Consider the following 54,531-nt stretch of genomic DNA (forward strand, 5'->3'; position numbering starts at 1 on the left):
TTTCTTTTGGGGTCGCCCCGAGCCCGGCCGCTCGCCGCGTTGCGCTCCTTGCGAATACGTCCAGTATTCGCAGCGTCGCGCGCCTCGCGAGCGGCCGTTCTCGTGGCAACGCATGTGCGTTCCATATGGAAACAGACCCTAACAAACACAGGAGACATGCCATGCAACGAAAGATGCTCGACGCCGCCGCACGCTGCTTCGCCGGAGCCGCGCTCGCGACGGCGGCCTGCGCCGCGTCCGCCGGCACGCTGACGATCGCGACGCTGAACAATCCCGACATGATCGAGCTGAAGAAGCTGTCGCCGGCGTTCGAGAAGGCGAACCTGGACATCAAGCTGAACTGGGTGATCCTCGAGGAAAACGTGCTGCGCCAGCGCGCGACGACCGACATCACGACCGGCAGCGGCCAGTTCGACGTGATGGCGATCGGCACCTACGAGACGCCGCAGTGGGGCAAGCGCGGCTGGCTCGCGCCGATCACCGGCCTGCCCGCCGACTACGACCTGAACGACATCGTGAAGACCGCGCGCGACAGCCTGTCGTACAACGGCCAGCTGTACGCGCTGCCGTTCTACGTCGAGAGCTCGATGACGTTCTACCGCAAGGACCTGTTCGCGGCGAAGGGGCTGAAGATGCCCGACCAGCCGACCTACGACCAGATCGCCGAGTTCGCGGACAAGCTCACCGACAAGGCGAAGGGGACCTACGGGATCTGCCTGCGCGGCAAGGCCGGGTGGGGCGAGAACATGGCGTACGTGTCGACGGTGGTGAACACGTTCGGCGGGCGCTGGTTCGACGAGAACTGGAATGCGCAGCTGACGTCGCCGGAATGGAAGAAGGCGATCACGTTCTACGTGAACCTGCTGAAGAAGGACGGCCCGCCGGGAGCGAGCTCGAACGGCTTCAACGAGAACCTGACGCTCACCGCATCGGGCAAGTGCGCGATGTGGATCGACGCGACGGTCGCGGCCGGGATGCTCTACAACAAGCAGCAGTCGCAGGTGGCCGACAGGATCGGCTTCGCGGCCGCGCCGGTCGCCGCCACGCCGAAGGGCTCGCACTGGCTGTGGGCGTGGGCGCTGGCCGTGCCGAAGACGTCGAAGCAGCAGGACGCCGCGCGCAAGTTCATCGCATGGGCGACGTCGAAGCAGTACATCGAGATGGTCGGCAAGGACGAAGGCTGGGCGTCGGTGCCGCCGGGCACGCGCACGTCGACGTATCAGCGTCCCGAGTACAAGGCCGCCGCGCCGTTCTCTGACTTCGTGCTGAAGGCGATCGAGACGGCCGACCCGAACGATCCGTCGCTGAAGAAGGTGCCGTACACGGGCGTGCAGTACGTCGGGATTCCTGAATTCCAGTCGTTCGGCACGGTGGTCGGCCAGTCGATCGCCGGTGCGGTCGCGGGCCAGATGACGGTCGACCAGGCGCTCGCCGCCGGGCAGGCCGCCGCCGACCGCGCGGTGCGGCAGGCCGGCTACAAGAAGTAACGCGCCGGCAGTCACGCGGCCCGCGGCGTGCGCCGTTGCACATGCCGCGGGCCGGCGAAGCCGAAAGGCGGGCGGGCCGTTCGCGCCCGCGCATCAACCGGAGGAACGCCGATCATGCGTCATTTACGTCTTCCCCTGAGCCATGCTCACGCGCCGTCGGTCGGCGACGCGTCGTCGCCGCCCGGCGCGCCGCGCCGCGCGCGCGGCGGCGCGAGCTGGCTCGTCTCGCCGTCCGTCGCGGTGCTGCTGCTGTGGATGTCGATCCCGCTCGCGATGACGATCTGGTATTCGTTCTCGCGCTACAACCTGCTGAACCCGGACGTGAAAGGTTTCGCCGGGCTCGACAACTATCGCTTCCTCGCGACCGATCCGTCGTTCCTGCCGGCGATCTGGCACACGCTCGTGCTGATCGGCGCGGTGCTCGCGATCACGGTGGTCGGCGGCGTGCTGATGGCCGTGCTGTTCGACCGCAAGTTCTACGGGCAGGGCGTCGCGCGCCTGTTCGCGATCGCGCCGTTCTTCGTGATGCCGACGGTGTCCGCGCTGATCTGGAAGAACATGATCCTGCATCCGGTGTACGGGCTCGTCGCGAACGCGATGCGCGCGCTCGGGATGACGCCGATCGACTGGTTCGCCGACTACCCGCTCACCGCGGTGATCATCATCGTCGCGTGGCAGTGGCTGCCGTTCGCGTTCCTGATCCTGTTCACCGCGATCCAGTCGCTCGACCAGGAGCAGAAGGAAGCCGCGCGCATCGACGGCGCGGGCCCGATCGCGATGTTCTTCTACATCACGCTGCCGCACCTGAAGCGCGCGATCGCCGTGGTCGTGATGATGGAGACGATCTTCCTGCTGTCGATCTTCGCGGAGATCTACACGACGACCGGCGGCGGCCCCGGCGACGCGACGACCAACCTGTCGTACCTGATCTACGCGCTCGGCCTGCAGCAGTTCGACGTCGGCCTCGCGTCCGCGGGCGGCATCATCGCCGTCGTGGTCGCGAACGTCGTGTCGTTCTTCCTGGTGCGGATGCTCGCGCGCAACCTGAAGGGGGAGTACGAAAAATGAGCGACCTGACCTTCGAAGGCCGGCGCGTGCCGGCCGTGTTCGACCTCGTGCGGCGTGCGCTGCCCGGCACGCTCGCGTGGCTGATCGCGCTCCTGCTGTTCTTCCCGATCTTCTGGATGGCGATCACCGCGTTCAAGACCGAGCAGCAGGCGTATGCGTCGACGCTGTTCTTCATGCCGACGCTCGACAGCTTCCGCGAGGTATTCGCGCGCAGCAACTACTTTTCGTTCGCCTGGAATTCGGTGCTGATCTCGGCCGGCGTCACGGTGATCTCGCTGCTGTTCGCGGTGCCGGCCGCGTACGCGATGGCGTTCTTCCCGAACCACCGCACGCAGAAGGTGCTGCTGTGGATGCTGTCGACGAAGATGATGCCGTCGGTCGGCGTGCTCGTGCCGATCTACCTGCTGTGGAAAAACGCGGGGCTGCTCGATACCGTGTCGGGCCTCGTGATCGTCTACACGCTGATCAACCTGCCGATCGCGGTGTGGATGACCTTCACGTACTTCAACGAGATCCCGAAGGACATCCTCGAAGCCGGGCGCATCGACGGCGCGTCGACGTGGCAGGAGATCGTCTACCTGCTGATGCCGATGGCGCTGCCGGGGCTCGCCTCCACCGCGCTGCTGCTCGTGATCCTGTCGTGGAACGAAGCGTTCTGGAGCATCAACCTGTCGAGCTCGAACGCCGCGCCGCTCACCGTGTTCATCGCGTCCTACTCGAGCCCCGAAGGGCTGTTCTGGGCGAAGCTGTCCGCAGCTTCCCTGCTGGCGGTCGCGCCGATCCTGATCGTCGGCTGGCTGTCGCAGAAGCAGCTCGTGCGCGGGCTCACGTTCGGAGCCGTCAAATGAGCGCGAACGTCCTGATCTGCGATTGCGACGGTGTACTGATCGACAGCGAGGCCGTGGCGGCCGACGTGATCGTGCGCGAGCTCGACGCGCGCTGGCCGGGCGTCGATGCGCGGCCGGCCGTGATGCCGTTGCTCGGGCTGCGCATCGAGCGCGTGCTGGCCGGCGCGGGCGACGCCGTCGGGCGCACGCTGTCGGCCGGCGATGTCGACGCGATCCGCCGCGCGGTCGAGGCGGCGGCCGTCAACGCGCCGATGGTCGACGGCATCGATGCGGCGCTGGACGCGATTCAGTTGACGACGGCCTGCGCGAGCAACAGCTACCGCACGTACGTCGAGGCCGCACTGGCGCGCACGGGCCTCGCGCGCTTCTTCGGCGACCGGCTGTTCTGCGCGGATGCCGTCGCACGGCCGAAGCCCGCGCCGGACGTGTATCTCGCGGCCGCGCGTACGCTCGGCGTCGTGCCTGCCCAGTGCCTCGTGGTCGAGGACAGCGCGACCGGCATCACCGCGGCCGCCGCGGCCGGCATGACCGTGCTCGGCTTCGTCGGCGGCGGGCATGCGTCGGCCGCGCAGATCGACGCGCTGCGCGGGATCGGCGCGCGTCACGTATTCGACGACATGCACGAACTGCCCGGCTACGTCGCGCGCTGGCAGGCGACCGGCGCGGTGCTGCCGAACTAGCAACCACGAACGATTGCGCGCCGCGTCCGACGCGGCGCGTCTCGCATCACGAACGAACGGAGACAGATCATGGCAAGCGTGCTCCTGCGCAACATCGCGAAGCGCTACGACGAAACCGAAGTGCTGCGCAACGTGAACCTCGACATCGCCGACGGCGAATTCGTCGTGTTCGTCGGCCCGAGCGGCTGCGGAAAATCCACGCTGATGCGGATGATCGCGGGCCTCGAGGACATCTCGAGCGGCGACCTGCTGATCGACGGCGCGAAGGTCAACGACGTGCCGAGCGCGAAGCGCGGCATCGCGATGGTGTTCCAGTCGTATGCGCTGTACCCGCACATGACGCTGTACGACAACATGGCGTTCGGCCTGAAGCTCGCCGGCGCGAAGAAGCCCGAGATCGACCAGGCGGTGAAGAACGCCGCGAAGATCCTGCACATCGACCATCTGCTCGACCGCAAGCCGAAGCAGCTGTCGGGCGGCCAGCGGCAGCGTGTCGCGATCGGCCGCGCGATCACGCGCAAGCCGAAGGTGTTCCTGTTCGACGAGCCGCTGTCGAACCTCGACGCGGCGCTGCGCGTGAAGATGCGGCTGGAGTTCGCGCGGCTGCACGACGAGCTCAAGACGACGATGATCTACGTGACGCACGACCAGGTCGAGGCGATGACGCTCGCGGACAAGATCGTCGTGCTGTCGGGCGGCGCGGTGCAGCAGGTCGGCACGCCGAACGAGCTTTACCACGCGCCGGCGAACCAGTTCGTCGCGGGCTTCATCGGTTCGCCGAAGATGAACTTCCTGACGGGGACCGTCGATTCGGTTGATGCCGGCGGCGTGCTCGTGCGCTTCGACAGCGGCGAGACGCAGCGCGTCGCGGTCGAGGCGGCGGGGCTGCAGCGCGGCGCGGCGGTGACGGTCGGCGTGCGGCCCGAGCACCTGAAGGTCGAAGCGGCGGCCACCGGCGTGGCCGCGCGGACGATGGCCGTGGAATCGCTCGGCGATGCCGCGTACCTGTATGCGGAGTCGGCCGTTGCGCCGGACGGGCTGATCGCGCGGATTCCGCCGCTCGACACGTACCGCACCGGCGAGGCGCTCCACGTGCACGCGCAGGCCGAGCACTGCCACCTGTTCGACGAACACGGCCAGGCGTTCCGCCGGCTGAGCGTGCACGCGAAGGCCGCATGACGGCCGGCCGCGGTCACAGCGGCAGGTGCGCGGCCATGTAATCGACGAACGCGCGCAGCTTCGGCGTCGGGTGGCGGCCCGACGGCCACAGCACGTAGACCGGCGTGCAGCTCGCGACGTGTTCGTCGAGCACCGCGCGCAGCGTGCCGTCCGCGAGCGCCTCGCGCACGAAGAAGATGGGCAGGCACGCGATGCCGAGCCCGCGCAGCGCGAAGCACAGGCGCGCTTCCGCACTGTTGCTGACCATCGCGACCGGCACTTCGGGCGGCGTGCCCGCGCGCGGCACGCGCAGCGGCCAGGTCTCGAGCTTGCCGCTGGTCGGGAAACGGTAGTGCAGGCAGCGGTGCTGCGCGAGATCGGCCGGCGTGCGCGGCGTGCCGTGCCGGTCGAGATAACCGGGGGACGCGACGAGGTGCTGGCGGAAGTGGCCGAGCAGCCGCGACGACAGCCGGGAATCCGAGGGCTGGCCGGTGCGCAGCACCGCGTCGAACCCTTCGTCGACGACGTCGACGAGCCGGTCGCTGAAATCGATGTCGAGCTCGATCTCCGGATACGCGGCCATGAAATCGGCGAGCACCGGCAGCAGCAGCGTGCCGATCGTCGGCAGGCTCACGCGCAAGCGCCCGCGTGGCGCTTCGGCGCTGTGCGTCAGTTCCTGCTCGGCCGCGTCGAGCTCGGCGATCACGCGCCGGCACCGTTCGAGAAAGCGCGTGCCTTCGGCGGTCAACGTGATGCTGCGCGTGCTGCGGTGAAAGAGCCGCACCTTCAGCCGCGCCTCGAGCCGCGCGATGCGTTTGCCGATCGCCGAAGCCGATAGCCCGAGCGCACGTCCGGCCGCGACGAAACTGCGCGTTTCCGCGACCTGAACGAACACGACGAAGCCGCCGAGGTTTTCCATGCGAGTTCCCGATTGCGGACGTCAGCGTCCGGATTGTCCGGAACTCTACCCCGGTTTTTCTTCTTGCGTCGGCTCCCTACGATGAGCGCTCGTTCATTGTCGAGAGGTCACGTCATGTCATCCCTGCCTGTCACCGCCTTGCGCGTGGAACCGGACGCCGCGCTGCGCCACCGGCTCGACGACGCGCTGGATCGCGCGCTCGCCGACGCGCGCATGGTCGGCGCGGTCGTGCTGGTCGCGCAGGACGGCGAGCTGCGTTATGCGCGCGCCGTCGGCCTTGCCGATCGGGAAGCCGGCACGCCGATGCGGGACGATGCGCTGTTCCGCCTGTCGTCGGTCACGAAGCCGGTCGTGGCGGCCGCCGCGATGCGGCTGGTCGCGGCGGGGCGCATCGCGCTCGACGAACCGGTTGCCCGCTCGTTGCCCGGATTCCGCCCGACGTTGGCCGACGGCACGCCTGCCGTCATCACGTTGCGTCATCTGCTGTCGCATACGGCCGGCCTCGGCTACCGCTTCCTCGAAGCGGACGGCGACGGCCCGTATGCACGCGCCGGCGTGTCCGACGGAATGGACCGCTCGGGTCTCTCGCTCGCCGAGAACCTGCGGCGCATCGCCAGCGTGCCGCTGCAGTTCGCGCCGGGTACGTCGTGGGGCTATTCGCTCTCGATGGACGTGGTCGGCGCGCTGATCGAGGCAGTCGACGGGCGGCCGCTCGCCGACGCGGTTGCCGCGCTCGTCACGACACCGCTCGGGATGATCGACACCGCGTTCGTCGCGCACGACGCCGCACGCTTCGCGACGCCTTACGTGAGCACGCCGGGCGCTCCGCGCCGGATGGCGGACGTCGATCTCGTGCCGGTGTTCGACGGCACGATCGGCATCCGCTTCGAGCCGGCGCGCGTGTTCGATGCCGATGCGTGGCCGTCGGGCGGCGCGGGGATGGTCGGCACCGCACGCGATTGCGTGACGCTGCTCGATGCGCTGCGCACGGGCCGCGACGGCTGGCTCGAACCCGCATGGGTCGACGAGATGGCGCGCGTCCAGCCGGGTGCGGGCGAACTGCGGGATGCGCCCGGTTTCGGCTTCGGGCTCGGGTTCTCGGTGCTGCGCGATCCGGTGGCCGCGCAGTCGCCGGAGTCGGTCGGCACCTGGCGCGGGGGCGGCGCGTACGGGCACACGTGGTTCGTCGACCGCGCGGCGGGGCTGACGGCCGTCGCGCTGACCAACACGCTGTACGAGGGCCTCGACGGGCGGATCGTGACCGCGGTGCGCGATGCGGTCTACGGCGTCGAAACCGGGAGCGCGGCATGAGCGACTGCACGACGATCGATGACGAGCTGGCCGTTCAGCCGGTGCAGGCCGGCGCGCGCCTGCCGGTTGCGAACCTGCTGGCGCTCGCGACGGCCGCGTTCATCACGATTCTCACCGAGGCGTTGCCGGCCGGCCTGCTGCCGCTGATGAGCACCGACCTGCGCGTGCCCGAGGCGCTGATCGGCCAGCTCGTGACCGTGTATGCGCTCGGCTCGATCGTCGCGGCGATTCCGCTCGTCGCCGCGACGCGCGCGATGCGCCGGCGCACGCTGCTGCTCGCGGCGCTGGCCGGCTTCGTCGTGTCGAATGCGCTGACGGCCGTGTCGCCGTACTACGCGCTGACGCTCGCCGCGCGCTTCGTCGCGGGGATGGCGGCCGGGCTGCTGTGGGCGCTGCTCGCCGGCTACGCGAGCCGGATGGTCGATGCCTCGTTGCGTGGCCGGGCGATCGCGGTCGCGATGCTCGGCGCGCCGGTCGCGATGTCGATCGGCATTCCGGCCGGCACCGCACTCGGCGCGGCGCTCGGGTGGCGCGTCGCGTTCGCGGGTATCACGCTCGCGGCGCTCGTGCTGATCGGCTGGATCCGTTGGCGTCTGCCCGATTATCCGGGGCAGCCGGCCGGCGCGCGCGAGCCGGTGCTCGGCGTGATGACGCTGCCCGGCGTGCGGCCGGTGCTGACCGTGATGTTCGCGTACGTGCTGGCGCACAACATGCTGTATACGTACGTCGCGCCGTTTCTCGCGGGCGTGCGGATGGGCGCGCAGGTCGATGCGGTGCTGCTCGTGTTCGGTATCGCGTCGCTGGTCGGCATCGCGCTGACGGGCGCGTGGATCGGCGCCGCGCAACGGCGGCTGACGCTCGCCAGCATCGCGTTGTTCGCCATCGCGGCGGCGATGCTCGGCGCCGGTTCCGGCATGGCGATCGTCTATGCGGGTGTCGCGCTGTGGGGGCTCGCGTTCGGCGGCGCGCCGACGCTGTTCCAGACGGCCACCGCGAACGCCGCGGGAGAGGCGGCGGATGTCGCGCAGTCGATGCTCGTGACGGTGTGGAACCTCGCGATCGCGGGTGGCGGTATCGCGGGCGGGATGCTGCTCGGCGCAACGGGGGCGGGCGCGATTCCGTGGGTGCTCGTCGCGCTGCTGGCGGCCGCGTGGGTCGGCGCATGGCGGGCTCGCCGGCATGCGTTTCCGGCGCCGCGCGCCGCGTGAGTTTGCAGGTGCGGGCGCGATTCAGATTGCCCGCATGCCCGGCGCCGTCCTGGCGCGCGCCTCGTCGTTGCCATGGCGATGCCGGAGGTGTGCCAGACGCTGACGGCGCGCGAGAAGGAGGTGCTGAAATGGACTGCGGCAGGCAAGACGTATGCCGATATCGGATTGATTCTGTCCATCTATGGCCGGACTGCGAAGTTTCACCTGATGAACGTGATGCGCAAGCTTCGTGCGGCCAACAAGGCGGAGGCCGTCATGAAGGCCACGATGCTCGGGTTTCTGCAGTGACGCCCGGGTTGTCCGGACGCGTCGGCGATCCGCCGTGCGGCGACCGCATGCGGTGACGGGAAGCCGGCACGCCGGCTACGCGTCCAGTGCCGCCCTCGCGCACGTCTCGTCGGTGACGAGCCCCGACATCCAGCCGCCGCGCAATGCGGCGATCACCGCATCGCGTTTCTTCGGGCCGCCCGCGAACGCGATCGTCGGGCGCTTCGGCGGCGTGGCGAGCGACACGCTCGTCACGCGCGTGCCGGTCGACACATCGATCAGCTTGCCTTGCGCGTCGATCGGCACGCCGAGCAGTTCGGCCACCGCGCCGAGCGCGGTCATCTCGTCGCGCTCCTGTTCGGTGATGAAGCCGTCTTCGTAGAGCGGGCAGTGCGGGCCGATGTTGCCGATCCCGACGAACGCGACGTCGGCCTGGCCCGACAGCGCCTCGACGATCCGGTACAGCCGGTGATTGCACCACTGCGCGCGCTCGGCGGCGCTGTCGGCGAACAGCGGCGCGGGCAGCAGGAAGTGCTTGCTGCCGGTTTTCTCGGAGATGTACTGCGCGACGTCGTAGCGGTTCGACGAACCGTCGGCCGCGATCGCGCCGACCATCGACACGAGGCGGTGCTGCGGTCGGTCGATCTGCGCGATCTGTGCGACCGCGGCCTTCAGCGTCCGGCCGCTGCTGACCGCGATCACCATCGGCCGCGTTTCGTTCAGGTAGCGCTCCATCACCTGCGCACCGGCGACGGCCAGCTTGCGGTCGATCGCGTCGGGCGCATCGGCATCGACAGGCACGACTTCGCACATCGCGAGGCCGTAGCGCTTCGACAGCTGCGCGCCGAGATCGAGGCAGTCGGCGAGCTGGTGGTCGACGCGCACGCGGATCAGGTTCTTCTCGACCGCGAACGCGACGAGGCGTTGTGCGACCGGGCGCGACACCTGCAGCTTTTCCGCGATCTCGTTCTGCGTGTCGCCCGCGACGTAGTAGAGCCACGCGGCACGCGTGGCGAGATCGAGTTTTTCTGAGGACTTGGACACGATAGCGATTCGGTTCGGAGCTGGGGGGCCGCCCGCGGACCGGCCGGCGGGCCGCATGACGGCATCCACTGTACCGCATGTCGCGCATGCGGCCGACGGCCGGCGCGCGTGACAGGCGGCGCTTACGCGAGCCGCGCGCGCGACGGTTCGTACAGCGGCCGCACGTGGCGGTACAGCGAACGAAACGCATCGAGGCGTTCGCGCAGCAGCGCATGGCGGGCGGCATCCGGCGCGTATTCGGCCCGCACCGGCGGCTTGGCCAGCACCGCATGCGGATCGCCGCCGACAGCCAGCCAGCCGAGCCGCGCCGCGCCAAGCGCCGCACCCGTTTCGCCGCCGCCGTGCTGGCGCGTGCGCACGTTCAGCGCATCGGCGATCAGTTGTGCCCAGTACGCGCTGCGCGCGCCGCCGCCGATCAGCGACAGCTGGGCGGTTTCGACGCCGGCCGCATGCAGCGCGTCGAGACCGTCGGCGAGGCCGAGCGTCACGCCTTCGAGCACCGCGTAGCCGAGATGCGCGCGTTCGGTCGCATGAGTCATCCCGAAGAACACGCCTTGTGCGTACGGATCGTTGTGCGGCGTGCGCTCGCCGGACAGGTAGGGCAGGAACAGCGGGGCCGTCGCGAGCGCGTCGGCGTCGAGCGCCTCGACTTCGGCGAGCAGGGCGGGCTCGTCGGTGCCGGTCAGCTTGCAGACCCAGCGCAGGCAGCTCGCGGCCGACAGCACGACGCTCATCAATTGCCAGCGATCGGGAATCGCATGGCAGAACGCATGCACGGCCGATGCGGGGTTCGGCATGAAGCGATCGCCGACCACGCTCAGCACGCCGGACGTGCCGAGCGACACGAAGCCGTCGCCTGCGTGGATCGCACCGATGCCGAGCGCGCTCGTTGCGTTGTCGCCGCCGCCGCCGGCTACCACGACCGCCTCCGACAGCCCGAGTTCGCGCGCGATGTCCGCGCGCAGCGTGCCGGACGGCGCATTGCCTTCGACGATGCGCGGCATCTGGTCACGCGTCATTCCGCATGCGGCGAGCAGTGCATCGGACCAGTCGCGGCGTGCGACGTCGAGCCACAGCGTGCCGGCTGCGTCCGACGGGTCGGACACCTTCGCGCCGGTGAGCCGGAACCGCAGGTAATCCTTCGGCATCAGCACGCAGGCAGTCGCCGCGAACACATCGGGCTCGTGCTTCGCGACCCACAGCAGCTTCGGCGCTGTGAAGCCCGGCATCGCGAGATTGCCGGCGAGGGCGTGGAGATCGGGCGCGCGTTCGGTGAGCAGCGCGCACTCGTCGGCGCTGCGCATGTCGTTCCACAGGATCGCGGGGCGCAGCACGCGGTCGTCGCGGCCGAGCAGCACGGCGCCGTGCATCTGGCCCGACAGGCCGATGCCGCGCACGGCCGCGAACGCTTGCGGATGCCGTTCGCGCAGCGCAGCGAGCGCGGCGAGCGTGCCTTGCCACCAGTCGTCCGGATGCTGTTCGGCCCAGCGCGGATGCGGCCGCGACACGGTGAACGGCGAGCCGGCGGTGCCGACGACCGTGCCGTCCGGGGCGAGCAGCAGCACCTTCACTTCCGAAGTGCCGAGGTCGATGCCGAGATACATGAGCGATCCGTTCCGTCAGTGGGGACTCGCTACTTTAGCCGCGCGGCCGTGCACGTGCCAAGGCAGGTTCGCCCCAATGCGCGTCAGCGCGCCGCGAGCCATGCATCGACCCGCGCGAGCCCGGCGCGCAACGCCTCGACCAGCGCCGGGTTGCCGGCGAGCGAACCCCACAGCGCGCGGCTTGCGCACAGCGCGGCGACCTGGTCGTCGGCCTCCGGATGGCCGGCCCCCGGATGGCCGGCCCCGACGATCGCACGCGCGGCGCTTTCGTCCATCACGCCGTCCTGGTACGCATACGGCAAGGTGCCGCGCGCCCAGCGTTCGAGAAAACGCAGGAACAGCGCGGGCAGCACGGCTGTGGCGACCGGCGCCGCGCTGCGTGCGAACGATTCGACGAGCGTCGGTGCGATGAAGCCGGGGATCTTCGAGAAGCCGTCGGCCGCGACGCGCTGGTTCGTGTCGAGTACGTACGGGTTGCCGAAGCGTTCGAGCACGACGTCGCGGTAGCGCGCGAGATCGAGCGGGCTCGGCGTCAGGCACGGGATCACGTCCTGCGTCACGTAGTCGTGCGCGAAGCGCCGGATCGCCGCGTCGTGCGTGCCTTCGTGGATATACGTGTGGCCCGCGAGCGTGCCGGCCCACGCGATGCAGCTGTGCGTCGCGTTGAGGATGCGGATCTTCGCTTCCTCGTACGGGTGCACGTCGTCGACGAGCTCGGCGCCGGCCAGCTCCCAGCGCGGTCGGCCGGCCGCGAAGCGGTCCTCGATCACCCACTGGATGAACGATTCGCCCATCACCGGGCATGCGTCGTCGATGCCGGTGGCGGCCAGCACGCGCTCGCGCACGTCGGCGGTCGGGCGCGGCGTGATGCGGTCGACCATCGCGCTCGGCGTCGCGACGTTCGCATCGAACCACGCGAGCAGGTCGGCCTGCCCGCGCCGCTCGAGGAATTCGCGCATCCCCGCGCGAAAGCGCGCACCGTTGTTGCGCAGGTTGTCGCAGCTCTGCAGCGTGAGCGGGCCCGCGCCGCGCTTCACGCGTTCGGCGAGCAGCGCCGCGAGCGCGCCGTACAGCGTTGTACGCGCACCCTGCAGGTCGGCCGCGAGATCCGCGTTCGCGACGTCGAGCCGGTTGTGTTCGTCGAGGTAGTAGCCGCCTTCGGTGACGGTGAACGACACGATCCGGCAGGCCGGATCGGCGCCGGCGTCGATCAGCGCGGCGAGATCGATCGACCAGGGCAGTACGCGCGTGATCGCGCGGATCGTCTCGTAGGCGCGCTCGCCTTGCGGCGTGACGGTTTCGAGCGTGTATTCGCCGTGCTGCGCGGCGAGCGCGTCCATCGTCGCGCGCATGTCGTCGCGGATGTTGCCGACGGTCAGCGACCAGCGCTCGTCGGGCGGCACGGCCGCGTTCACGCGATGCAGATACCATGCCTGGTGCGCGCGGTGAAACGAGCCCGCGCCGATGTGCAGCAGCACGGGCGTGCGGGCGGAGGGCGATGCGCTCATCCGGTGTCTCCTGTTCGTGCCAGATTTTCCTGCCGAATACGAATACGATCATTTGCTCTTTGTGTGAACGAATGATCGTATTCGGGCGAACGAAAGTCAAGGCGGGGAAACGGCATTTCGATGGTGCGCTGCGGCGGCGGGCGGAATGAGCGGGCGGAAAGGCGCGCGACACGATCGCGCAGTGGTGCGCGTTCTTCATGTGCCTGCTCGCCGTGTATGCGGCGTTCAGCTGGCTGCCGACGATGCTGGCCGCGAGCGGGCTGAGCGTGTCGGTTGCGGGGACGGGCTCACCGCGTACAACCTCGGCGGCGTGATCGGCGCGCTGCTGTGCGCGTGGACGATCGCGCATGCCGGGTCGCGCTGGCCGCTCGTGCTGTGCAGCATCGGCGGCGCGGCGAGTGCGGTGTGGCTGATGGGGGTCGATGCAAGCCGCCACACGGGCTGGCTGATCGTCGGGCTCGGGCTGCACGGGCTGTTCGTCAACGCGGTGCAGTCGACGATGTATGCGCTCTGTGCGTACATCTACCCGACCGCCGTGCGCGCGACGGGTACCGGAAGCGCTCGCGTTCGGCCGGCTCGGCGCGATCCTCAGTGCGTTCGCGGGCGCGATCGTGATCACCACGGGCGGCGCCACGGCCTATCTGACGATGCTGGCGATCGCGATGCGCATCGTCTGCGTCGCGCTGCTCGTCGTGCGGCGGCATATCCCGCGGCTGTCACGTGCGGCAGCGCAGCCGCGCGAAGGGGAGGAACTGGCCCGCACGTCGTCGTGACGGCGGGCGAGTGGTGCGTTACAGCGTGGTGCGCACGTGCCAGAGCTCGGGGAACAGCACGACGTCGAGCATCTTGCGCAGGTACGGCGCACCGCTGGTGCCGCCCGTGCCCTGCTTGAAGCCGATGATGCGTTCGACGGTCGTCACGTGGCGGAAGCGCCACTGGCGGAATGCATCCTCGAGATCGACCAGTTCCTCGGCCATCTCGTAGAGCTCCCAGTGCTGCTGCGGGTGACGGTACACCTCGAGCCACGCGGCTTCGACCGTTTCGTCGTGCTGCGTCGGCTGCGTCCAGTCGCGCTCGAGCCGCGCTTGCGCGATCGGGAAACCGCGCCGCGCGAGCAGGCGGACGACCTCGTCGTAGAACGACGGCGCCTCGAGCGTCGCGCGCACCTGTTCGAGGATGTCGGGCCGGTGCGCATGCGGCTGCAGCATCTGCACGTTCTTGTTGCCGAGCAGGAATTCGAGCTGGCGATACTGATACGACTGGAAGCCCGACGACTGCCCGAGATACGGCCGCATTGCCGAATACTCGGACGGCGTCATCGTCGACAGCACGTTCCACGCCTGCACCAGTTGCTCGAGGATCCGCGACACGCGCGCGAGCATCTTGAACGCGGGCGGCAGCGCGTCGGTGCGCACCGCGTCGAGCGCGCCGCGCAGCTCGAACAGCGCGAGCTTCATCCACAGCTCGCTCGTCTGATGCTGGATGATGAACAGCATCTCGTTGTGATCGGGCGACAGCGGATGCTGCGCGTCGAGGATCGAATTCAGCGACAGGTAGTCGCCGTAGCTCATCGACTTCGAGAAATCGAGCTGTGCGTTGTGCCAGCCGGCTTCGCCCGAGGCATCGCCCGGCACGTGCGGCGCTTCGTGTGCCGCTTGTGCCGAATGGGCGGCGCGTGCGCCCGAGAACGGGCAGCCCGCCGGCGCGTCGCCGCCGGGCGGCTGCATATGACCAGAATTCACGACTATCTCCAGATTTGAATGACGGGGCGCGGCGCGCAATCCGCGTGACCGTGGTGCGCGCCGGGCAAGGCCGGTCAGGTCACCGCGCCGCGTTCGGCGAACTCGGGCGCCTTCCAGGCGTCGGTGGCGAGGATGTCGCGCAGCGTCTCGACGGCATCCCACACGTCGACGAAGCGCACATAGAGCGGCGTGAAGCCGAAGCGCAGCACGTACGGCTCTCGGTAGTCGCCGATCACGCCGCGCGCGATCAGCGCCTGCATCACCTCGTAGCCGTGCGGATGCTCGAAGCTCGCCTGCGAGCCGCGCTGGTGATGCGCGCGCGGCGTGACGAGCTTCAGCGACAGGCCCGCGCAGCGTGCTTCGACGAGCGCGATGAAGGCATCGGTCAGCGCGAGCGATTTGCGGCGGATCGCCTGCATGTCGGTTTGCAGGAACACGTCGAGCCCGCATTCGACCATCGACATCGACACGATCGGCTGCGTGCCGCACAGGAAGCGCGCGATGCCCGGATCGGGCGCGAAGCCCGGCTGCATCGCGAACGGTGCGCGGTGGCCCCACCAGCCGGACAGCGGCTGCGAGAAGTGTGCGTGATGACGCTGCGGCACCCACACGAATGCGGGCGAACCCGGGCCGCCGTTCAGGTACTTGTACGTGCAGCCGACCGCGCCGTCGGCGCGCGCGCCGTTCAGGTCGACCGGCACCGCGCCGGCCGAGTGCGCGAGGTCCCACAGCATCAGCGCGCCCGCGTCGTGCACGAGCTGCGTGACGGCCGGCATGTCGTGCATGTAGCCGGTGCGGTAATTCACGTGCGTGATCATCGCGACGGCCGTGTCCGCGCCGAGCGCGGCCGGCAGGTCGGCCGGATCGTCGATCAGGCGCAGTTCATAGTTGCCGCCGAGCTGCTCGATCAGCCCCTGCGCGATATACAGGTCGGTCGGGAAGTTCGAGCGCTCCGACACGATCACGCGGCGCTCGGGCGCGCGCTCGGCCTGGTGGCGCAGCATCGCCGACAGCAGCTTGAACAGGTTGATCGAGATGGTGTCGGTGACGACCGTTTCGCCCGGCGCGCCGCCGATCAGCGTCGCGAGCTTGTCGCCGAGACGGCGCGGCAACGCGAACCAGCCGGCCGTGTTCCAGCTGCGGATCAGGCCTTCGCCCCATTCGGCGCCGATCACCTGCTGCGCGCGGGCGGCCGATGCGCGCGGCTGCGCGCCGAGCGAGTTGCCGTCGAGATAGATCACGCCGTCGGGCAGGGAGAACTGGTCGCGCAGCGGGGCGAGCGGATCGTCGCGGTCGAGCGCGAGTGCGTCTTCACGGGTCTTGATCATGATTTGAGTCGTCAGTCGGGGTAATCAGGAGGCACGCGCGGGCAGCGCGCGCAGCACCGCGCGCACGGGGCTCGCGTCGAGCGTCGCGAATTTCAGCGGCAGTGCGATCAGTTCGTAGTCGCCGGGCGGCACGTCGTCGAGCACGATGCCTTCGAGGATCGCCATCCGGTGCGCGCGCACGCGGTGATGCGCATCCATCGTCTTCGATTCCTGCGGGTCGAGCGACGGCGTATCGATGCCGATCAGCTTCACGCCGTGCGCGGCGAGCAGGTCGATGGTCTCGGGCGCGACCGCGCAGAAGTCGCTGTCCCACCGTTCGATGCTGGCACGTGCATACGTGCGCAGCAGCACGCGCGGCGGCACGCCGTCGAGCGCGGCCGCGACATCGGCCGGCTGCACGACCGGCGATGCGCCGATGCAATGGATCACGCGGCACGGGCCGAGATAGGTGTCGAGCGGCACGGCGCCGATCGGCGCGCCGTCGGCGTCGTAATGCAGCGGCGCGTCGCAGTGCGCGCCCGTGTGCGGCGACAGCGTCAGGCGTGCGACGTTGACCGGCGAGCCGGCCTCCATCCGCCACACGCGTTCGACGGAAACCGGCGTATCGCCCGGCCACACGGGGGTGGCGGGGCTGACAGGCGGCGAGATGTCCCAGAGGGTGTCCATGGCATGACGATTCGGTGAGTCGATGCTTCGAATGATAGGTGGACGCTCGCAGAAAGTGCTTGCGAAATAAACATGGACAAACCGCCGGATTGGCAGATAATTCGACTCAGAGGGAAAACGGGGACCAAAAATGCACGCGATCACGCTCGATGCCACCGACTGCCGGATTCTGGCGGTACTGCAGGAAGAGGGCAGAATCAGCAATCTCGACCTGGCGGAACGCATTTCGCTTTCGCCATCCGCCTGCCTGCGCCGCATGCGCCTGCTCGAGGAGCAGGGTGTGATCGAGCACTATCGCGCGTGCCTGAGCCGCGAGAAGCTCGGCTTCGAGCTCGAGGCGTTCGTGCAGGTATCGATGCGCAACGAAGAAAATCAATGGCACGAGCGCTTCGCGGAAGCGCTGCGCGAATGGCCGGAGGTGGTCGGCGCGTTCGTCGTGACGGGCGAGAGCCACTATCTGCTGCGCGTGCTCGCGCACAACCTCAAGCACTACTCGGATTTCGTGCTGAACCGGCTCTACAAGGCGCCGGGCGTCATGGACATCCGTTCGAACATCGTGCTGCAGACGCTGAAGGACGAAGCCGGCGCGCCGGTCGGGCTGGCGCGCACGGGAGCGATCAAAGCGGTGTAAGGCCGTGGAAGCCGCCGCCGTGGAACACGAGCGGCGGCGTCGTGTCCGATGCGGCGCGCACGCCGCAGCGTTCGACCTCGCCGACGAAGATCACGTGGTCGCCTTCGTCATAGCGGCTGCGGTTGTGGCATTCGAACCATGCGAGCGCGCCGTCGAGCACGGGCATCCCGGAGTTGCCGGCCGCATGCGCGATTCCTTCGAAGCGGTCGCCCTTGTAGGTCGAGAAGCGCTTGCACAGGTCGAGCTGCGAGGCCGCAAGTACGTTCACCACATAGTGGCTGTTGCCGCGGAACACGGGCGTCGACGCCGATTTGTGCGCGAGGCTCCACAGCACGAGCGGCGGATCGAGCGATACCGAGTTGAACGAGCTGGCGGTGATGCCGATCAGCTGTCCGGACGGCGCGCGCGTCGTGATCACCGTCACGCCCGTTGCGAACTGGCCGAGCGCTTGCCGGAAAGCGGCCGAGTCGAAATCCGGGGGATTGGCCTGGCTCATCGGGCAGCCATCCGGAACGAGACGGGCGGGCGCGGCGCGACGCGAGCGGGGCGGGCACGGCGGACGAAAGGCGACAAGGCGGTCGATGGGGAAGGGGTGCGCATGGCCCGATTTTAGCGGAATCGGGGCCGCCGGGCCCGGCCAGGCGGCGCATCGAGGGGGCAGGGTGACGTAGCGAACACTGCGGCGCGCGGCAGGACGGGCAATCGCGCGCGGCCGGCAACGCCGTTCTGTCGCGTTTTTCGAACGGGGCCGCCGCGCGGTCCTGCGCAGTTGCATCTCCCCGCCGCCGATCCCCGCGCCATCTATTGCGCCGCCGCCAGTCCGAGCGACAGCGCGCCCGTCACGATCAGGCTCGACGCCCACACCGCATCGAGATTGAACCAGCTCCGCGACACGAACTTCAGCCCGAGATAGCGGTACACGAGCCACGCGAGCCCGCCGCCGGCGCCGATCATCGCGATTGCATGCACGGCCGCGACGACGAGCGCCATCCCGAGATGCGCATCGACGAGCGTGGCCGCCGCCCGGTGGCCGGCGTCCCGGTCGAGCCCGCAGAGCCCGAGGTAGATCGGTACCAGCATCAGCCCCGCGCCATGCGCGATCGCGACCGCGAACGACCACAGACCGAGCCGCGCGGGCGGGATCCGCGCGAGCGCACGCGGATGCCGGCGCCGGATCAGCAGCACGGCGCCGAAGCCGATCACGAGCGCGCTCGCGCCGATCCGGATCGCCGATTGCCAGGCAAGCAGCGCGGCGAGCAGCCCGAACGGCAGCATCACCGCGAAGACCGCGAGCGCATGGCCGAGCGCGAGATAGCCGAGCGCCGCGACGAGTGCACCGCCGCGGCGCGTCATCAGCGCGTTCGACACCGCGAGCGGCCAGCCCATCGCGGGGTTGAGCCCGTGATACACCCCGCTCGCGAGCACGGCCGCCCACAGCGCGAACTGGGCGTGAAGGCCGGCGTTCAACGCTTGACCGACGGATAGCAGAACGAGTCGGTCGAGCAGTCGCCGCCTTCGAGCCGGATCTGGTGCGCGCGATAGCCTTCGGGGAAGTCGACCCAGTAATCGTCGGCGAGCGTCAGCCCGCCTTCCGGCCCCGCATGCGCGAGCACCTGCGCGGCCGGCACGCCATCCGGATAAAACTGGTCGTCCCACGTCGAATAGAGCGAATTGGTCCAGTACACGCGCCGGCCGTCGCGGCTGATCTCGACCATCTGCGGGCCGCCCGCGAATGCGCGGCCGTTCGAGTGCGGCGCACGGCGCGCGATGCCGCCGATGCGGACCGATCCCGCGAGCACCGGGTTGTGCGGGTCCGATACGTCGTACTGGCGCATCTCGCCGGTGCCCCAGCACGACACGTAGAGGAAGCGGTCGTCGAGCGACAGGTCGATGTCGGTCACGAGCGGCGGCACCGCGCCGAACGATTTCAGCAGCGGCGGCAGTTCGTCGGCCGCGGCCGGCTCGGCCGGGATGGTCGCGGTCTTCTTCACATGGAACTTGCCGCCTTCGCGCCACCAGGTCCAGATCGAGCCTTCGAGATTCGTCGTGTCGACCACGACGCCGACGAACCCGTATTCGCGCACCGGGTCGTGCGCGGGCCGCACTTCGAGCGCCATCTGGTGCTGCGCGCCGAGATCGATCGTCTGCACGTTGCGCCGCGCGCGCAGGTCCCAGAAATGCAGCCGGTGCCCGTATTTGTTCGCGAGCAGGTCCTCGGGCACGATGCCGTTCTCGAATTGCGGCGGCAGCGCCCATTCGCTCGACACCATGTAGTCGCGCGGTAGGTTCCACCAGAAGTCGTAATGCTTGTCCTGCGGGCCGCGGTCGATCTCCCAGCGGCCGAGCACGTCGAAGGTTTCGCAATCCATGATGAAGATGCCGGGCGCGCCGTCGGTGCCGTCCTTGCCCGCGCCGCCAAGCGTGCTCACATAGATGCCTTCGGGGCCGCAGTGAACGGTGTGCGGCCGCGAATAGCCGGTTTTCGAGAAGATCTCGTCGGGCTCGACGATCTTGTGGATGCGCGCCTGCGTCGGATGCGGCTTCGTGTCGATCACGTAGATGCGCGACGAGCGCAGGCCGGGGATGATCAGGAAGCGGCGTTCGAGGAACGCATGGCCGGTCAGCGGCGACAGCGACGACGAACAGGCATTCCAGCCGAAGTGGTGAAACTCGTCGCCGGTGTTCGGCATCGTCACCGTATGCACCATTTTTCCGTAGGTCGGCGAGCCGGGCTTCACGTCGATCACGGCGAGCGCGTCGGGTCTGGAAAAATCGGGGCTCAGCAACAACGTATAGGCAAACTCTTCCGCCGGCGCCTGCATCGCAAGCTCGGGCGAAGCGTGAAACGTCGGGTCAGGTCGCATGCTCATGGTAATGCTCTCTCGATGGGTTCGGATCGTTGACGCACGGCCGTTCGTTGCGGGCGTGCGGGTCGGGGTTGCCGCGCGGCGCGCGTGGTGCCGGCAGGCGCGATCGGCAGGCGGGTGCACGCGTCGGCGACACGTGCGGCGCGCCGTGCATCAGATCGTGAAAGCGGAGAAAGGCGGTGTTCCGGATCGCCGCACGCGGGGCGAGACGGACGTACGGCAAGGGGGTGGCACGGTCGAAGCGGCAGCCCGCGATGCGGCGACGGCCGGGCGAGTGATGCGGGTGATGTCTGTTAAGGCATGCATATCGATGTTCCGGCAGATGATGTTTGCATCAGGGTCGGGCACGCATCGGGCGCTTTGCGCGAGGCAGCGGGTTTGCCGCCGCGCTCGCGCGTGCCTAAGTGTAGACGAGAAAGCGGGCGGCCGGTCGTGCGCGGTACCTGTGCAACCTGTCAGGTTCGCGCGCGAGTGAGATACTTGCCGCAGTGCCGTTGCGACCCGCCCCCGGGTGGGCAGCGGCGAGACGGAACGGTGGCGCCGGCGCATGCGTGCCGGCTGCCGACATCAACGAAGGACTGATTTCATGGTGAACGAGATGCTTGAAACCGCGACATTGGGAGGCGGGTGTTTCTGGTGCACGGAGGCGGTGTTTCTCGACGTCGACGGCGTGACGGCCGTCCAGTCGGGCTACGCGGGCGGCCATACGCGCAATCCCGGCTATCGCGACATCTGCGAAGGCGACACGGGCCACGCGGAAGTCGTCAACGTGACGTTCGATCCGGCGCGCATCGGCTATCGCGAGATCCTCGAGATCTTCTTCGCGACGCACGATCCGACCCAGTTGAACCGGCAGGGCAACGACGTCGGCACGCAGTACCGTTCGGTCGTGTTCACGCATTCGGACGCGCAACGCGACACGGCGCTCGACGTGATCCGCGAGCTGGAGCGCGAGCAGGTGTTCGGGCAGCCGATCGTCACGCAGGTCGTGCCGCTCGACGGCAACTACTGGCCGGCCGAGGATTATCACCAGAACTATTACGCGCGTAACCCGGGGCAGGGCTACTGCTCGGTCGTGATCGGGCCGAAGCTCGCGAAATTCCGGCAGAAGTTCTCGCACCGGCTGAAGTCGCTGCGCGGCGCGTAAGCGCCGGAACGGCGGGAGCCGGCGCAAATGGGCGTCAGGCCGCCTCGTTGCGCCACTGCGCGCACGCGGCGGCGATCTCGCGTGCGAGCGCGATGCACGACAGCGGCGCGGAGCCTTCCGCCTTGTTGTTGATCGTGATGATCACCGGCTGCCCGGCCAGCGCATAGCGCGCGGCCAGTTCGGCGAGCGCCGAGCGCGTGGCCGGATCCTCGTCGACGAGCTTGTCGAACGGCTCGTATTTCGCTTTCGCCTGTTCGTACTTGAAGCCGCTGTGCAGGCTCCAGCGCACGATCAGCGGGCCCGGCGCGTCGCCGTCGAGCAGGGCGAGCGCGGCCGCCTGGCGCAGCGCGTCGGGCATCCTCGCGTGCAGGCCGACGCAGTAGCGCACACCGAGCGCGGCGAGCGCGCGGATGAAACGCGGCGTGAGCAGGCTCGCGTCGCGAATCTCGATCGCATAGCGGGTGCCGTCGGTTTCCCGCGGCAGCGGCGGCAGCGCCGCGAAGAACGCGGCGAGCCGGTCGATCAGCGCGGCCGGCTGCGCGAGCAGCTGGTCGGGCAGCGGCGAGAACTGGAACACGAGCACGCCGGCTTTCCGGCCGAGCCCTTCGAGGCACGGCTGCACGAACTCGCGGGTGGCGAGCTGCGCGTCGAGGAAGGTCGGGTTCGGCCCCGACGGCTCGCCGCGCCGGCCGCGGATAACCGCGTCGGTCACGGAGGCCGGCGCCTTCACGACGAAGCGGAAATCGTCGGGCACCTGCTGCGCGTAGCGCAGGTAATCGGCGACCGACAGCGGGCCGTAGAACGAACGGTCGAGGCTCACGCTCTTCAGCAGCGGATGTGCGCCGTACGCTTCGAGCCCTTCGCGCGACAGCTTGGTCTGCGCGAAATCGCCGTCGTAGACGATGCCGTCCCAGCCGGGGAAGTACCACGACGACGTGCCGAGCCGAACGTTCGGCGGCAGGCCGGCCGCTGCGTCGGCGACCTCGGGGGCGATCGGCGCGGGCAGCACGCCGCGTCGGCGCCGGCCTTTCTTCAGCGGCGCGGCCGGCGGGGACGGTTCGTCCCACAGCAGGCCGGAAGCGGCAGGCGGTGTTTCGTCGGAAGAACGGGAGCGGGAGCGCGGTGCCGGCTGCGCGTCGTCACGCGCGTCCGGTTTCACGTGTTCGTCGGTGCGGGCAGGCGGGCCGTCGTCCTCGGGCGACGCGCGTGCAGCGTCGGCCGGCACGCCGAACAGGTCGAATTGCCCGTCGGCGTGCGGCGCGTGCGCGTCGTCGTGCTGCTGTCGTTCCGGCGGCCCCTTGCGCCGCGTCCTGCCGTCACCCATGCATGCCCAGCGTGAAGCGCCGCCTAGCGCGGCAGCGCGTGTTCGTACATATAGCGCCGCGACCACGGCAGCGTTTTCGCGCTGCGTCCGGCCTTGCGGCACACGATCTGGAAGATCGACACGTCGTCGTGCTCGAACGCATACGCGCAGCCGGCGAGATACACGCGCCAGATGCGGAATTTTTCGTCGTCGACGAGTTGTCGCGCGGCTTCTGCCTTCGCCTCGAAGTTTTCCGTCCAGATGTCGAGCGTGCGCGCATAGTGCCGTCGCAGGCTTTCGACGTCAATCGCTTCCAGTCCGCCGCGCTGCGCGGCTTCCAGCGCGAGGCTGATGTGCGGCAGCTCGCCGTCCGGGAACACGTAGCGGTCGATGAACTCGCCGCCGCCGAGCGCGGTTTCGCCGCTTTCCGCGTCGGTCGACGTGATCCCGTGGTTCATCGCGATGCCGTCGTCGACGAGCAGGTCATGAATCCGCGTGAAATAGAGCGGCAGGTTCTTGCGCCCGACGTGCTCGAACATCCCGACACTCGTGATGCGGTCGAACTGGCCGTCGATCTCGCGGTAGTCCTGCAGCCGGATCTCGATCCTGTCCTCCAGCCCGGCCGCCTTCACGCGCGCGGTCGCGAGGTCGAACTGGTTCTGCGACAGCGTGACGCCGAGGCACTGCGCGCCGAACTTCTGCGCGGCGCGCAGCACGAGCGCACCCCAGCCGCAGCCGATGTCGAGCAGGCGCTGGCCGGGCTCGAGCCGGATCTTCGTCAGGATGTGGTCGATCTTCTTGATCTGCGCGGTGGCGAGATCCTCGTCGCCGTTCTCGAAGTAGGCGCACGAGTACACCATGTTCTCGTCGAGCCACAGCTTGTAGAACTCGTTCGAGACGTCGTAGTGATACTGGATCGCCTTCTTGTCGGTGCTCTTCGTGTGATTGAAGTAGCGCTTCACGCGCGCGAGCTTGCTCGCGCTCGTCACCGTGCTGCGCGCGAGCGAGTAGCCGATGTTGATGATGTCCGACAGCTTGCCTTCAATGTCGATCTTGCCCTTCACGTAGGCCTCGCCGAGATTGTCGAGGCTCGGTTCGAGCAAGAGCGGCAGCGCCGACGCGCTGTTCACCTTCAGCGTGACCTGCGGCGCGCTGAAGGTGCCGAAATCGAGTTGGTCGCCGTTCCACAGCACGAGGCGCGCCGGTATGTTCGCTTTCGCCCGTACTTCGTCCGCCCACTGTGCCAGCTTCTTTTCCCAGAACATTTGGATTCTCCGTTTGTTCGTTGAATCGAATACAGCCAAGTATCTTGACCGGCGCCCGCGGCTTGCGCGGCGGGCGCCCGGATGCAACACGAGACACGACCGGCGTGCGCCGGCGCCGCGCTTACGGCGACAGGCGCGAGATCGACCAGCCTGACGAGGCGTTGGCGTCGCGCGTATAGAGCAGACGGTCGTGCAGCCGCGACGGGCGGCCCTGCCAGAACTCGATCGAGTCGGGCACGAGGCGGTAGCCGCCCCAGTGGGGCGGGCGCGGCGGGTTGTCGCCGTAGCGTTCGCTGACGGCCTTTTCCTGCGCTTCGAGCGTCGCGCGGCTGTCGATCACCGCGCTCTGCTCGGACGCCCATGCGCCGATGCGCGAGCCGAGCGGGCGCGACGCGAAATAGCGGTCGCTTTCCTCGGCGCTGGTTTTCTCGATCCGGCCTTCGATGCGCACCTGGCGCTCGAGCTCGATCCAGTAGAACAGCAGCGCTGCCTGCGGATGCGCGGCGAGGTCGTGCCCCTTGCGGCTTTCGTAATTGGTGAAGAAGACGAACCCGCGTTCGTCGACGCCCTTGATGAGCACGATGCGTGCCGAGGGCCGGCCGTCGGCGCCGACGGTCGCGAGCGTCATCGTGTTCGGCTCGGGCAGCTTGGCGGCAAGCGCCTCCTTGAACCAGCGGTCGAACTGGGCGAAGGGGTCGTGGGCGACATCGGCTTCGTCGAGCGAAGCACGCGAATAATTGATGCGGAGATCGGCGAGAGTCGTCATGTTATGCAAACGCTTCAATCTGGAACCATTGTAGCCAACGCGCAAGAAACGTGCGTGCACAGTGGCGCGTGCGAGCGGGGAGTTCAGGCAAAATAGAGGGCTGCACGACTTACGTTTTCCTTGCTGCCATGCCCGCCGCCGACACCGCCCCGCCCAGTTCTTCTGATCTTACCCCGACCCCGGAAATCCAGCTTGACGTGGATCGCGCGCGGCGCTTCGGCGGCGTCGCGCGGCTGTACGGCGCGCCGGCCGCCGCCGCGTTCGAGCGCGCGCACGTCGCGGTGATCGGGATCGGCGGCGTCGGGTCGTGGGTGGCCGAGGCGCTCGCACGCAACGCGGTCGGCACGCTCACGCTGATCGATCTCGACAACGTCGCGGAAAGCAATACGAACCGGCAGATCCACGCGCTCGACGGCAATTACGGCAAGCCGAAGGTCGACGCGATGGCCGAGCGGATCGCGCTGATCGATCCCGCGTGCCGCGTGAACCGGATCGAGGATTTCGTCGAGCCCGACAACTTCGATGCGCTGCTCGGCGGCGGTTTCGACTACGTGATCGACGCGATCGACAGCGTGCGCACGAAGGTCGCGCTGATCGCGTGGTGCGTCGCGAAGCGTCAGCCGCTCGTCGTGGTCGGCGGCGCGGGCGGCCAGCTCGACCCGACGCGCATCCGGATCGACGATCTCGCGCTGACGATCCAGGATCCGCTGCTGTCGAAGGTGCGCGCGCAGTTGCGCAAGCAGCACGGCTTTCCGCGCGGGCCGAAGGCGCGTTTCAAGGTCAGCGCCGTGTATTCGGACGAGCCGCTGATCTATCCGGAAGCGGCCGCCTGCGATCTCGAGGACGGTGCGGAGCCGTCCGCGGCCGCGCACGTCGCGGGGCTCAACTGTGCGGGATTCGGTTCGAGCGTGTGCGTGACCGCGAGCTTCGGCTTCGCGGCCGCCGCGCATGCGCTGCGCGCGATCGCGGCGCAGGCCGCCGGCTGAGCGCGCGACACGCGGGCGCGGGCGCGATGCCGCAGCGCGTGATGCGCGCCGCGCCGCATGCGATGCGGGGCTGTTATGCAGTCGGGCTGTTACGCAGCCGGGCCGTTGCGGCCCGGCCGGTCGTCCCTCAGTTGAGCGCCATGCTCAGCTTGCGCCGCCATCCGGCGACGAGGTCCGGGCGGTCGCCGGCCAGCTCGAATACCGAGATCATCGTGCGGCGGCCGAGATCGTCGCCGTACGCGCGGTCGCGCGTGACGATTTCCAGCAACTGTTCCAGCGCCCCTTCATACGCACGCCGCGCGATCAGGCTCTGCGCGAGATCGAAGCGCGCGTCGAGATCGGCCGGGTTGGCCGCGATGCGCGCTTCGAGTGCGTCGGTCGGCGGCAGGTCGGCCGTGGCTTCGAGGGCGTCGAAACGAGTCTTGATCGCCTGGTAGCGCGGGTCGCCGCCTTGCACGGTCTGCGGCGACAGGCGTTCCGTCTCGGCGCGCGCGGCGTCGATCTGGTTGCTCGCGAGCAGCAGTTCGATCAGGTCGAGGCGTGCGTCGTCGAAGCCGGGATTCAGCGCGAGCGCCGCCTCGAGGTGCGTGAGCGCGTCGTCGTGGCGCTCTTCGGCGATCGCGTATTGCGCGGCGCGCCGTTCGGCTTCCTCGGGGGCCGGCAGCAGCCGGTCGAGAAAGGCGCGCAGCTGGCCTTCGGGCAGCACGCCGACGAACTGGTCGACCGGGCGCCCGTCGGCGAACGCGATCACGTGCGGGATGCTGCGGGTCTGGAAGTGCGCGGCGAGTTCCTGGTTCTCGTCGACGTTGACCTTCACGAGCTTCCAGCGGCCTTCGTAATCGCCTTCGAGTTTTTCCAGCAGCGGGCCGAGCGTCTTGCATGGGCCGCACCACGGCGCCCAGAAGTCGACCAGCACGGGGGCGTCCAGCGACGCCTCGATGACGTCTTTCTCGAATGTGGCAAGCGTGGTGTCCATGTCGTTCTCTTTCGTTCGAATGTCGTCAGGATGGGGGCGGAGCGCCCCTTTTTCAACGCGGCTTCGACTCGGGCAGCGGAATCCACTCGGTCTCGCCCGGCACCTTGCCCATTTCCTGGCGCGTCCATGCTTCTTTCGCGCGTTCGATCGCTTCGCGGCTGCTGGCGACGAAGTTCCATTCGATGAAGCGTTCGCCGTCGATCTTGTCGCCGCCGAGCAGCATCGCGCGCGCGCCGCTGCCGCTCGTCAGCGTGACTGCGGCACCGGGCGCGAGCACGGCCATCTGCTCGGCGGGTACCGGCGTGCCGTCGATCGCGAGCTCGCCGTCGACCACGTAGACCGCGCGCTCCTCGTGCGATGCGTCGAGTTCGAGGCGGCCGCCGGCCGCGAATTCGGCCGCGACATACAGCGTGCGCGAGAACGTCGTGACCGGCGAGCGCAGCCCGAACGCATCGCCGGCGATCACCGTCAGCGACACGCCGTCCTCGTTGCGCTTCGGCAGCGTGTCGGCCGGATGGTGCTCGAACGACGGCTCGGTCGTCTCGTGCGCGCGCGGCAGTGCGACCCAGGTCTGGATCCCGTGCACGGTGTGGCCGTTTTCGCGCTGCGCGTCGGGCGTGCGTTCGGAGTGGACGATCCCGCGGCCGGCCGTCATCCAGTTCACGTCGCCCGGCACGATCTCCTGCAGCGATCCGAGGCTGTCGCGGTGCAGGATCGCGCCGTCGAACAGGTAGGTGACGGTGGCGAGACCGATGTGCGGGTGCGGCCGCACGTCGAGCCCCGTGCCGGGCGGCAGCGTGGCGGGTCCCATGTGATCGAAGAAGATGAACGGGCCGACGAGGCGTGCGGCGAGTGCGGGCAGCGTGCGGCGCACCTGCAGGTTGCCGATGTCGCGCACGTGCGGCTTCAGCAGGGCTTTGATCGGGGCGGTCATGGCGGATCCTGTGGGGCGGCGGAGGAGATGCCGGTCATTGTACTGGCCGTCCGCCGCCGATTCCATTCGCGCCGCGCGGGTATCGGGCCGGGTGCCGAAACCCGGTAGACTGACCGGCTTCCCGGGAAAACGCCGGGCCGTCCCGGTATTTTCTGCCCCGCAGGCAATCCCTTTGATGGATCGCCTCTTCGGGAGCCTGGCGCGAAGCGACAGGGTTCGAGAACATCTTGCACAACGATTCGACAATCGAGGAGACGCCGATGATGGCCCCGAAGGACTTGCTGCTTGCGCTGGTCGTGATCCTGGCGTGGGGCGTGAACTTCGTCGTGATCAAGGTCGGCCTGCACGGCATGCCGCCGATGCTGCTGGGCGCGCTGCGCTTCACGCTCGCGGCCGTGCCCGCGGTGTTCTTCGTGCGCCGGCCGCAGATTCCGTGGCGCCTGCTGGTGCTGTACGGCGCGACGATCCAGCTCGGCCAGTTCGTGTTCCTGTTCACCGGCATGTACGTCGGCATGCCCGCCGGCCTCGCGTCGCTCGTGCTGCAGTCGCAGGCATTCTTCACGCTCGTGTTCGCGATGCTGTTCCTCGGCGAGCGGCTGCGCATGCAGAACCTGCTCGGGCTCGCGATCGCCGCGGGCGGGCTCGTCGTGATCGCGGCGCAGGGCGGCCGCGCAATGACGCTCGCGGGCTTCCTGCTGACGATCTGTTCGGCCGCGATGTGGGCGTTCGGCAACATCGTCACGAAGAAGGTCGGCCGGGCGAACCTCGTGTCGCTCGTCGTGTGGGCGAGCCTCGTGCCGCCCGTGCCGTTCTTCCTGCTGTCGCTGTGGTTCGAAGGGCCGCAGCGGATCGCGACCGCGCTCGCCGGGCTGAACGGGGCGTCGATCTTCGCGGTCGTCTATCTCGCGTTCGTCGCGACGCTGCTCGGCTACGGGCTCTGGAGCCGCCTGCTGTCGCGCTATCCGGCCGCGCAGGTCGCGCAATTCTCGCTGCTGGTGCCGATCGTCGGCCTGGCTTCGTCGGCGCTGCTGCTCGACGAGCATCTGACGCGCGCGCAGCTGATCGGCACGGCGCTCGTGATGGGCGGGCTCGCGGTGAACGTGTTCGGCGGGAAACTGATGCGCCGCTTCGCGGCATCGTGACGCGCCGGCACGCAGTGCGTGCCGGCGGCGGGGCGGGGTGGCCGAGTATGACTGGATACGGCCGTCAGGCCATCCGGCTCTTAGCGAGCGGCGGATTCGCGGCGAAATAGCGCTTGATGCCGCGGAAGATCGCGTCGGCCATCTGGTCGCGATAGCTGTCGTCGTTCAGCCGGCTCTCCTCTTCCGGGTTGCTGATGAACGCGGTCTCGACGAGGATCGACGGAATGTCGGGAGCCTTCAGCACCGCGAACCCGGCCTGTTCGACCGAGCCCTTGTGCAGCTTGTTGATGCCGCCGACTTCCTTCAGCACATAGTTGCCGTAGCGCAGCGAGTCGCGGATCTGCGCGGTCGTCGACATGTCGAACAGCGCGCGGTTCACGGCCGCATCCGCCGTCTTGATGTTGATGCCGCCGATCAGGTCGGATGAATTTTCCTTGTTCGCCATCCAGCGCGCCGCGGCACTCGTCGCGCCGTGATCGGACAGCGCGAACACCGACGAGCCGCGCGCGGACGGCGTCGTGAACGCGTCCGCATGGATCGACACGAAGAGATCCGCGCCCACGCGGCGCGCCTTCTGCACGCGCACGTTCAGCGGCACGAAGAAGTCGGCGTCGCGCGTCATCATCGCGCGCATGTTCGGCGCGCCGTCGATCTTCGCGCGCAGCTTCTTCGCGATGTCGAGCGCGATGTGCTTCTCGTACGTGCCGCCGCCGCCGATCGCGCCCGGATCCTCGCCGCCGTGGCCCGGATCGATCGCCACCGTCAGCAGGCGCACGGTGCCGCCCTTGCCGGATTTCGGTGCGGTGAACTTGTAGGTGTCGCCGTCGTCGTCGCTGTCGTCGCGGCGCGCGATGACCGGCGGCGGCTTGACGGCCGGCTTCGCGGGCGTCGAGGGCGTGCCGGCGGCGGGCGGCGTGTGCGGCGTGGCCGGCGTGTTCTGCGCGAAGCGCTGGAAGAACGCATCGCTGTTGTCGCCCGCGGCGGGCGGCGGGGTGCCCGGGCCGGCCAGCGTGGACGGCGGCTGCATCTGCTGCGCGCGCGCGGTGTCGTTGAGCGCCTGTTCCTTGCGTTCCGTCTGCGCGATCAGGTCGGACAGCGGATCGGGCGCGACGGCCGGATACAGGTCGAACACGAGCCGGTACTTGTAGGCGCCGACCGGCGGCAGCGTGAACACCTGCGGCTTCACCGAACCTTTCAGGTCGAACACCATCCGCACGACGTGCGGCTGATACTGGCCGACGCGCACCGACTGGATCTGCGGATCGTTCGGCGCGATCTTCGACACGAGATCGCGCAGCGCCTGGTCGAGATCGAGGCCGCTCAGGTCGACGACGAGGCGGTCGGGACCCTGTAGCAACTGTTGGGTATTCTGCAGCGGCTGGTCGGATTCGATCGTGACGCGCGTGTAATCGCGTGCGGGCCACACGCGCACGCCGAGCACCGACGACGCGTGCGCGAGCCGCGGCGCGACGAGACCGAGCACCAGCGTCGACGCGCCCGCGCGCAGGATTTGGCGACGCCGCCAGTTGTGCGTCGCGGTGGCCGCCGATTCGATTGAGCGGAACGGTTTGATCAACATCTTTCGAGACATGCCTTTCCTGAAGCGCTGTACGCCCGGACGGTGAGGACGCGGCCGTCGCCATCCACGTCGAGCGAGAAAACCAGATCGGGTACGCCGAGCAGCGTGCCCGCCTGTTGTGGCCATTCGACGAGGCAGATCGCGCTGGAATTGAAATATTCGCGAAAGCCTGCGTCGGACCATTCGGCCGGATCGTTGAAACGATACAGATCGAAGTGATAGACCTCGAGTTCCCCATCCTCGCGTTCGAGTGCGTACGGCTCGACGAGCGTATAGGTCGGGCTGCGCACGCGCCCCGTGTGGCCGAGGCCGCGCAGGATGGCGCGCACGAGGGACGTCTTGCCCGCGCCGAGGTCGCCGACCAGCTGGATCTGCAGCCCGTCGAACGCATGCGCGCGGGCGAGCTCGATGCGCGCCGCGTCGAGCGCGTGCGCGAAGCGGGTGCCGAAAGCCTCGGTCGCCGCTTCGTCGGCGAGCGCGATCACGCGCTCCGCGAGCAGGGCGGGCAGCATGGCGTCGTGAGGCGGTTGGCTGGGCGTGGCTGGCATTCTCGTAAAATAGTGCGATGAACCGATTACCGGAACTCGCCGCATCCGACAGGCCTTCGACTCGTGCCGAAGGCGCGGCACCGTGCGCGCTCGACGATGCGGCGTTGACTGCGCTCGCCGCGCGCATCAGGGCGTGGGGGCGCGAATTGGGTTTCGGGGCGATCGGCATCAGCGATACCGATCTCTCGGATGCCGAAGCAGGCCTCGCCGCCTGGCTGGAAGCCGGATACCACGGCGAAATGGATTATATGGCGAAACATGGGATGAAACGCGCGCGTCCGGCCGAACTTGTGGCCGGTACGCGACGCGTGATCTCCGCGCGGCTCGCCTATTTGCCGGCTCAAACACTCGCTGACGGTGCGCCCGGCGCACTCGCACCGCACGACTGGCGCGCGCGCGAACAGGCCCGGCTCAACGATCCGCAGGCGGCCGTCGTGTCGATCTATGCGCGCGGCCGCGACTATCACAAGGTGCTGCGCAACCGGCTGCAGACGCTCGCCGAGCGCATCGAGCAGGCGATCGGCGCGTTCGGCTACCGCGTGTTCACCGATTCGGCGCCCGTGCTCGAGGTCGAGCTTGCGCAGAAGGCCGGCGTCGGCTGGCGCGGCAAGCATACGCTGCTGCTGCAGCGCGATGCGGGTTCGCTGTTCTTCCTCGGCGAGATCTACGTCGACGTTCCGCTGCCGACCGACGCGCACACATCGCCCGACACCGCGCCCGAGACGCCCGGCGCCCACTGCGGCAGTTGCACGCGCTGCATCGACGCATGCCCGACCGGCGCGATCGTCGAGCCGTACGGCGTCGACGCGCGCCGCTGCATCTCGTACCTGACGATCGAACTGAAAGGCAGCATCCCCGAGCCGCTGCGGCCGATGATCGGCAATCGCGTGTACGGCTGCGACGATTGCCAGCTCGTGTGCCCGTGGAACAAGTTCGCGCAGGCCGCGCCCGTCGCCGATTTCGACGTGCGGCACGGCCTCGACCGCGCGACGCTCGTCGAGCTGTTCGCGTGGGATGCGGACACGTTCGATACGCGGATGCAGGGCAGTGCGATCCGGCGCATCGGCTACGAAAGCTGGCTGCGCAATCTCGCGGTCGGGCTCGGCAACGCGCTGCGCGCGGGTGAGGGCCGGCTCGCGCCGCAGGCGCGCGATGCGATCGTCGATGCGTTGCGCGCGCGGGCCGACGATCCGTCGCCGGTCGTGCGCGAGCATGTCGAATGGGCGCTGCGTGCCGTGTGACGGCGGCGTAAAGTGTCGTCGGCGCGCGGCGCTGCCGCGCGCATCCATCGGTCAGGAGAGGGCCATGTTCAATGCAGTCATCGACGCACCGTTCGGCAAGATCGGCATCCGCACGGATGCCGCGGTGGTGCGCGAGATCGTCTATCTGCCCGAATCGGTGAAGCCGGTCGATCCGGATTCGCCGCTCGCGAAGCGCGCGGTCAAGCAGATCGAACGTTACTTCGCGCGCGCGTCGGCGCGCTTCGACCTGCCGCTCGCCGAGGTCGGCAGCGCGTTCCAGCACCGCGTGTGGGACGTGATCAGCGATATCCCGCCCGGCGCGGTGCTGACCTACGGCCAGGTCGCGAAGCGGATCGGCAGCGCGCCGCGCGCGGTCGGCCAGGCGTGCGGCGCGAACTACTTCCCGCTCGTGATCCCGTGCCATCGCGTCGTCGCGGCGGGCGGCCTCGGCGGTTTCGCGAACCACGACGACAACGGGTATTACCAGAAAGTGAAGCGCTGGCTGCTGGCGCACGAGGGCGTGCCGTACTGATGAGTGAATCGCTGATTTCCCCCGAAGCCGACGGCGATGCCGCCGCGGCGTCCCCCGCGCTGCTCGCGAGCCGCGCATCGATCGACGTGTTTTGCGATGCGCTGTGGCTCGAGCACGGGCTCGCGCGCAACACGCTCGATGCTTACCGGCGCGATCTGGTGCTGTTTTCCCAATGGCTCGCCGCGACCCACGACACGTCGCTCGATTCGGTCGACGAAGCGATGGTGACGGGCTACATCGCCGCGCGCAGCGACGGCAAGGCGACGTCGTCGAACCGGCGGCTGTCCGTGTTCCGGCGCTATTACGGCTGGGCCGTGCGCGAGCATCGCGCGAGCGCCGACCCGACGCTGCGGATCTCGTCCGCGAAACAGGCGGCCCGGTTTCCGTCGACGTTGTCGGAGGCGCAGGTCGAGGCGCTGCTCGGCGCGCCCGACATCGACACGCCGCTCGGCCTGCGCGATCGCACGATGCTCGAGCTGATGTATGCGAGCGGATTGCGCGTGAGCGAACTCGTGACGCTGAAGACCGTCGAGGTCGGGCTCAACGAGGGCGTCGTGCGCGTGATGGGCAAGGGCTCGAAGGAGCGGCTCGTGCCGTTCGGCGAAGTCGCGCACGGCTGGATCGAGCGCTATCTGCGCGATGCGCGGCCGGCGCTGCTCGGCGCGCGCGCGGCTGACGCGCTGTTCGTGACCGCACGCGGCGACGGGATGACGCGCCAGCAGTTCTGGAACATCATCAAGCGTCACGCGCAGCACGCGGACGTGCGCGCCCACCTGTCGCCGCACACGCTGCGGCATGCGTTCGCGACGCACTTGCTGAACCACGGCGCCGACCTGCGCGTCGTGCAATTGCTGCTCGGTCACAGCGACATCTCGACCACGCAGATCTATACGCACGTCGCGCGCGAGCGGTTGAAGACGCTGCACGCGCAACACCATCCGCGCGGTTAGCGCACGTTTCGCTGCGCAGGCTCCGGTGCGCGCACCGGCCTGCCTGCGTCAGACCAGCTCGCGCAGCTTGTGCTTCAGCACCTTGCCCGTCGATGCGGCCGGCAACGCGTCGAGGACGCGGATATGCGCGGGGCGCTTGTAAGGCGCGAGCCGCTCCGCGCACCATGCGTGCAGCGCCGCTTCGTCGGCGGTCGCGCCGGGCACCCGTTCGACGAACGCGAGCACTTCCTCGTTGCCTTCGATCGCACGGCCGATGACGGCTGCCTGCACGACGTCAGGGTGCGCGTTCAGCACCTGCTCGACTTCGACCGGATAGACGTTGAAGCCCGAGCGGATGATCAGCTCCTTGCTGCGGCCCGCGATCGTCACCGCGCCGTCCGCCTCCTGCCGCGCGAGATCGCCGGTGCTCAGCCAGCCGTCCGGCGACACGGCCGCGCGGGTGGCGTCCGCGTTGCGGTAGTAGCCGAGCATCACGTTCGGCCCGCGTACGCGAATCTCGCCGACTTCGCCGGGCGGCACGTCGGTGCCGTCCGGCGCGACGATCCGCATCTCCACACCGGGAATCGGCACGCCGACCGAGCTGTCGGTGCGTGGCGCGTCGAGCGGTGTCTGCGTGATCGTCGGGCTGCTCTCGGTCATTCCGTAGCCGTTGTGCAGCGGCACGCCATACAGGCGCTCGACGCGTGCCTTCAGGTTCGTGTCGAGCGGCGAGCCGCCCGAATACGCGAAGCGCAGGCGCGGTGCGTGCCATGCGTGGCCGTGCGTGTGCAGGTGTTCGAGCAGCTTCGCGTGCATCGCGGGCACGCCCTGGAAGATCGTGACGCCTTCGTCGGCGAGCGCGACGCGCACGGCTTCCGGCGAGAAGCGCGGCGCAAGCCGCAGCGTCGCGCCCGCGTACAGGCTGCCGAGGCAGACCGACGCGAGCCCGTACACGTGCGACACGGGCAGCACCGTGTAGACGACGTCGTCGGGCGACACGCGGCGCAGCGCGCTCGATGTCGCCGCGATGAACAGCAGGTTGCGATGCGACAGCATCACGCCTTTCGGCGTGCCGGTCGTACCGGTCGTGTAGATCAGCGCCGCGCATTGCGCGGCGCCGTCGGCGGCGACAGGTTCGCCCGGCGCGCTCGCGTCGACGCGATACGACCACGCGCCGATGTCGACCGGCAGTGCGCCGGCAGCTGTCGCGCCGTGCCGCGCGGCATGCGTGCGTGCGTCGGGCGATACGTCGGTGGTGAACGCGATCAGCTTCGGGCGCGCGTGCGCGGCGATCGCGTCGAGTTCGCCGGTCGACAATCGCGCGTTCGAGACGAGCGCCCACGCGTCGAGGCGGGCGACCGCGAACAGCAGCACGATCTGCGCGACGCAGTTTTCGGCGACGATCATCACGCGGTCGCCGCCTTGCACGCCGAGGCTGGCGAGCAGCGCGGCCGCCGCATCGACGGCTTGCGACAGGTCGCCGTACGACAGCCTGCGTGCGTCCTCGATCAGCGCCGGATGCTCGGGTGCCTGGGCGGCCCGGCGTGCGGGCACGTCGGCGATGCGGCAAGGCAGCGCGGCGAGCAGTGCATCGACGTCGAGCGGCTCGGAAGAACGGAGGGGCGAGGACATGGCGTCTCCAGAAAAGGGGCGGGCGGCGGCCGACGACGTTGGCGAACGATCGTGCCATGACGGCGCGTGCGCCACAATCGGCTATTCGGGCAATAGCGCTTCGCGATGTCCGCAATGATGATGGACGGAATCGCTGCGGCGACGCAGCAGGCCGCCCGGCGGAAAACGGGCCGCGAGTATACCGTCGGCGCGGGTGCGAGGGCCCAAGGGCCCAAGGGCGCGATTGCGCGCCAGCCGGTCGTTCACCATTAAAATGCCGCCATGAGCAAATCCAGACACGTGTCCGAAACCCCTGCCACCCAGCTGTTGCGCCGCCACGGCGTGGCGTTCGGCGAGCATCCGTACGACTACGTCGAGCACGGCGGCACCGGCGAATCGGCGCGCCAGCTCGGCGTCGACGAGCACAGCGTCGTGAAGACGCTCGTGATGGAAGACGAGCATGCGAAGCCGCTGATCGTGTTGATGCACGGCGACCGCACGGTATCGACGAAGAACCTCGCACGGCAGATCGGCGCGAAGCGCGTCGAACCGTGCAAGCCCGAGGTCGCGAACCGCCATTCGGGCTATCTCGTCGGCGGCACGTCGCCGTTCGGCACGCGCAAGACGATGCCCGTCTACGTCGAGGCGACGATCCTCGAACTGCCGACGATCTACCTGAACGGCGGCCGCCGCGGCTACCTCGTCAGTCTTGCGCCGGCCGTGCTCACGTCGCTGCTCGGCGCGCAGCCCGTACAGTGCGCCAGTGTCGACTGAGGGTTTCACCTTCGTGGCAGGCCGCGCCCGTTCGGTAGAATGGGCGCCGTTTCGGCTTGCGGGCTTGCCGCGCAGCCGTCCTTTTACCGATACGTTGAAAGAAGAGTCCACCGCATGCAGATCCTGCTCGCCGCCCTCGTTGCCTACCTGATCGGTTCGGTGTCGTTCGCCGTCGTCGTCAGTGGCGCGATGGGCCTGGCCGACCCGCGTTCGTACGGGTCGAAGAATCCCGGCGCGACCAACGTGCTGCGCAGCGGCAACAAGAAGGCCGCGATCCTGACGCTCGTCGGCGACGCGTTTAAGGGCTGGATTGCCGTCTGGCTCGCCCGCCGCTTCGGCTTGCCCGACGTCGCGGTCGCATGGGTCGCGATCGCCGTGTTCCTCGGTCACCTGTATCCGGTGTTCTTCCGCTTCCAGGGCGGCAAGGGCGTCGCGACCGCGGCTGGCGTGCTGCTCGCCGTGCACCCGGTGCTCGGGCTCGCGACCGCGCTGACCTGGCTGATCGTCGCGTTCTTCTTCCGCTATTCGTCGCTCGCGGCGCTGGTGGCGGCCGTGTTCGCGCCGGTGTTCGACGTGTTCCTGTTCGGCACGGGCCACAACCCGGTCGCATGGGCCGTGCTCGCGATGAGCGTGCTGCTCGTGTGGCGTCACCGCGGCAACATTTCGAAGCTGCTGGCGGGGCAGGAGAGCCGGATCGGTGACAAGAAGAAGGCGGCCGCGGACGGCGGCGCACAGGACGGCGGCAAGGCCTGAGAAAGCGCGGCGCTTGCCGCACGCCGGGCGCGCCGCGTGTGCGGGGCCCGGCAGGATGAGGTGACGGATCGTCCGTCGATCAGTCGCGGAAGTTGTTGAAGTCGAGCGGCGTGTCGGTCACGTCCTTGCGCAGCATCGCGATCGTGCTCTGCAGGTCGTCGCGCTTCGTGCCCGACACGCGCACCGCGTCGCCCTGGATGCTCGCCTGCACCTTGATCTTGCTGTCCTTCACGAGCCGCACGATCTTCTTCGCGAGATCGCCGGTCACGCCCTTCTTCACGGTGACGATCTGCTTGACCTTGTCGCCGCCGATCTTCTCGACCTTGCCGTAGTCGAGGAAGCGCACGTCGACGTTGCGCTTGGCCAGCTTGCCGATCAGCACGTCCTTGACCTGGCCGAGCTTGAAATCGTCATCGGCGAACAGCGTCAGCTCGCGCTCCTTCTGCTCGACGCGCGCGTCGGAGCCCTTGAAGTCGAAGCGCGTCGAAATTTCCTTGTTCGACTGCTCGATGGCGTTCTTCACTTCGATCATGTTCGCTTCGGAAACGACGTCGAACGATGGCATGGCATTCCTCCCTTGAGATGCGGGCGCCCGGCTCGCGCGCGGGCACTCGCTATAATTGCGGACTGTTTGCCATTTTACCGATGCCCCTCCGTTTGCCCAAGGCCGGCCATGCGCCGCCCGGGCGGACGTGACCGCGAATGCCGATGCCTCCTGACGATTCCGCCCTGTCGCTGTTTCCCGACCATCCGCTCGCCGCGCACAACACGTTCGGCATTGCCGCGACCGCGCGCCTTGCCGCGCGCGTCACGCATGCGTCGCAATTCGAGGCGCTCCATCGCGACCCGCGCGTCGCGAACCTGCCGCGGCTCGTGCTCGGCGGCGGCAGCAACGTCGTGTTCACACGCGATTTCGACGGTATCGTGCTGCTCGATGAAATCAAGGGCCGCCGCGTCGTGCGCGAGGACGACGATGCGTGGTACGTCGAGGCCGGCGGCGGCGAGAACTGGCACGCATTCGTCGCATGGACGCTCGAGCACGGGATGCCCGGCCTCGAGAACCTCGCGCTGATTCCGGGTACGGTCGGTGCCGCGCCGATCCAGAACATCGGCGCATACGGTCTCGAGATGAAGGTGTATTTCGACTCGCTGGTCGCGGTCGAGCTGGCGACCGGGCGCAGCGAGCGCTTCGACGCCGCGCGCTGCGCGTTCGGCTATCGCGACAGTTTCTTCAAGCGGGAAGGGGCTGGCCGGTTCGCGATCGTGTCGGTGACGTTCCGGCTGCCGAAGCAATGGGCGCCGCGGCTCGGCTACGCGGACGTCACGCGCGAACTCGACGCCCGTGGCATCGCACCCGATGCGGCCGCGCCGCGTGACGTGTTCGACGCCGTCGTCGCGATCCGCCGCGCGAAGCTGCCCGATCCGCTCGTCCTCGGCAACGCGGGCAGCTTCTTCAAGAATCCGGTGATCGATGCCGCGCAATTCGATGCGCTGCGCGCCCGCACGCCCGAGATCGTGTCGTATCCGCAGCCGGATGGCCAGGTCAAGCTCGCGGCCGGCTGGCTGATCGACCGCTGCGGCTGGAAGGGGCGCGTGCTGGGCGCGGCGGCCGTGCACGACCGCCAGGCGCTCGTGCTCGTCAATCGCGGCGGCGCGACGGGCGCCGACGTGCTCGCGCTGGCGCGGGCGATCCAGGCCGACGTGCGCGCGCATTTCGGCGTCGAGCTCGAGCCCGAACCCGTCTGCCTGTAACCGGGGTTTCGCACCGCTTTTCGCGGGCCCGAACAAAAAGCGCCGATCGTCGATCGGCGCTTTTTACATGGGTTGCCGGGTGCCGGCGCGTCAGTGCTTGAGGCGGCCGAGCAGCAGGAACTCCATCAGTGCCTTCTGCACGTGCAGGCGGTTTTCCGCTTCATCCCATACGACGCTCTGCGGGCCGTCGATCACGCCGGCCGTCACTTCCTCGCCGCGATGCGCGGGCAGGCAGTGCATGAAGAGGGCGTCCGGGTTCGCGTGGCCCATCATCTCCTCGTCGACGCACCAGTCGGCGAATGCCTGCTTGCGGGCCTCGTTCTCGGCCTCGAAGCCCATGCTTGTCCACACGTCGGTGGTGACGAGATCGGCGCCCTTGCACGCTTCGTTCGGATCGTCGAACACTTCGTAGAACGGCGCGCTGTCGGGCGACACGAGCTTCATGTCGAGCGCGTAGCCGGGCGGCGTGGACAGGCGCAGCTTGAAGCCGAGGATCTGCGCGGCTTCGATCCACGTGTAGAGCATGTTGTTCGCGTCGCCGACCCACGCGACGGTCTTGCCGGCGATCGGGCCGCGGTGCTCGTAGTACGTGAAGATGTCGGCGAGCACCTGGCACGGGTGGTATTCGTTCGTCAGGCCGTTGATCACCGGCACGCGGGAGTTGTCCGCGAAGCGCTGGATGATCTCCTGCTCGAACGTGCGGATCATGATGATGTCGACCATCCGCGAGATCACCTGCGCGGAATCCTCGACGGGTTCGCCGCGACCGAGCTGCGTGTCGCGCGTGCTCATGAAGACGGCGTGGCCGCCGAGCTGGAAGATCCCGGCTTCGAACGACAGGCGCGTGCGCGTCGAGTTCTTCTCGAAGATCATCGCGAGCGTGCGGTCGTGCAGCGGGTGATAGGTCTCGTAGTTCTTGAACTTGCGCTTCAGGATACCCGTGCGTTCGAGCACGTACTCGTAGTCTTCCAGCGAGAAATCCTTGAACTGCAGGTAGTGACGAATGGTTTTGGCGGTCATGAAGCGAAATGCGGCGGGTTGCACCCGGCAGCAAGGCCGGACGGCGCCGCCGTCGGGTGTGGATAACTCAAAGCAGCATAAAGGATTTTCTGTGCTTTGACGAGCCGGGGAGAGAAGCGGGGCGCGATCGCCGTGCGTTGCGGGCGGCACAGGAGGAGGGGTGTCGGAACGACGCGCGATGGCGCGCTGCGGTATAATCCAAAAGTTTTCTCCAGCCCGGCAGGCAAGCCTCTTCGCGCTCTGCCGGACACAAGCCGTGCGCTGCACAAATCCGGTGCAGTCCGCCGGCGGCGCACGTCGACGTCTCGTTTTCGGGGCATCTGAATGCTTGTGCCGCCGTCCGTTTCAGCTTTGTGTTCGCGTATCCAGGCGCCGTTGCCTGGACATCGCCGGGCCGTCACTTGGGTAACCACATGGCTGAAACCCCTCCGACCGAATTCTTCATCCAGGGCATCACGAAAGACGGGAAAAAGTTTCGCCCGAGCGACTGGTCGGAACGTCTGGCCGGCGTGATGGCCTGCTTCGGGCCGGGGGCGAGCGGGCCGAACGCGCGTCTCAAGTATTCGCTCTACGTGCGTCCGACGATGCTCGGCGACCTCAAATGCGTGATCCTCGATTCCCGGCTGCGCGACGTCGAGCCGATGGCGTTCGATTTCGTGCTGAATTTCGCGAAGGACAACAACCTCGTCGTCACCGAGGCGTGCGAACTGCCGGACTACGACGCGAAGAAGTGATGCCGGCACGGGCGAGGGTGCATGCGGCGCCCGCCCTGGCACACGTCGCCTGCCCGCAGGATGTGCGCTGGCGACAGGCGACAAAAAAGCCCGCCTAGGCGGGCTTTTTTGCGATCGCAGGAAACAGGAGCGCCCGCGCGAGCGGGCGCACCGGAATTACGCTGCTGCCTGCAGACCCTTGACGGCCGCGGCGAGGCGGCTCTTGCTGCGAGCGGCCTTGTTCTTGTGAACGATCTTCTTGTCGGCGATCGTGTCGATCGTCTTCACGGCAGCCTTGAACAGCTCGGCAGCCTTTGCCTGGTCGCCGGCTTCAACAGCCTTGCGAACCGACTTGATCGCGGTACGGAATTTCGAGCGCAGCGCCGAGTTGTGCGAGTTTGCCTTCGCGGCCTGGCGGGCGCGCTTGCGTGCTTGTGCGGAGTTAGCCATGACGGTTCCTTATCCTGTCCTGTTTCCAGAGCTTGGAGCCTGACGGCCAAGCGCTGCTTTTCGATCCGTCCCCTGAGAACGATTGCCCAGGGGCGCATAAAAAAACGGTGATTTTAACCGAGGCCGGGACATGAAAACGGCAGTTGCCGTGCATGTACGAGCCCAGAAACCGGCGATTATAGCAACAAAATCAAGCGAGTGGCAAGTTGAACGTGACAACCGTCGGGCGGGGCACCGGCGGCGTGCGCGCTTTTCGGCATCGGCCGCTGGCCGGGCCACGCAACGTCCGTATAATAAGCGCCCCATGAATCTATTCCGAGCCCTGCTGACGGTCAGCGGCTTCACGCTGCTGTCGCGCGTGACCGGACTGGCCCGCGAGACGCTGATCGCCCGTGCGTTCGGCGCCAGTCAATACACCGACGCGTTCTACGTCGCCTTCCGTATCCCGAACCTGCTGCGCCGCCTGTCCGCCGAAGGCGCGTTCTCGCAGGCGTTCGTGCCGATCCTCGCCGAGTTCAAGAACCAGCAGGGGCACGATGCGACGAAAGCGCTCGTCGACGCGATGTCGACGGTGCTGGCGTGGGCGCTTGCCGTGCTGTCGGTCTTCGGGATCGCCGGCGCATCGTGGGTCGTGTTCGCGGTCGCGTCCGGCCTGCACACCGACGGGCAGGCGTTCCCGCTCGCGGTCACGATGACGCGGATCATGTTCCCGTACATCGTGTTCATCTCGTTGACGACGCTCGCATCCGGCGTGCTGAACACGTACAAGAGCTTCTCGCTGCCCGCGTTCGCGCCGGTGCTGCTCAACGTCGCGTTCATCGCCGCGGCCGTGTTCGTCGCGCCGCACCTGAAGGTGCCGGTGTTCGCGCTTGCATGGGCCGTCATCGTCGGCGGCGTGCTGCAGTTCCTCGTGCAGCTGCCGGGCCTGAAGAAGATCGACATGGTGCCGCTGATCGGCCTCAACCCGCTGCGCGCGCTGCGCCACCCGGGCGTGAAGCGCGTGCTCGCGAAGATGGTGCCCGCGACGTTCGCGGTGTCGGTCGCGCAACTGTCGCTGATCATCAACACCAACATCGCGTCGCGGCTCGGGCAGGGCGCCGTGTCGTGGATCAATTACGCCGACCGCCTGATGGAATTCCCGACGGCGCTGCTCGGCGTCGCGCTCGGCACGATCCTGCTGCCGAGCCTGTCGAAGGCGCACGTCGACGCCGATTCGCACGAGTATTCGGCGCTGCTCGACTGGGGGCTGCGCGTCACGTTCCTGCTCGCGGCACCGAGCGCGCTCGCGCTGTTCTTCTTCGCGACGCCGCTCACGGCGACCCTCTTCAACTACGGCAAGTTCGATGGGCATACCGTCACGATGGTCGCGCGCGCGCTCGCGACCTACGGGATCGGCCTCGTCGGCATCATCCTGATCAAGATCCTCGCGCCGGGCTTCTATGCGAAGCAGGACATCAAGACGCCCGTTAAAATCGCGATCGGCGTGCTGATCGTCACGCAGATCTCGAACTACGTGTTCGTGCCGCTGATCGGCCACGCGGGCCTGACGCTGAGCATCGGCGTCGGCGCGTGCCTGAACTCGCTGCTGCTGTTCATCGGGCTGCGCAAGCGCGGCATCTACCAGCCGTCGCCGGGCTGGCTGCGCTTCTTCGTGCAGCTGATCGGCGCGGCGCTCGTGCTCGCGGGCCTGATGCACTGGCTGTCGATCAGCTTCGACTGGACCGGGATGCGTACGCAGCCGCTCGATCGCATCGCGCTGATGGCCGCGTGCCTCGTGCTGTTCGCTGCACTATATTTCGGTATGTTGTGGGTGATGGGCTTCAAATACGCTTATTTCAGAAGGCGCGCCAAGTGACGACCGCAATGACCCGCGTCCTCGACTACTTCAGCACGCTCGTGGCGGACGACGACAGCCTGCCCGTCACGGAAGCGGCGCTGTCGCTGGCGCAGGACGCCTATCCCGACCTCGACCTGCAGGGCACGCTGGCCGAACTCGACATGCTGGCGGCGCGGCTGCGCCGGCGGCTCGCCGACGACACGGACCTGAAGGGCCGCGTCGCCGCGCTGAACGACTTCTTCTTCCGCGAGCTCGGCTTCGCGTGCAATCACAACGATTACTACGACCCCGATAACAGCCACCTGAACGCCGTGCTGAAGCGGCGGCGCGGGATTCCGATCTCGCTGTCGGTGCTGTACCTGGAGCTTGCCGAGCAGATCGGCGTGCCGGCGCGCGGCGTATCGTTCCCCGGCCATTTCCTGCTGCGCGTCACGCTGCCGGACGGCGACCTGATCATCGACCCGGCCAACGGCCATTCGCTGTCCGAAGCCGAGATGGTCGAGATGCTCGAGCCGTACGTCGCGCGTGCGGCCGGTGCGGTCGACAGCGCGTTGCGCGCACTGCTGCAGCCGGCGACGAGCCGCGAGATCATCGCGCGGATGCTGCGCAACCTGAAGACGATCTATCTTCAGACGGAGCGCTGGCAACGGCTGCTCGCGGTGCAGCAGCGGCTCGTGATCCTGCTGCCCGAGCATCTCGACGAAGTCCGCGACCGCGGTTTCGCGTATGCGCGGCTCGACTACCTGCGCCCCGCACTCGAGGATCTCGAGCAGTATCTCGGCGAGCGGCCGGACGCGGACGACGCGACCGTCGTCGAATCGCAAGTAACCGAGTTGCGGCAGCGGATGCAGCGCGACGGCGAGGACTGAGCCGCCGCCGTGCTGCCTGCCGGAACCGTGAATGACAAAACGCCCGCGATGCGGGCGTTTTTTTGTGCTTATTTCGGCTGCATCCGGATCGCGCCGTCGAGGCGGATCACTTCGCCGTTGAGCATCGGATTCTCGACGATCTGGCGCACCAGCAGCGCGTATTCGGCCGGTTTGCCGAGCCGCGGCGGGAACGGCACCATCGCGCCGAGCGCGTCCTGGACGTCCTGCGGCATGCCGAGCAGCATCGGCGTCTCGAACAGGCCGGGCGCGATCGTCATCACGCGGATGCCGTTGCGCGACAGGTCGCGCGCGATCGGCAGCGTCATGCCCGCGACGCCGGCTTTCGACGCCGCGTACGCGGCCTGGCCGATCTGCCCGTCGAATGCGGCGACCGACGCGGTGCTGACGATCACGCCGCGCTCGCCTTCCGCGGTCGGCGCGGTGGCGGCCATCGCGGCGGCCGCGAGCCGGATCATGTTGAACGTGCCAATGAGGTTCACGTTGATCGTCTTCGCGAACACGTCGAGCGGATGCGCGCCGTCCTTGCCGACGGTCTTCGCGGCGGGCGCGATGCCGGCGCAGTTCACGAGGCCGCGCAGCGTGCCCGCGCGCGTCGCTGCGTCGACGGCCGCCTGCGCGTCGGTCTCGCTCGACACGTCGCAGTGCACGAAGATGCCGCCCAGCTCGGCCGCGAGCGCGGTGCCTGCCGTGTCGTTCAGGTCGGCGAGCACGACCGTGCCGCCTGCTTGCGCGAGCATCCGCGCCGTGCCGGCACCGAGGCCGGATGCGCCGCCCGTGATCAGAAATACGTTGCCGCGAATTTCCATGACTGTCTCCGTGTCGACCGCCCTTGGCGCTTCAGCGCTTGGGGCGGTCCCATGCAAGGCGGTCGACCGCCGTTGGCGCTTCAGCACAAGTTGCGCTTCCGGGGCAATGCGGTTGCCTGATTCTTGCCCCGTGATCGGTTGAAATGCCGGCGCACCGGTAACACAGACGCCCGCACCCGGCCGATTGTACGGGGCTCCCTCACGCGGCGGCGATACCAGAACGGTCGTGCGAATTCCGCCCGGGCAAAAAAAAGCCGCCCGGAGCGGGCGGCTTGCGGGTGCGCGACGCGCTGCTTACTTCAGTGCGTCAAACGCGCGCTCGCGGATTTCCTCGACGGCGCCGAGGCCCGAGATCTTGCGATACTGCGGCGCCTTCAGGCCGTTTTCCTCGCCGCGCTGCGCCCAGTCGCCGTAGTACGTGATCAGCGGCTTGGTCTGCGCTTCGTACACTTCGAGACGCTTCTTGACGGTTTCTTCCTTGTCGTCGTCGCGCTGGATCAGCGGTTCGCCCGTCACGTCGTCATGGCCTTCGACCTTCGGCGGGTTGAACTTGACGTGGTACGTGCGGCCCGATGCCGGGTGCGTACGGCGGCCGCTCATGCGCTCGATGATTTCCGAGAACGGCACGTCGATCTCGAGCACGTAGTCGATCGCGACGCCCGCTTCCTTCATGGCGTCAGCCTGCGCGATCGTGCGCGGGAAGCCGTCGAACAGATAGCCGTTCGCGCAGTCGGCTTCCTTCAGGCGCTCCTTGACGAGGCCGATGATCAGCGCATCCGGAACGAGCTTGCCGGCGTCCATGTAGCCCTTCGCCTCGACGCCGAGCGGCGTGCCGGCCTTCACGGCCGCGCGCAGCATGTCGCCCGTCGAGATTTGCGGGATGCCGAACTTTTCCTTGATGAAGTTTGCCTGGGTGCCCTTTCCCGCGCCGGGCGCGCCCAACAGGATCAAACGCATGGTGATATCTCCAGTATGTAGATTCGTGTGGCGAGACGCGAAAAGCGCCGGCGACGGTGTGCGCGGCGCTTGCCTGGCGCGCGGCGGACCGGTCTGATGCGGCGCGTCGGGTTGGGCGACGCGCGACTGCCGGCAGGGCCACGGGCGGGGTCAAGCGAGGACGCGCTGGTCGCGGACGGCTCGCACAATCGCCTGATTATGCCACGGGTTATTTTGGTCCCGGCTGAAAAAGGGCCTGCACGCGTGCGAGATCGGCCGGCGTGTCGATGCCGGCTTCGGGCGCGGACTCGGTGATCAGCACCGCGATGCGCTCGCCGTGCCAGAGCGCGCGCAGCTGTTCGAGCTGCTCGGCCTGTTCGATCGGCGCCTGCGCAAGCGTCGGATACGTGCGCAGGAAACGCGCGCGATACGCATAGAGGCCGATGTGCCGATAGACCGGGAAAGCAGGCGCAGGCATGGCCGCGACGTCGGGCCAGTGCGGCTGGTACGTGTCCCGGCTCCATGGAATCGGCGCGCGCGAGAAGTACAGCGCGACGCTCTGCGCGTCGAGCGCGACCTTCACGACGTTCGGGTTGAACACGTCGGCCGCGTCGTGGATCGGGTGGGCGGCCGTCGCAATCGCGCACGCCGGATGCGCGGCGAGGTGCGACGCTACGTCGCGCACGAGTACGGGGTCGATCAGCGGCTCGTCGCCCTGAACGTTGACGACGACGGTGTCGTCGCTCCACCCGAACGTCGCCGCGACTTCCGCGAGACGGTCGGTGCCGGACGGATGGTCGGCGCGTGTCAGCACCGCTTCGAAGCCGTGATCGCGCGCGGCATCGAGCACGCTCTGCGCGTCGGACGCGACGAGCACCTGCTGCGCGCCCGCTTCACGTGCACGCTCGGCGACGCGCACGACCATCGGCTTGCCGCCGAGATCGGCGAGCGGCTTGTTCGGGAGCCGCGTCGACGCGAGCCGGGCGGGAATGACGGCGATGAAGGGTTGCGGGTGAGTCATCGGGGCGGGCGGTGAAGAGAACGGAGCGGGCGGCGCGTCAGGCGCGGGTCGCCCGGAGGGTTCGGCGCCCTGGCCGCGGACGGGCCGCGGCTAGGGCTGGGTCGGGCTGGCTCGGGCGGCTTAGCGGCCGGCCGGGTCGACCGGCGTGCCTTCGACGGTCTGGCGCGCTTCGTCGACCAGCATCACGGGGATGCCGTCGCGGATCGGGTAGGCGAGCTTGTCCGCGTTGCAGATCAGCTCCTGCGCGGCACGGTCATAGTGGAGCGGGCCTTTGCAGATAGGGCACACAATGATTTCAAGCAGGCGAGCGTCCACGGAGTTTCTCCACAACGAGGGCAATGAGGCGAGGGTCGAGCGCGGCTTCGACGGGGACGACCCACAGTCGAGCGTCGCGCCAGGAAGCGCCCAATTTTACTGCATCCTTCTCGGTGATCAGGATCGCGTCGACGGCGTCGTCGACGAACGGATTGTCGGCGAACGCATAGTGATCGGGCAGCGCGCGCGTCGCGGGCGCGAGACCGGCCGCGCGCAGCGTCGCGAAGAAGCGTTCCGGCGCGCCGATGCCGGCCGCGGCGAGGACGCGCTCGTTCGCGAATTGCGACAGCGGGCGGCGCAGCGCCGGCTGGTCGAGGTGCCACGCGGCGCCCGGTGTGAGCGCGAGCGAATAGGTGTCGGGCCACGGCGGCAGCGCGCCGCTGTACGGATCGTTGACGAGCGTCGCGTCGCGGTGCCGCGACAGCGGCTCGCGCAACGGCCCGGCCGGCAGCAGGAAACCGTTGCCGCCGAGCCGGTGGTCGAACACGACGAGCTCGACCGTGCGCGCGAGGCGGTAGTGCTGGAGGCCGTCGTCGCTGACGATCACGTCGACGTCCGGATGCGCGGCGCGCAGCGCCTGCGCGGCCGCGACACGATCCGGGCAGACCCAGACCGGCGCACCGGTGCGGCGTGCGATCAGGAGCGGCTCGTCGCCGCCCGCGCCGGCGCGAGACGCGGCCGTGACGGCGGTCGGCGCCTTCACGTTCGCGCCGTAGCCGCGCGACACGATGCCGGGTGTGAAGCCGGCTGCCCGCAACGCGTCGACGAGCGCGATCACGGTCGGCGTCTTGCCGGTGCCGCCGACGGTCACGTTGCCGACCACGACGACGGGCACGCCGACGTCGACCGGCTTCTTCCAGCCCTGCGCGTAGGCGGTGCGCCGCAGCGCCGCGCACAGGCCGAACACGCACGCGAACGGCGTGAGTGCCCACGCGAGCGCGCCGCGGCGCTGCCATTCGCGCGTCAGGCGCGCTTCGAGCCGGGCGAGCGGGCCGTCGGGCGCGCTCATCGGGCCGGGCGCGGCAGGTCGTGCGCCGCGGCGTGGGACGGATTCGTCAAGGCGGATTCTCCGTTGGGCGGCGCATGCCGCGGGGTCTGCGGAAGGCGGCACTCTAGCGCGCCGCAGGCGGGCGCGGCAAGCCGACCGGCTGACGCAGCCCACGGGGCCGGATCGCGACGGCTTGTGGATAACTCTGTGAAGAACTCCCCGTTCGAATGAGTCAAACGCCCGCCGGGTGGGCCTCGAATCGGATGAGAATCGTTTCGAAAGTTTTAAAAATATATAAAAATCAATGTGTTATCGCAAATCGTCTGGATTTTTCCGCGGTTTTCAGGCGTTTCAAGCCGACGATTGCCAAAATGTGGACACCTTCCGCGCGTCACCGCGCCCGCACCCGGCGCTGGACGTCGCGCGCGTGTCGGACTATCGTGTCGCCGCCAGCATTCATCCGACCGTCCATGCCTTCCGACTCCCCATTTGCCGCGCCGGGCGCCACCCGCGGCGGCGACGAAGTGATACCCGTTTCGGCGCTCAATCGCGCGATTTCGACGATGCTCGAGCGCTCGTTTCCGCTGCTGTGGATTTCGGGCGAAGTGTCGAATTTCACGCGCGCCGCGAGCGGCCACTGGTATTTCTCGATCAAGGACCAGCAGGCGCAGATGCGCTGCGTGATGTTCCGCGGCCGCGCGCAATACGCGGAATTCACGCCGCGCGAAGGCGACCGGATCGAGGTACGCGCGGTCGTGACGATGTACGAGCCGCGCGGCGAAGTGCAGCTCAACGTCGAGGCCGTGCGGCGCACGGGCCAGGGGCGTCTGTACGAGGCATTCCTGCGGCTGAAGGCGCAGCTCGAGGGCGAGGGGCTCTTCGCCCCCGAGCGCAAGCGGCCGCTGCCGGCCCACCCGCGCGCGATCGGCATCGTCACGTCGCTGCAGGCCGCCGCGCTGCGCGACGTGCTGACCACGCTCGCGCGCCGCGCGCCGCACATTCCGGTGATCGTCTATCCGGCGCCCGTGCAGGGCGCGGGCTCGGCGGAAAAGCTCGTCGCGGCCGTCGAGACCGCGAATGCGCGCCGCGAGGTCGACGTGCTGCTGGTCTGTCGCGGCGGCGGCTCGATCGAGGATCTGTGGTCGTTCAACGACGAGGCGCTGGCGCGCGCGATCGCGGCGAGCGAACTGCCGGTCGTGAGCGGCGTCGGGCACGAGACCGATTTCACGATCGCGGACTTCGCGGCCGACCTGCGCGCGCCGACGCCCACCGGCGCCGCCGAGCTCGCGAGCCCGCAGCGCGCACTGCTGCTGCGCGAGGTCGGCGAGCGCCAGCGTGCGCTCGCACGCGGCATGGAACGCCGGCTGGAGCAGCGCGCGCAGCAGCTCGACTGGCTCGCGCGCCGGCTGGTGAGCCCGGCCGAGCGGCTGCAGCGGCAGCGCACGCATGTCGAGCAGCTCGCCGTGCGGCTGGCGTCGGCGGCGTCGCGGCCGGTGCGCGACGCGCGCGCGCGGTTCGCGCTCGCGCAGTTGCGCTGGCAGCGCGCGCGCCCCGATCCGTCGCAGGCGCGCCAGGCACTCGCGGGGCTGTCGCAACGTCTTGCGCTCGCATTGCAGCGCCGTCACGAACGCGACACGGCTCGCGTGTCGGCCTGTGCGGCAAGGCTCGAGGTGTTGAGCCCGCAGCGCACGCTCGAGCGCGGTTATGCGGCGCTGATCGATGCGCAGACGGGCCGCGCGGTGCGCACGCCGAACGCATTGAAGCCGCAGCGCCGCCTGACCGTGCATCTCGCCGAAGGCTCGGCCGACGTGTCGCTCGCCGACGTGCAGCCGCGCCTCGCCGATACGATCTGACGTGAGCGGCGCACGCGCCGCGACCGGGAAAAACGCGCGGGAACGGAGGTTGCGCGGTATCGGCTCGTCCCTGTGGACGATGCGCGAACATCGCTTTTCCGCATACCGCGGATAAATGGCCCGTGAGTTTGCGGGGTTATTCGGTCTCGCCTACAATCGGACGCTCGGCAGCATTCAACACAAGCCCCCCTACATACTCAACGAAGGAATCGCCATGGCTCATACGCTCCCGCCGCTCCCGTACGCTGAAGACGCACTCGCGCCGACCATCTCGCTCGAGACGATCCAGTACCACTACGGCAAGCACCATCAGGCTTATGTGACGAACCTGAACAATCTGATCCCGGGCACGGAATTCGAAAACCTGTCGCTGGAAGAGATCGTGAAGAAGTCGTCGGGCGGCATCTTCAACAACGCCGCGCAAATCTGGAACCACACGTTCTTCTGGAACAGCCTGTCGCCGAACGGCGGCGGCGCACCGACGGGCGCGCTGGGCGATGCGATCAACGCGAAGTGGGGTTCGTACGACGCATTCAAGGAAGCGTTCACGAAGGCCGCGGTCGGCACGTTCGGTTCGGGCTGGGCATGGCTCGTGAAGAAGGCTGACGGTTCGCTCGACATCGTGTCGACGAGCAACGCAGCGACCCCGCTGACGACGGCCGACAAGGCACTGCTGACGATCGACGTGTGGGAACACGCGTACTACATCGACTACCGCAACGCACGTCCGAAGTTCGTCGAAGCGTTCTGGAACATCGTGAACTGGGACTTCGCAGCGAAGAACTTCGCGTAAGGTCCGGCACCTGCGCGCCGTCACGGCGCGCGGTACCCAGCAGAAAAGCCCTCGTTTCGAGGGCTTTTTTGTTTTTGCCGCGGCGGAACGTGCCGCGCGTGCCCAATCAGGCGAGGAGGCCGAGCCCCCAGCCGAGCGCCGCGCTCGCGATCACGACGGCCCATGGCGGCACGCGCCAGAACACCAGCGCGACGAATGCGACGAGTGCCGCGGCCAGGTCGCGCGGCGCCATGATCGTGTCGGTCCAGACCGGGTGATAGAGCGCCGCGAGCAGCAGCCCGACGACGGCCGCGTTCACGCCCGCGAGCGCGGCCTGCATCCGCGTGCTGCGGCGCAGGCGCTCCCAGAACGGCGCGGTGCCGGCCACCAGCAGGAACGACGGCGCGAAGATCGACACCAGCGCGATCGTGCCGCCGAGCCAGCCGGTCGGCGCCTGGCGCAGCGACGCGCCGAGGAAGGCCGAGAACGTGAACAGCGGCCCCGGCACGGCCTGCGCGACGCCGTAACCGGCCAGGAACGCCGCATCGCCGACCCAGCCGGGCGCGACCACGGCCGCCTGCAGCAGCGGCAGCACCACGTGGCCGCCGCCGAACACGAGCGCGCCCGTACGGAAGAACGCATCGACGACGGCAAGCGTATCGGAGCGCAGCGCGCGGGCTGCGAACGGCAGTACGACGAGGAGCGCGGCGAACAGCGCGAGCCACAGCGCGCCCGCGCGCGGCGACACGTGCAGCGGCAACGGATCGTGGGTGCCGCGCGCCGGCTGCGGCAGCAGCACGAGGCCGGCCAATCCGGCCGCGACGATCACGGCAACTTGCGTCCACGCGGCCGGCGCGAGCAGCGCGACGCTGGCGGCCGCGGCCATCAGCGTGACGCGGCGCGCATCCGGGCACAGCGTGCGTGCCATGCCCCACACGGCCTGCGCGATCACGGCGACCGACACGATGCGCAGCCCGTGCAATGCACCGGCTTCGATCGGCGCGCCCGTCGCGTGCACGCCGAGCGCGAACAGCATCATCAGCAGCGCCGACGGCAGCGTGAAGCCGAGCCACGCGGCGAACATCCCCGCGTAGCCGGCGCGCGCGAGGCCGATCGCCATCCCGACCTGGCTGCTCGCAGGGCCCGGCAGGAACTGGCACAGCCCGACGAGATCCGCGTAGGTGCGCTCGGTGAGCCAGGCGCGCCGCGTGACGAACTCGGTGCGGAAGTAGCCGAGATGCGCGACCGGGCCGCCAAACGACGTGAGGCCGAGCCGCAGGAATGCGATGAACACCGGCCACGGATGGCGGGAGGGAGCGGAGGCGGTCGACGTGCTCAAGGCGGGGCGGATGGATGAACGGACGAGCCGCCACGATAGCGCAACGCGGCGACGGCGGGGTGGCCGCGTGACGGCGCTGCCGCGGCTCAGCGCATGCCGTCGGGCAGCCCGCTCGCGCGCCGCAGCGCGTCGACGTCGACGAGCTCGATTTCACCGACGTGCAGCCGCACGACGCCGTCGGCCTGCAGCGCCTTCAGCAACTGGTTGGTGGTCTGCCGCGTCAGCGACAGCATCGCCGCGAGCTTTTCCTGCGACAGCCGGACGCGGGTGCGGCCGGCGCTGATCCCGCCGTAGCCGTCGGCGATCATCAGCAGGCGGGCGGCGAGCCGCTGCGCGGCCGGCATCACGCTCATCGACTCGACGGTCAGGAAGCTCAGGCGCAGCTTCTGCGCCATCAGCAGCGCGAATTGCCGCCAGTATTGCGGCGTCGCGTCGAGGATCGCGAGCAGCGCGGCCTGCGGGACGTGCAGCAGCAGCGCGTCGTCGAGCGCGATCGCGTCGTGCGTGCGCGGCTGGCCGTCGAACAGCGCGATTTCGCCGAACCACGTGACGGGCTCGGCGACCGTCAGCAGCGCCTCCTTGCCCTGCGGGTCGACCGCACCTATCGTGAGTGAACCGGCCAGTACCGCGTACAGCCCGCACGGCGGGTCGCCGCGCCGGAACAGCGCATGGCCGGCCGGCAGCCGGCGCAGCGCCGCGCGGGCGAGCAGGTCCGCGCGCAACGCGGGCGGCAGCGCGGCGAACCACGGGTTCGCTTCGATCTGCGGCAGGTACGGGGCGAGCGAAGAGGGCATGGGCACGCGATGTCGGGTAGCTGACAGAGGTTCTCGGGCGTGACGCGCATCATAGCGCTCAACCACCGACCAGGAGACGCGATGAAGACGCTCGAAGACCATCTTTCCCAATATGCGGCCTACCACCGCGACGCGCGCAACATCGCGACGCATCTGGTCGGGATCCCGATGATCGTATTCGCGGTCGAGGTGCTGCTGTCGCGGCCGGCGCTCGGGATGCCGGCCGGCGTCGCGCTGTCGCCGGCGCTGCTGCTCGCCGTCGCGTTCGCGGTGTTCTACCTGCGTCTCGACCTGCGGTTCGGGATCGTGATGACCGCGCTGTTCGCGCTGGGCCTGTGGGCCGCGCAGGCGCTCGCGTTGCTGCCGACCGCGCAATGGCTCGCGATCGGCATCGGCGCGTTCGTCGTCGGCTGGATCGTCCAGTTCGTCGGGCACTGGTTCGAAGGGCGCAAGCCCGCCTTCGTCGACGATCTGGTCGGCCTGATGGTCGGGCCGCTGTTCGTCGTCGCCGAGGTCGCGTTCTTCGCGGGACTGCGCGGCGAAGTGCGCCGCGAAGTCGAGCGGCGGGCCGGCCCCGTGCACGGCGGCGCGCATTCGCATGTCTGACGCACCGGTCTGCGTATTCGGCGCGGGCGCCGTCGGCTGCTATCTTGGCGGACGGCTCACGGCGGCCGGCGCGAAGGTGACGCTCGTCGGCCGCGCACGGATCGGCGATGCGATTCGTCGGCACGGGCTGACGCTGACCGACCGGCGCGGCTATCGCGCGACGCTCGCCCCGGCCGATGTCGTGTTCACGACCGATCCGGCTGCTGCGGCGACCGCGCGGCTCGTGCTCGTGGCGGTGAAATCGGCCGCGACGCGTGAGGCCGCGGCGCAGCTTGCCGGCGTGCTGAGGCCCGGCACGGTCGTGATCAGCTTCCAGAACGGCCTGCACAATGCCGACGTGCTGCGCGAGGCGCTGCCGCAAGCAACCGTGCTGGCCGGCATGGTGCCGTTCAACGTGATCGAGCGCGAGCCCGGCGCGTTTCACCAGGGCTCGGCCGGCGCGCTTGCGGCCGACGCGTCTCCCGCGCTGCAGCCGTTTGCCGACGCATTCGCGCGCGCCGGGCTGCCGCTCGAACTGCATCGCGACATGCGGGCCGTGCAGTGGGCGAAGCTGCTGCTCAACCTGAACAACGCGGTCAATGCGCTCGCGAACCTGCCGCTGCGCGACGAACTCGCGCAACGTGCGTACCGGCGCTGCGTCGCGCTCGCGCAGCGCGAAGCGCTGCACTGCCTGGCGCTGGCCGCGATCCGGCCTGCGCGGTTGACGCCGTTGCCGGCCGCGTGGATCCCGGCCGTGCTCGACTTGCCCGATTTCGCGTTCCGCGTGCTCGGTGGCCGGATGCTCGCGATCGACCCGCTCGCGCGTTCGTCGATGTCGGACGATCTCGCGGCGCAGCGTGCGACGGAAGTCGAGTGGATCAACGGCGAGGTCGTGCGGCTGGCCGCGCGCGTCGGCGCGCAGGCGCCCGTCAATGCGCGACTGTGCGCGCTCGTGCATGACGCGGAACGTGCGGCGGCGCGCCCGGCCTGGCGCGGCGACGTGCTGTGGGCCGAGTTGACCGCGCAGGCGGTGCGCGCGGGCGATGTGCGGGCCGCGTAGGGGCCGCGCAAGCCGACGCGCGGGGCGTGGGGGCCGCACGGCAGGTGCTGCGGCCAAGATGCGGGGTGCGTCATACGACGCTTATGCGGAGCTGTCACCATGGTGGATCGCCCGACTCTCGATGCGTACGACGCCCATGCCGCGCAATACGCGCAGGACTGGCTCGACCAGGCCGCGCCAGACGACATGTACGCGCTGCTGGAGCAGCATTTCTCGCCGGGGCCGACCGCGGACGTCGGCTGCGGAGCCGGGCGCGATACGGCCTGGCTCGCGTCGCGCGGCTTCGACGTGCGCGGCTACGACGCGAGCGTCGCACTGCTCGACGAGGCGCGGCGCCGCCATCCGGACCTCACCTTCGAGCTGGCCGCACTGCCGGCGCTGGCCAGCGTGCCGTCCGGCGCGTTTCGCAACGTGCTGTGCGAAACGGTCGTGATGCATCTCGAACAGGCGGACGCGGCGGCGGCCGCCGCGCGGCTGGCCGAGCTCCTGATGCCGGGCGGCACGTTGTACATGAGCTGGCGGGTGGCCGGCAACGGCGCGTTGCGCGACGAGCGCGGCCGCCTTTACACGCCGCTCGA

The 54,531-nt window shown here is 68.8% G+C and carries 54 protein-coding genes and 1 pseudogene (1 of these 55 only partly in view); 27 read left to right on the forward strand and 28 right to left on the reverse strand.

Going from position 1 to position 54,531, the window contains the following annotated elements; genetic code table 11:
• The first annotated feature begins 161 nt into the window (after positions 1–161).
• The 5 genes from ABIC51_RS37910 to ABIC51_RS37930 all read left to right on the forward strand — a co-directional run bounded on the left by ABIC51_RS37910 (position 162) and on the right by ABIC51_RS37930 (position 5,262).
• The gene (locus ABIC51_RS37910) at positions 162–1,487 is read left to right on the forward strand and encodes an ABC transporter substrate-binding protein (RefSeq protein ID WP_175861873.1); all 1,326 of its coding nucleotides are present in this window, start codon (positions 162–164) and stop codon (positions 1,485–1,487) included.
• A 114-nt stretch (positions 1,488–1,601) separates the two neighbouring features.
• A complete protein-coding gene (locus tag ABIC51_RS37915) occupies positions 1,602–2,555 on the forward strand; it encodes a carbohydrate ABC transporter permease (RefSeq protein WP_021159530.1) in 954 nt (317 codons plus the stop codon).
• The gene (locus tag ABIC51_RS37920) at positions 2,552–3,403 is read left to right on the forward strand and encodes a carbohydrate ABC transporter permease (RefSeq protein ID WP_027789251.1); all 852 of its coding nucleotides are present in this window, start codon (positions 2,552–2,554) and stop codon (positions 3,401–3,403) included. Before ABIC51_RS37915 ends, ABIC51_RS37920 begins: the two co-directional genes overlap by 4 nt.
• On the forward strand, positions 3,400–4,083 hold the full coding sequence (locus ABIC51_RS37925) for an HAD family hydrolase (protein ID WP_060195123.1): 684 nt from the start codon (positions 3,400–3,402) through the stop codon (positions 4,081–4,083). Before ABIC51_RS37920 ends, ABIC51_RS37925 begins: the two co-directional genes overlap by 4 nt.
• Before the next feature lie 69 nt (positions 4,084–4,152).
• Positions 4,153–5,262, forward strand: coding sequence for an ABC transporter ATP-binding protein (locus tag ABIC51_RS37930; protein WP_059554412.1), 1,110 nt, complete (start codon positions 4,153–4,155; stop codon positions 5,260–5,262).
• 13 nt (positions 5,263–5,275) lie between these two features.
• On the opposite strand, the gene ABIC51_RS37935 is transcribed toward ABIC51_RS37930, so the two are convergent.
• Positions 5,276–6,160 (reverse strand): LysR family transcriptional regulator, encoded by an 885-nt coding sequence (locus ABIC51_RS37935; protein ID WP_021159534.1) that lies wholly within the window; start codon positions 6,158–6,160, stop codon positions 5,276–5,278.
• Between the two features lie 114 nt (positions 6,161–6,274).
• On the opposite strand from ABIC51_RS37935, the gene ABIC51_RS37940 reads away from it, so the two are divergent.
• From ABIC51_RS37940 to ABIC51_RS37950, 3 genes are all read left to right on the forward strand, one after another.
• Positions 6,275–7,471 carry a serine hydrolase domain-containing protein gene (locus tag ABIC51_RS37940; RefSeq protein ID WP_226230865.1) on the forward strand — a complete coding sequence of 399 codons (1,197 nt, stop codon included), beginning with the start codon at positions 6,275–6,277 and terminating at the stop codon, positions 7,469–7,471.
• The gene (locus ABIC51_RS37945; protein WP_175863521.1) at positions 7,468–8,679 is read left to right on the forward strand and encodes an MFS transporter; all 1,212 of its coding nucleotides are present in this window, start codon (positions 7,468–7,470) and stop codon (positions 8,677–8,679) included. The genes ABIC51_RS37940 and ABIC51_RS37945 overlap by 4 nt, the downstream gene beginning before the upstream one ends.
• A gap of 72 nt (positions 8,680–8,751) precedes the next feature.
• Positions 8,752–8,967, forward strand: coding sequence for a helix-turn-helix domain-containing protein (locus ABIC51_RS37950; RefSeq protein WP_175852486.1), 216 nt, complete (start codon positions 8,752–8,754; stop codon positions 8,965–8,967).
• A 75-nt stretch (positions 8,968–9,042) separates the two neighbouring features.
• On the opposite strand, the gene ABIC51_RS37955 is transcribed toward ABIC51_RS37950, so the two are convergent.
• The 3 genes from ABIC51_RS37955 to dalD form a co-directional block, all read right to left on the reverse strand.
• Entirely contained in the window at positions 9,043–9,990 is a 948-nt protein-coding gene (locus ABIC51_RS37955; RefSeq protein ID WP_059688549.1) for a sugar-binding transcriptional regulator, read from the reverse strand.
• A gap of 122 nt (positions 9,991–10,112) precedes the next feature.
• Complete coding sequence (gene xylB, locus ABIC51_RS37960) at positions 10,113–11,594, reverse strand: xylulokinase (RefSeq protein WP_060171844.1); 1,482 nt, start codon at positions 11,592–11,594, stop codon at positions 10,113–10,115.
• An 83-nt stretch (positions 11,595–11,677) separates the two neighbouring features.
• Entirely contained in the window at positions 11,678–13,102 is a 1,425-nt protein-coding gene (gene dalD, locus ABIC51_RS37965) for a D-arabinitol 4-dehydrogenase (protein WP_354007007.1), read from the reverse strand.
• A gap of 161 nt (positions 13,103–13,263) precedes the next feature.
• Here dalD and ABIC51_RS37970 point away from each other — a divergent pair.
• Positions 13,264–13,875, forward strand: a pseudogene (locus tag ABIC51_RS37970) (MFS transporter); the annotation flags it as partial.
• Positions 13,876–13,893: 18 nt separating this feature from the next.
• Here ABIC51_RS37970 and kynA read toward each other — a convergent pair.
• The 3 genes from kynA to kynB all read right to left on the reverse strand — a co-directional run bounded on the left by kynA (position 13,894) and on the right by kynB (position 16,838).
• Positions 13,894–14,829 carry a tryptophan 2,3-dioxygenase gene (gene kynA / locus ABIC51_RS37975; protein ID WP_060312468.1) on the reverse strand — a complete coding sequence of 312 codons (936 nt, stop codon included), beginning with the start codon at positions 14,827–14,829 and terminating at the stop codon, positions 13,894–13,896.
• A gap of 89 nt (positions 14,830–14,918) precedes the next feature.
• A complete protein-coding gene (gene kynU / locus ABIC51_RS37980) occupies positions 14,919–16,172 on the reverse strand; it encodes a kynureninase (RefSeq protein WP_059688543.1) in 1,254 nt (417 codons plus the stop codon).
• A gap of 24 nt (positions 16,173–16,196) precedes the next feature.
• Positions 16,197–16,838, reverse strand: coding sequence for an arylformamidase (kynB, locus tag ABIC51_RS37985; RefSeq protein ID WP_175863518.1), 642 nt, complete (start codon positions 16,836–16,838; stop codon positions 16,197–16,199).
• A 130-nt stretch (positions 16,839–16,968) separates the two neighbouring features.
• Between kynB and ABIC51_RS37990 the strand changes: the two genes are divergently transcribed.
• Positions 16,969–17,469: an Lrp/AsnC family transcriptional regulator gene (locus ABIC51_RS37990; protein ID WP_006477992.1), complete on the forward strand. Its 501-nt coding sequence runs from the start codon at positions 16,969–16,971 to the stop codon at positions 17,467–17,469.
• Here ABIC51_RS37990 and ABIC51_RS37995 read toward each other — a convergent pair.
• From ABIC51_RS37995 to ABIC51_RS38005, 3 genes are all read right to left on the reverse strand, one after another.
• Positions 17,456–17,965, reverse strand: coding sequence for a flavin reductase family protein (locus ABIC51_RS37995; RefSeq protein ID WP_021162543.1), 510 nt, complete (start codon positions 17,963–17,965; stop codon positions 17,456–17,458). The genes ABIC51_RS37990 and ABIC51_RS37995 overlap by 14 nt on opposite strands.
• Positions 17,966–18,270: 305 nt before the next feature.
• Positions 18,271–18,936: a hypothetical protein gene (locus ABIC51_RS38000; protein WP_060359531.1), complete on the reverse strand. Its 666-nt coding sequence runs from the start codon at positions 18,934–18,936 to the stop codon at positions 18,271–18,273.
• Positions 18,933–20,339 carry a selenium-binding protein SBP56-related protein gene (locus ABIC51_RS38005; RefSeq protein ID WP_354007008.1) on the reverse strand — a complete coding sequence of 469 codons (1,407 nt, stop codon included), beginning with the start codon at positions 20,337–20,339 and terminating at the stop codon, positions 18,933–18,935. Before ABIC51_RS38005 ends, ABIC51_RS38000 begins: the two co-directional genes overlap by 4 nt.
• Before the next feature lie 583 nt (positions 20,340–20,922).
• Between ABIC51_RS38005 and msrA the strand changes: the two genes are divergently transcribed.
• A complete protein-coding gene (msrA, locus tag ABIC51_RS38010) occupies positions 20,923–21,483 on the forward strand; it encodes a peptide-methionine (S)-S-oxide reductase MsrA (protein ID WP_041492935.1) in 561 nt (186 codons plus the stop codon).
• A 34-nt stretch (positions 21,484–21,517) separates the two neighbouring features.
• On the opposite strand, the gene ABIC51_RS38015 is transcribed toward msrA, so the two are convergent.
• From ABIC51_RS38015 to pdxH, 3 genes are all read right to left on the reverse strand, one after another.
• Positions 21,518–22,807 (reverse strand): DUF72 domain-containing protein, encoded by a 1,290-nt coding sequence (locus tag ABIC51_RS38015; protein WP_175863515.1) that lies wholly within the window; start codon positions 22,805–22,807, stop codon positions 21,518–21,520.
• A gap of 23 nt (positions 22,808–22,830) precedes the next feature.
• Positions 22,831–24,051, reverse strand: a complete 1,221-nt coding sequence (locus ABIC51_RS38020; RefSeq protein ID WP_059692609.1) for a class I SAM-dependent methyltransferase — start codon at positions 24,049–24,051, stop codon at positions 22,831–22,833.
• 121 nt (positions 24,052–24,172) lie between these two features.
• Complete coding sequence (gene pdxH, locus ABIC51_RS38025) at positions 24,173–24,817, reverse strand: pyridoxamine 5'-phosphate oxidase (protein WP_027789268.1); 645 nt, start codon at positions 24,815–24,817, stop codon at positions 24,173–24,175.
• 128 nt (positions 24,818–24,945) lie between these two features.
• Between pdxH and ABIC51_RS38030 the strand changes: the two genes are divergently transcribed.
• Positions 24,946–25,803 (forward strand): tRNA threonylcarbamoyladenosine dehydratase, encoded by an 858-nt coding sequence (locus ABIC51_RS38030; protein WP_027789269.1) that lies wholly within the window; start codon positions 24,946–24,948, stop codon positions 25,801–25,803.
• Between the two features lie 127 nt (positions 25,804–25,930).
• Here the strand turns inward: ABIC51_RS38030 and trxA are convergent, their stop codons facing one another.
• Positions 25,931–26,779, reverse strand: a complete 849-nt coding sequence (gene trxA, locus ABIC51_RS38035) for a thioredoxin (protein WP_175852490.1) — start codon at positions 26,777–26,779, stop codon at positions 25,931–25,933.
• A 52-nt stretch (positions 26,780–26,831) separates the two neighbouring features.
• The gene (locus ABIC51_RS38040; protein WP_021162553.1) at positions 26,832–27,713 is read right to left on the reverse strand and encodes a pirin family protein; all 882 of its coding nucleotides are present in this window, start codon (positions 27,711–27,713) and stop codon (positions 26,832–26,834) included.
• A gap of 263 nt (positions 27,714–27,976) precedes the next feature.
• Between ABIC51_RS38040 and ABIC51_RS38045 the strand changes: the two genes are divergently transcribed.
• Positions 27,977–28,855: an EamA family transporter gene (locus ABIC51_RS38045; protein ID WP_027789271.1), complete on the forward strand. Its 879-nt coding sequence runs from the start codon at positions 27,977–27,979 to the stop codon at positions 28,853–28,855.
• A gap of 64 nt (positions 28,856–28,919) precedes the next feature.
• On the opposite strand, the gene ABIC51_RS38050 is transcribed toward ABIC51_RS38045, so the two are convergent.
• Together ABIC51_RS38050 and tsaE are read right to left on the reverse strand one after the other, a co-directional pair.
• Positions 28,920–30,446, reverse strand: a complete 1,527-nt coding sequence (locus ABIC51_RS38050) for an N-acetylmuramoyl-L-alanine amidase (protein WP_175861868.1) — start codon at positions 30,444–30,446, stop codon at positions 28,920–28,922.
• On the reverse strand, positions 30,428–30,982 hold the full coding sequence (tsaE, locus tag ABIC51_RS38055; protein WP_027789273.1) for a tRNA (adenosine(37)-N6)-threonylcarbamoyltransferase complex ATPase subunit type 1 TsaE: 555 nt from the start codon (positions 30,980–30,982) through the stop codon (positions 30,428–30,430). The genes ABIC51_RS38050 and tsaE overlap by 19 nt, the downstream gene beginning before the upstream one ends.
• Positions 30,983–30,999: 17 nt before the next feature.
• Here tsaE and queG point away from each other — a divergent pair, with 17 nt between their 5' ends.
• The 3 genes from queG (at position 31,000) to xerD (ending at position 33,705) form a co-directional block, all read left to right on the forward strand.
• Complete coding sequence (gene queG, locus ABIC51_RS38060) at positions 31,000–32,223, forward strand: tRNA epoxyqueuosine(34) reductase QueG (RefSeq protein WP_354007009.1); 1,224 nt, start codon at positions 31,000–31,002, stop codon at positions 32,221–32,223.
• A gap of 64 nt (positions 32,224–32,287) precedes the next feature.
• Entirely contained in the window at positions 32,288–32,755 is a 468-nt protein-coding gene (locus tag ABIC51_RS38065) for a methylated-DNA--[protein]-cysteine S-methyltransferase (protein ID WP_027789275.1), read from the forward strand.
• A complete protein-coding gene (gene xerD / locus ABIC51_RS38070) occupies positions 32,755–33,705 on the forward strand; it encodes a site-specific tyrosine recombinase XerD (RefSeq protein WP_059692602.1) in 951 nt (316 codons plus the stop codon). The genes ABIC51_RS38065 and xerD overlap by 1 nt, the downstream gene beginning before the upstream one ends.
• 48 nt (positions 33,706–33,753) lie before the next feature.
• Here xerD and ABIC51_RS38075 read toward each other — a convergent pair whose 3' ends face one another.
• Positions 33,754–35,316 carry a class I adenylate-forming enzyme family protein gene (locus ABIC51_RS38075; protein WP_175898209.1) on the reverse strand — a complete coding sequence of 521 codons (1,563 nt, stop codon included), beginning with the start codon at positions 35,314–35,316 and terminating at the stop codon, positions 33,754–33,756.
• 261 nt (positions 35,317–35,577) lie between these two features.
• On the opposite strand from ABIC51_RS38075, the gene ybaK reads away from it, so the two are divergent.
• Together ybaK and plsY are read left to right on the forward strand one after the other, a co-directional pair.
• Positions 35,578–36,069, forward strand: a complete 492-nt coding sequence (ybaK, locus tag ABIC51_RS38080) for a Cys-tRNA(Pro) deacylase (protein ID WP_027789278.1) — start codon at positions 35,578–35,580, stop codon at positions 36,067–36,069.
• 114 nt (positions 36,070–36,183) lie between these two features.
• A complete protein-coding gene (gene plsY, locus ABIC51_RS38085; RefSeq protein ID WP_027789279.1) occupies positions 36,184–36,822 on the forward strand; it encodes a glycerol-3-phosphate 1-O-acyltransferase PlsY in 639 nt (212 codons plus the stop codon).
• A 79-nt stretch (positions 36,823–36,901) separates the two neighbouring features.
• Here plsY and ABIC51_RS38090 read toward each other — a convergent pair whose 3' ends face one another.
• Positions 36,902–37,387, reverse strand: coding sequence for a YajQ family cyclic di-GMP-binding protein (locus ABIC51_RS38090; RefSeq protein WP_021162564.1), 486 nt, complete (start codon positions 37,385–37,387; stop codon positions 36,902–36,904).
• Between the two features lie 137 nt (positions 37,388–37,524).
• Here ABIC51_RS38090 and murB point away from each other — a divergent pair, with 137 nt between their 5' ends.
• Complete coding sequence (gene murB, locus ABIC51_RS38095; RefSeq protein ID WP_146253550.1) at positions 37,525–38,574, forward strand: UDP-N-acetylmuramate dehydrogenase; 1,050 nt, start codon at positions 37,525–37,527, stop codon at positions 38,572–38,574.
• A 90-nt stretch (positions 38,575–38,664) separates the two neighbouring features.
• Here murB and argF read toward each other — a convergent pair whose 3' ends face one another.
• The gene (argF, locus tag ABIC51_RS38100) at positions 38,665–39,594 is read right to left on the reverse strand and encodes an ornithine carbamoyltransferase (protein WP_027789281.1); all 930 of its coding nucleotides are present in this window, start codon (positions 39,592–39,594) and stop codon (positions 38,665–38,667) included.
• Between the two features lie 413 nt (positions 39,595–40,007).
• On the opposite strand from argF, the gene ABIC51_RS38105 reads away from it, so the two are divergent.
• A complete protein-coding gene (locus tag ABIC51_RS38105; RefSeq protein WP_021162567.1) occupies positions 40,008–40,328 on the forward strand; it encodes a DUF3579 domain-containing protein in 321 nt (106 codons plus the stop codon).
• A 156-nt stretch (positions 40,329–40,484) separates the two neighbouring features.
• On the opposite strand, the gene rpsT is transcribed toward ABIC51_RS38105, so the two are convergent.
• The gene (rpsT, locus tag ABIC51_RS38110; RefSeq protein WP_006482211.1) at positions 40,485–40,757 is read right to left on the reverse strand and encodes a 30S ribosomal protein S20; all 273 of its coding nucleotides are present in this window, start codon (positions 40,755–40,757) and stop codon (positions 40,485–40,487) included.
• Between the two features lie 304 nt (positions 40,758–41,061).
• On the opposite strand from rpsT, the gene murJ reads away from it, so the two are divergent.
• Both murJ and ABIC51_RS38120 read left to right on the forward strand, forming a co-directional pair.
• Positions 41,062–42,612 carry a murein biosynthesis integral membrane protein MurJ gene (gene murJ, locus ABIC51_RS38115; RefSeq protein ID WP_146253551.1) on the forward strand — a complete coding sequence of 517 codons (1,551 nt, stop codon included), beginning with the start codon at positions 41,062–41,064 and terminating at the stop codon, positions 42,610–42,612.
• An 8-nt stretch (positions 42,613–42,620) separates the two neighbouring features.
• Positions 42,621–43,463 carry a SirB1 family protein gene (locus ABIC51_RS38120; RefSeq protein WP_027789283.1) on the forward strand — a complete coding sequence of 281 codons (843 nt, stop codon included), beginning with the start codon at positions 42,621–42,623 and terminating at the stop codon, positions 43,461–43,463.
• A gap of 68 nt (positions 43,464–43,531) precedes the next feature.
• Here ABIC51_RS38120 and ABIC51_RS38125 read toward each other — a convergent pair whose 3' ends face one another.
• The 5 genes from ABIC51_RS38125 to lpxK all read right to left on the reverse strand — a co-directional run bounded on the left by ABIC51_RS38125 (position 43,532) and on the right by lpxK (position 47,571).
• Positions 43,532–44,290 (reverse strand): 3-hydroxyacyl-CoA dehydrogenase, encoded by a 759-nt coding sequence (locus tag ABIC51_RS38125; RefSeq protein WP_060372141.1) that lies wholly within the window; start codon positions 44,288–44,290, stop codon positions 43,532–43,534.
• 294 nt (positions 44,291–44,584) lie between these two features.
• Entirely contained in the window at positions 44,585–45,247 is a 663-nt protein-coding gene (gene adk / locus ABIC51_RS38130; protein ID WP_021162571.1) for an adenylate kinase, read from the reverse strand.
• A gap of 208 nt (positions 45,248–45,455) precedes the next feature.
• Positions 45,456–46,247, reverse strand: coding sequence for a 3-deoxy-manno-octulosonate cytidylyltransferase (kdsB, locus tag ABIC51_RS38135; RefSeq protein WP_175861864.1), 792 nt, complete (start codon positions 46,245–46,247; stop codon positions 45,456–45,458).
• Positions 46,248–46,367: 120 nt separating this feature from the next.
• Positions 46,368–46,562 carry a Trm112 family protein gene (locus ABIC51_RS38140; RefSeq protein WP_006482216.1) on the reverse strand — a complete coding sequence of 65 codons (195 nt, stop codon included), beginning with the start codon at positions 46,560–46,562 and terminating at the stop codon, positions 46,368–46,370.
• Complete coding sequence (gene lpxK / locus ABIC51_RS38145; protein ID WP_059623902.1) at positions 46,543–47,571, reverse strand: tetraacyldisaccharide 4'-kinase; 1,029 nt, start codon at positions 47,569–47,571, stop codon at positions 46,543–46,545. Before lpxK ends, ABIC51_RS38140 begins: the two co-directional genes overlap by 20 nt.
• A gap of 449 nt (positions 47,572–48,020) precedes the next feature.
• Between lpxK and xseA the strand changes: the two genes are divergently transcribed.
• The gene (xseA, locus tag ABIC51_RS38150) at positions 48,021–49,403 is read left to right on the forward strand and encodes an exodeoxyribonuclease VII large subunit (RefSeq protein ID WP_059688532.1); all 1,383 of its coding nucleotides are present in this window, start codon (positions 48,021–48,023) and stop codon (positions 49,401–49,403) included.
• A 214-nt stretch (positions 49,404–49,617) separates the two neighbouring features.
• Positions 49,618–50,196 (forward strand): superoxide dismutase [Fe], encoded by a 579-nt coding sequence (sodB, locus tag ABIC51_RS38155; protein WP_011352986.1) that lies wholly within the window; start codon positions 49,618–49,620, stop codon positions 50,194–50,196.
• Between the two features lie 106 nt (positions 50,197–50,302).
• Here sodB and chrA read toward each other — a convergent pair whose 3' ends face one another.
• Positions 50,303–51,514: a chromate efflux transporter gene (gene chrA / locus ABIC51_RS38160; RefSeq protein ID WP_091924542.1), complete on the reverse strand. Its 1,212-nt coding sequence runs from the start codon at positions 51,512–51,514 to the stop codon at positions 50,303–50,305.
• An 86-nt stretch (positions 51,515–51,600) separates the two neighbouring features.
• Positions 51,601–52,308 carry a Crp/Fnr family transcriptional regulator gene (locus tag ABIC51_RS38165; RefSeq protein ID WP_146253552.1) on the reverse strand — a complete coding sequence of 236 codons (708 nt, stop codon included), beginning with the start codon at positions 52,306–52,308 and terminating at the stop codon, positions 51,601–51,603.
• An 81-nt stretch (positions 52,309–52,389) separates the two neighbouring features.
• Here ABIC51_RS38165 and ABIC51_RS38170 point away from each other — a divergent pair, with 81 nt between their 5' ends.
• The 3 genes from ABIC51_RS38170 to ABIC51_RS38180 form a co-directional block, all read left to right on the forward strand.
• Entirely contained in the window at positions 52,390–52,914 is a 525-nt protein-coding gene (locus ABIC51_RS38170) for an Mpo1 family 2-hydroxy fatty acid dioxygenase (RefSeq protein ID WP_059692590.1), read from the forward strand.
• Positions 52,907–53,953 (forward strand): 2-dehydropantoate 2-reductase, encoded by a 1,047-nt coding sequence (locus ABIC51_RS38175; protein WP_175898210.1) that lies wholly within the window; start codon positions 52,907–52,909, stop codon positions 53,951–53,953. Before ABIC51_RS38170 ends, ABIC51_RS38175 begins: the two co-directional genes overlap by 8 nt.
• A 99-nt stretch (positions 53,954–54,052) precedes the next feature.
• Positions 54,053–54,531, forward strand: the 5' portion of a protein-coding gene (locus tag ABIC51_RS38180; RefSeq protein WP_146253553.1) for a class I SAM-dependent methyltransferase. It continues 124 nt past the right edge of the window; 479 of the gene's 603 nt are visible here — the first part of the coding sequence; its start codon is at positions 54,053–54,055; its stop codon lies beyond the right edge, outside the window.

Origin of the sequence: Burkholderia sp. 572, assembly GCF_040545135.1 — a bacterium.
In the GTDB taxonomy this organism is placed as follows: domain Bacteria; phylum Pseudomonadota; class Gammaproteobacteria; order Burkholderiales; family Burkholderiaceae; genus Burkholderia; species Burkholderia cepacia.

Excerpts from the sequence above, each read along its gene's own strand:
- ABIC51_RS38120 (WP_027789283.1), top strand. The coding sequence starts at position 42,621 with ATGACCCGCGTCCTCGACTACTTCAGCACGCTCGTGGCGGACGACGAC.
- msrA (WP_041492935.1), top strand. The coding sequence starts at position 20,923 with ATGGTGAACGAGATGCTTGAAACCGCGACATTGGGAGGCGGGTGTTTC.
- ABIC51_RS38125 (WP_060372141.1), bottom strand. The coding sequence starts at position 44,290 with ATGGAAATTCGCGGCAACGTATTTCTGATCACGGGCGGCGCATCCGGC.
- queG (WP_354007009.1), top strand. The coding sequence starts at position 31,000 with ATGAACCGATTACCGGAACTCGCCGCATCCGACAGGCCTTCGACTCGT.
- xylB (WP_060171844.1), bottom strand. The coding sequence starts at position 11,594 with ATGTATCTCGGCATCGACCTCGGCACTTCGGAAGTGAAGGTGCTGCTG.
- sodB (WP_011352986.1), top strand. The coding sequence starts at position 49,618 with ATGGCTCATACGCTCCCGCCGCTCCCGTACGCTGAAGACGCACTCGCG.
- xseA (WP_059688532.1), top strand. The coding sequence starts at position 48,021 with ATGCCTTCCGACTCCCCATTTGCCGCGCCGGGCGCCACCCGCGGCGGC.
- trxA (WP_175852490.1), bottom strand. The coding sequence starts at position 26,779 with ATGGACACCACGCTTGCCACATTCGAGAAAGACGTCATCGAGGCGTCG.
- ABIC51_RS37930 (WP_059554412.1), top strand. The coding sequence starts at position 4,153 with ATGGCAAGCGTGCTCCTGCGCAACATCGCGAAGCGCTACGACGAAACC.
- ABIC51_RS37995 (WP_021162543.1), bottom strand. The coding sequence starts at position 17,965 with ATGAGCCAGGCCAATCCCCCGGATTTCGACTCGGCCGCTTTCCGGCAA.
- ABIC51_RS38090 (WP_021162564.1), bottom strand. The coding sequence starts at position 37,387 with ATGCCATCGTTCGACGTCGTTTCCGAAGCGAACATGATCGAAGTGAAG.
- xerD (WP_059692602.1), top strand. The coding sequence starts at position 32,755 with ATGAGTGAATCGCTGATTTCCCCCGAAGCCGACGGCGATGCCGCCGCG.
- ABIC51_RS38040 (WP_021162553.1), bottom strand. The coding sequence starts at position 27,713 with ATGACCGCCCCGATCAAAGCCCTGCTGAAGCCGCACGTGCGCGACATC.
- ABIC51_RS38105 (WP_021162567.1), top strand. The coding sequence starts at position 40,008 with ATGGCTGAAACCCCTCCGACCGAATTCTTCATCCAGGGCATCACGAAA.
- ABIC51_RS38170 (WP_059692590.1), top strand. The coding sequence starts at position 52,390 with ATGAAGACGCTCGAAGACCATCTTTCCCAATATGCGGCCTACCACCGC.
- ABIC51_RS37945 (WP_175863521.1), top strand. The coding sequence starts at position 7,468 with ATGAGCGACTGCACGACGATCGATGACGAGCTGGCCGTTCAGCCGGTG.
- ABIC51_RS38030 (WP_027789269.1), top strand. The coding sequence starts at position 24,946 with ATGCCCGCCGCCGACACCGCCCCGCCCAGTTCTTCTGATCTTACCCCG.
- ABIC51_RS37920 (WP_027789251.1), top strand. The coding sequence starts at position 2,552 with ATGAGCGACCTGACCTTCGAAGGCCGGCGCGTGCCGGCCGTGTTCGAC.
- ABIC51_RS37940 (WP_226230865.1), top strand. The coding sequence starts at position 6,275 with ATGTCATCCCTGCCTGTCACCGCCTTGCGCGTGGAACCGGACGCCGCG.
- murJ (WP_146253551.1), top strand. The coding sequence starts at position 41,062 with ATGAATCTATTCCGAGCCCTGCTGACGGTCAGCGGCTTCACGCTGCTG.
- kdsB (WP_175861864.1), bottom strand. The coding sequence starts at position 46,247 with ATGACTCACCCGCAACCCTTCATCGCCGTCATTCCCGCCCGGCTCGCG.
- ABIC51_RS37915 (WP_021159530.1), top strand. The coding sequence starts at position 1,602 with ATGCGTCATTTACGTCTTCCCCTGAGCCATGCTCACGCGCCGTCGGTC.
- ABIC51_RS38175 (WP_175898210.1), top strand. The coding sequence starts at position 52,907 with ATGTCTGACGCACCGGTCTGCGTATTCGGCGCGGGCGCCGTCGGCTGC.
- kynB (WP_175863518.1), bottom strand. The coding sequence starts at position 16,838 with ATGGACACCCTCTGGGACATCTCGCCGCCTGTCAGCCCCGCCACCCCC.
- ABIC51_RS37990 (WP_006477992.1), top strand. The coding sequence starts at position 16,969 with ATGCACGCGATCACGCTCGATGCCACCGACTGCCGGATTCTGGCGGTA.
- ABIC51_RS38065 (WP_027789275.1), top strand. The coding sequence starts at position 32,288 with ATGTTCAATGCAGTCATCGACGCACCGTTCGGCAAGATCGGCATCCGC.
- ybaK (WP_027789278.1), top strand. The coding sequence starts at position 35,578 with ATGAGCAAATCCAGACACGTGTCCGAAACCCCTGCCACCCAGCTGTTG.
- ABIC51_RS38020 (WP_059692609.1), bottom strand. The coding sequence starts at position 24,051 with ATGTTCTGGGAAAAGAAGCTGGCACAGTGGGCGGACGAAGTACGGGCG.
- ABIC51_RS38015 (WP_175863515.1), bottom strand. The coding sequence starts at position 22,807 with ATGGGTGACGGCAGGACGCGGCGCAAGGGGCCGCCGGAACGACAGCAG.
- rpsT (WP_006482211.1), bottom strand. The coding sequence starts at position 40,757 with ATGGCTAACTCCGCACAAGCACGCAAGCGCGCCCGCCAGGCCGCGAAG.
- ABIC51_RS38045 (WP_027789271.1), top strand. The coding sequence starts at position 27,977 with ATGGCCCCGAAGGACTTGCTGCTTGCGCTGGTCGTGATCCTGGCGTGG.
- ABIC51_RS38005 (WP_354007008.1), bottom strand. The coding sequence starts at position 20,339 with ATGAGCATGCGACCTGACCCGACGTTTCACGCTTCGCCCGAGCTTGCG.
- kynA (WP_060312468.1), bottom strand. The coding sequence starts at position 14,829 with ATGCAGCCGCCCGGCGGCGACGCGCCGGCGGGCTGCCCGTTCTCGGGC.
- plsY (WP_027789279.1), top strand. The coding sequence starts at position 36,184 with ATGCAGATCCTGCTCGCCGCCCTCGTTGCCTACCTGATCGGTTCGGTG.
- dalD (WP_354007007.1), bottom strand. The coding sequence starts at position 13,102 with ATGAGCGCATCGCCCTCCGCCCGCACGCCCGTGCTGCTGCACATCGGC.
- ABIC51_RS37925 (WP_060195123.1), top strand. The coding sequence starts at position 3,400 with ATGAGCGCGAACGTCCTGATCTGCGATTGCGACGGTGTACTGATCGAC.
- lpxK (WP_059623902.1), bottom strand. The coding sequence starts at position 47,571 with ATGAGCGCGCCCGACGGCCCGCTCGCCCGGCTCGAAGCGCGCCTGACG.
- argF (WP_027789281.1), bottom strand. The coding sequence starts at position 39,594 with ATGACCGCCAAAACCATTCGTCACTACCTGCAGTTCAAGGATTTCTCG.
- murB (WP_146253550.1), top strand. The coding sequence starts at position 37,525 with ATGCCGATGCCTCCTGACGATTCCGCCCTGTCGCTGTTTCCCGACCAT.
- ABIC51_RS37910 (WP_175861873.1), top strand. The coding sequence starts at position 162 with ATGCAACGAAAGATGCTCGACGCCGCCGCACGCTGCTTCGCCGGAGCC.
- kynU (WP_059688543.1), bottom strand. The coding sequence starts at position 16,172 with ATGATCAAGACCCGTGAAGACGCACTCGCGCTCGACCGCGACGATCCG.
- adk (WP_021162571.1), bottom strand. The coding sequence starts at position 45,247 with ATGCGTTTGATCCTGTTGGGCGCGCCCGGCGCGGGAAAGGGCACCCAG.
- tsaE (WP_027789273.1), bottom strand. The coding sequence starts at position 30,982 with ATGCCAGCCACGCCCAGCCAACCGCCTCACGACGCCATGCTGCCCGCC.
- ABIC51_RS37935 (WP_021159534.1), bottom strand. The coding sequence starts at position 6,160 with ATGGAAAACCTCGGCGGCTTCGTCGTGTTCGTTCAGGTCGCGGAAACG.
- ABIC51_RS38050 (WP_175861868.1), bottom strand. The coding sequence starts at position 30,446 with ATGTCTCGAAAGATGTTGATCAAACCGTTCCGCTCAATCGAATCGGCG.
- ABIC51_RS37950 (WP_175852486.1), top strand. The coding sequence starts at position 8,752 with ATGGCGATGCCGGAGGTGTGCCAGACGCTGACGGCGCGCGAGAAGGAG.
- ABIC51_RS38165 (WP_146253552.1), bottom strand. The coding sequence starts at position 52,308 with ATGCCCTCTTCGCTCGCCCCGTACCTGCCGCAGATCGAAGCGAACCCG.
- pdxH (WP_027789268.1), bottom strand. The coding sequence starts at position 24,817 with ATGACGACTCTCGCCGATCTCCGCATCAATTATTCGCGTGCTTCGCTC.
- ABIC51_RS38075 (WP_175898209.1), bottom strand. The coding sequence starts at position 35,316 with ATGTCCTCGCCCCTCCGTTCTTCCGAGCCGCTCGACGTCGATGCACTG.